We start from the raw sequence: 57671 nt of genomic DNA, 5'->3' as shown, positions 1-57671 counted from the left end.
CGCACCGGGTACGGGGTGACCACGGTGCGCCTGCCCACGTCGGAAGCCCTCGAGCGGATCCGGCACGGCGAGGATCTGCCGGAGTTCGACGTCTGGCACGGCGGCGGCTCCGAGATGTACGTCGAGGCCGCCGACGAGGGACTGCTCGCCCCGTACCGCTCCGCGCAGGCCGCGGGGATTCCCGAGGACTTCCGCGACCCCGAGGACCGCTGGAGCGGCGTGTACTCCTCGATGCTGGCCTTCTGCGTGGCTCCGCAGGCGATCTCCGACCTCGGCACCGACATCCCCCGCACCTGGGACGATCTGCTCGATCCGGCTCTGGACGGCCAGATCAGCACCGCATCCCCTCGCACCTCCGGCACCGCCTACACGGCGATGTCGCTGCAGATCGACCGCCTCGGCGAGGACGCCGGCCGCGAGTATCTCGCCGGCCTGTACGGGCAGGTCCTCCAGTTCACCCGCTCCGGTACAGCGCCGGCGCAGGTGGTCGCGCGGGGGGAGACTGCCGTCGCCATCACCTTCGCGCCGTACTGCGAGGCCGCCCGCGCCGCCGGCAGTCATGTCGAGGTGGTGCTGCCCGAGGACGCGACGAGCTACGAGATCGGAGCCGTCGCCATGCTGGCCGATGCCCCGCATCCCGGGACCGCCCGGGAGTACCTCGACTTCGCGCTCTCGGCCGACGGCCAGCGGGCCGGCGCCGCGAGCGGCATCGACCAGATCCCGACCCGCTCGGACCTTCCCGGCAACCTCGCCGACGTCCTCGCGGACGGTCGCTATCCGGTGATCGGCGCCTCGCTCGCCGAGCGCTCCTCACGCCGGGATGCCCTCCTCGCCTGGTACACCGAGGAAGTCGAACGGTGAGCAGGATCTGGCCCCGCACCGCTGCAGCGGCCTCCCTCGTCGTCGCCGGCGCGGGCGCAGCGGTCGTCGTCGGCTGGCCGGTGCTGCGCATGGTGTCGCAGGCGATCGCGGCGGTCGCGACCACGGGCGTCGTCCCTGGTCTCGGGCGCACCCTGGCGGTGTCCTTGGCCCTTGCCGTCGTCGTCACCGTGATCGGTACCGCGGTGGGCCTCGCGCTGGCGCTGACCGCTCGCACGCTCTCCCGAGGATGGAGGCGTGTGCTCGACGCGACCATCGGCGGGCTCCTGCTCGTCCCTCCCTATGTGGTCGCAGCAGCGGTCGTCGCCGTCGGCGGGCGCGGTGGTCTGCTCACCGGGATCCTGCCCGACGTCTACGGAGCGCTGGGGATGACCCTCGCCATGGTCGTGGCGCATCTGCCGATCCCGTATCTGACGATCAGGATGGCCTGGCGCGAGGTGGATCCACGCCTCGTGGAGATGTCCCGGGTCACCGGCGCACGCGCCGCGGAGGTGATCCGACTGGTGCTGCTGCCGCCGCTGCGCGTCCCCCTCGCGGTCTCGACCGCGCTGCTGGTCGTCTCCGCCCTGTCGGATCCCTCGATCCCGGCCGTGCTGCGCGGTCGGATGCCGACCCTCGCCCACACCGCCTACATCGAGGTGATCGCCTGGGGCGGGGAGAGCACCGCCGCGCTCATCGCCGTCCTGCTGACCCTGCCGGTGCTCCCCCTCCTCCTGGCGATGTGGCGCCGACGGGAGGCCGGAGCGCTCGTGGATCCCTGGCAGGGTCACGGTGCGAGCCCGCGGCTGGTGCTGCCCCGCTCGATCCTCGTGCACGGCTGCCGGGTCCTGAGCGTCCTGGTCCTGGCCGTCGTGCTGCTCCTGATGCTGGCCTCCGCCGCCACGATGATCCGGGCTCGGGGATCGCTGCTCACGCCGACGATGATGGACGTGATCGGGTCGACCGTGCGCTACGCGCTGGTGGCACTGGGCCTCGCGGTCCCGGTGGGCCTGATGACAGCGTGGGCCTCCGACCAGGGCGGCACGCGTCTCGCCCGTGGCGTGGACCTCCTGCAGACCTCCTTGCTGCTGATGCCGGGCACTACCCTCGGCATCGCGATCTTCCTGGCCTACGGGTTCGAGACCCCTACTCCGTTCGGGCAGCTGCCCGCCCTGGTCGGCGGGGCATCGCTCGCCTCCGGATCGGTGGCGCTCGTGGCCGTGTTCATGGCACCCGCGGTGCCGATGGTGCATCTCGCCGCGCGTGCCGGGCAGCGCCGAGCCCCCCGCGCCCTGCACGAGACCGCCAAGGTGCTCGGGGCGGGCCGACGGCGCATCACCCTGCAGCTCGTGGTGCCGCAGACCGGGGCCCTTGTCGCGGCGACCGCGGCGGCGGTGGCCGCCCGCAACATCGTCTCGGTCACCCCGGTCGTGTTCGTCTCCACCCCGGATGCACCGATGGTGGCCTCGTTCGCCCTCGACCTGCTCGATCGGGCAGCGCTCGAGCAGACCTTCGCCCTGACCGGGATCGTCGCCCTCCTCGTGGGCGGAGCGAGCGCACTGGTCGCCTCGGCGAGCGTCGCGGCCCTCGGCGCACGAGCGAGGTCATCATGACGACGCCGGAAGGATTGACGCCGGCAGGAACGACGCCAGCGGGGCTGACGTCGGCAGGACTGCAGCTGAGCGGCGTCGCCGGGGTCGATCTCCACGTGAGCCCCGGGGAGATGATCGCCGTGATCGGTCCGTCGGGCTCGGGGAAGACCACGTTGCTGCGACGCGTCGCCGGACTCGAGCGACTTCCCACGGGCACCGTTCGCATCAGCGGCCGCGACATGGCGCGGATCCCGGTGGAGCGGCGCCCCGCGACGATGATGTTCGAGACCCCTGTGCTGTTCCCCCAGCTCACGGTCTCCGAGAACGTCGCCTTCGCGGTGGAGCGCCGCGAGGGAGACCTCACCGCCGCCGACGTGCTCGACGTCGCGCTGACCTCCTTGGACCTCCGCACCCTCGCCGACCGGCTCCCCCATGAGCTCTCCGCCGGCCAGCGTCAGCGCGTCGCCCTGGCCCGCGCCCTCGTGCGTCGGCCCGAGGTGATGCTGTTCGACGAACCGCTCGCGCACGTGGACCCTGCCGCTCGCGGAGGTCTGCTGCGGGAGATCTCGCGGATCCACCGGCGGATGGGGAGCGCCTCCCTGTTCGTCACCCACGACTGGCCCGATGCGCTCGCCGTGGCCGACAGGATCGCCGTCATGCGTGACGGGATCCTCGTGCAGGTGGACACCCCGCGGGAGGTCTACTCCCATCCGGCGAGCGCCTGGGTCGCTACCCGTGTGGGCGTCCCCAACTATCTGTCGACGCAGGTCGAGAGGCTGGTGGACGACGGCGGCGGGCATCGGGCGCAGGTGAGCATCCTGGGCTCGTCATGGGAGGTCCCGGCATCCTCCGAGCTGCGAAGGGAGGGGGATGAGTGCATCGTGCTCGGGCATCCGCACGCCTTCACGATGACGCGGATCGAGGAGCGCCGAGGCGTCGATCCCCGTCTGGGGCGAGTGCTCTCGACGACCTTCGGCGGCGACCACGTCGACCACGACGTCGAGACCGATGCGGGAACGCTCGTGGTCCGCCGGCCGCTGGGGCCGACGGACGAACCGTGGCCGCCGGGGACCCTGGTCGAGGTCGGTCTCGTGCCCGAGGCGGTGTGGGCCGTCGCGGAATGAACGGACGAGCCGCTCCCTGAACGGCCCGGGCCGTCCGCAGGGCGTCCGTGCTCGGCGCCGCGACCGGTCCCCGACAATGGACGGATGATCGACTGGAACCTCATCTGGCAGGACTACCTCGGCATCAGCTGGAGCGGCGCGCTGGGCGTGATCGCCTCCGCCGTGGTGCTGTACGTGTTCTTCTCCCTGCTCGTGCAGGTCTCCGGCCAGCGGCTGATGGCGAACCCCACCGTGGGCAGCTTCGTGGTGCTCGCCGTGATCGGCGGCGTCACCGCCCGGGCCATGCTGGGCGAATCCCCCACCCTGCTCGGTGCGCTGCTCGTGCTGAACACGCTGATGCTCCTGGAGTGGCTGATGGGCACGCTGCGACGCACCGGTCGCGCTCGCGCGATGGGCTCTTTCCGTCGGCCCACCGTGGTGATGATCGGCGGGCGCACCGTGGCGGGCGCTCTGCGTCGGCGTCGACTGTCGGAGTCGGACCTGCTGAACCGGCTGCGGATCTCCGGCGTGCTGGACCTTCAGCAGGTCGAACTGGTGATCCTCGAGAACCGCGGCACTCTCACGATCGTGCGCCAGGGCTCCACGATCGATGCGTCGCTGGTGGCGGGCGTCGAGGGGTGTGAGGCGATCCCGGAGCGCCTGCTCGCGGGGTGAGCGCGGAACCGGACCGGGGCTGCGCCGTCGGCCGCCCGTCCAGAATCGGGGCACTCCATTGCGGGAGCCGCCGGTCGCCACCATGCTGTCGGGACGACGAACGGGTCGACGAGGCCCCCTGTTCTCCGAAAGGCACCCATGACCCCGCAGTCCCCCGCCCGCATCGATCTCACCCAGACGACCGGACCGCGCCCCATCGATCCGAAGATCTACGGCCACTTCCTGGAATCCGCGTTCTTCGGCAACATCGAGGGCGGGGTGTTCGACGAGGGCTCGGAGCTCTCGGTGAGCGGCGACGGCCCGCTGGAGGGATGCCGGCAGGACGTCATCGACGCCTGCCGTGACCTGGGCCTGCCGGTGGTGCGCTGGCCGGGCGGGAACTTCACGTCCGCCTACTGGTGGCAGGACGGCACCGGCCCGCGCGATGAACGACCCCGCCGCCTCGAGCTCGCCTGGGGCTCGGAGGAGACCAACCGCTTCGGCACCCCGGAGTTCCTCGCCTGGTGCGAGGCCACCGGCGCAACCCCCTATCTCGCGCATGGCTGCCGCAGCGTCGAAGACGCGGTGCGCTGGGTCGAGTACACGAACTACGCCGGGGACACCGAGATGACCCGACGGCGCGCGGCCGACGGCCTCGAGGGCCCTCGAGCGGTGCCGATCTGGGGCATCGGCAACGAGGTCTACGGGCCCTGGCAGATGGGCCACCGCAGCCCCGAGCGCTACGCAGAGGACGCCCTGGAGCATGCGCGGTTCATGCGCGCGGTGGACGCCTCGATCCGCTTCGTGTGCGTGGGGCTGGACGATGACCGGTGGACGGACGTGGTGGTGCGTGAGCTCGGCGAGATCACCGACTGGTTCTCGGTGCACGCCTACGGTGCGAGCTTCCACCTCGTGGATCCCTCGCGCGAGGAGTTCGACGCCGTGGTCTCGCAGGCGGTGTATTTCGAGAAGGTGCTGCAGGGGTTCTCCGAGAAGGTCGCCGCCGCCGCGGATCGTCACGGCATCTCCAGCCCCCTCGAGATCGCCTTCGACGAGTGGAACATGCGCCACTTCGAGCCGCGCAGCTGGGAGGACCCGCAGCCCGGGGCCGACGGCGGCATCGCCGAGCGCGACACCTCCGGCCCCTCCGACGAGCCCGGCGTCTCCGCGGAGAACGGCTGGCGGGTGAGCCGCTATTCGCCGCGCACCCTGGCCGACGCCCTGTTCTACTCCGGGGTGTTCCACGCGATCCACCGCACCGCGGGGAACCTCGTGCCGGTGACCATGGCGAACACCGTGAACCTCGTCAACGCCAACGGCCTGCTCGCCGTGCGCGAGGGTGGCCTGGTGCGCTCGGCGACCTTCCACGTGTGGGACCTGTACCTCAACCATTTCGGCACCGTGCCGCTCCCGGCCCGGATGGCCGGGCCCGCCGTGACCCAGCCGGTGCGGCGCGAGCAGGGCTGGGGCGGCGAGGCGCACTGCGTCTCGGTGCTGACCACCGTGGGAGTGCTCGACGTGAGCGCGTCGGCCTCGAAGGACGGCTCGCGCCGGTATGTCGCAGTCATCAACCGCTCCGCCGACGAGGACGTCGAGGCGGTGCTCGCCGTGGACAGCGAGCTGGTCGACGGCCCGGTCACGGTGCACACCCTGGGCGCCGACGCCGAGGACCTGTTCGCCGTGAACACGCTGAGCTCCCCCGATGTGCTGGGGATCCGCGAGAGCACGCGGGAGCTGACGGGCGGGGTCTTCGTGGCGCCGGCGCACTCGGTGAGCGTGGTGTCGTGGGAGGTGGTGGGCGGCTGAGCCGCCGCCTGCCCGACAGTCGCCTCGAGAGAGGAGGGCGCCCTCAGAGAGCAGGGCGCCCTCCTCGACGCGGGGAGCCCGCGGGGGTACGGCGACGAGGGACGCCCCGTCACCCCGCGGCGACACCTCCGTGGGCACCCTCGTCGAGACCGCTCATGCTGGGGTCGTAGTCGACCTCCCCGATGTCGTACATCGAGGTCATCCAGTGATAGAAGTTGTCGCCCCTATCGCGCAGGCGACGGTAGAGGTTGCTCATCAGGTCGGTGCGGAGCGCCCGCATCTCCGGCTGCTCGTAGCGGTTGTGGAGCTCGTCGGGATCGAGCTCGAGATCGTAGAGCTCGTTGACGGATTCCGGGTTCACGACCAGCTTGTAGCGGTCGGTGCGGAGCATCCGCTGGGGGTAGGGGAAGTGATGGCCGTGGTACTCGCACACGATCGCGTCGTCCCACGGGACGTCCTCCCCGCGCACCAGCGGCAGCAGAGAGCGCGAGTCCACGGCCGGTGCCGGGTCCAGCCCGCACCAGTCCAGCACGGTCGCGGTCGTGTCCAGCAGGCTCACGAACTCCTGGCGCACCTGGCCGGCCGGCGCCCCGGGGATCCGCACGATGCCCGCGGTGCGGTAGATGTCCTCGTACATCGCCGGGCCCTTGTCATGCAGGCGGTGGGATCCGGTGAACTCGCCGTGGTCGGAGCTGAACATGACGGCCGTCGACTCGAGCAGGCCCAGGGACTCTGCTTCGGCCAGCACCCGGCCGATCTGTTCGTCGATGAGGGTGACGTAGCCGCGGTAGACCGCGATGAGCTTGCGGCTGTCCGCCTCGGTCATCGTGTCGAAGGTCCAGTGCGCGGAGTAGTTGGCCTGCACCGGGGGCTTGTCCGTGAAGGTCTCCTGGATCGAGGCGGGCAGCTCGATCTCGTCGGGGTCGTACATGTCGAAATAGGCGTCGGGAACGATGTAGGGCAGGTGGGGCCCGAAGAAGTGCAGCGCGAGGTAGAAGGGCACCTGGTTCGCGTCGAGGTCCTCGGCGTAGCGCCGCAGCTGCTCGATGGCGCGTTCGGCGAGGTAGTGCTCGAAGGTCGCCTCGAGCGGCTGGTGCAGCCGGGCGGCCAGCAGGTTCCCGGGCCCGCCGTTGGGGAGGGTGCCGCGCATCTGCTCGGAGATCTCGTACCCGGGCAGGTCGTGCTCGGCGAGATAGGCGAGGTAGTCCGGATGGTCGACGGGGTTGTGCCAGCCCTGCAGCTCCGCGCCCTCGAAGCCGTAGTCGGCGCGCAGCTTCTCGGTGCCCGCGTGCCATTTCCCGAGTAGGCCGCAGTTGTAGCCGGCCTCCCGCAGAGCTCCCGAGAAGGTGAACTGCCCGTCGGGCAGGTCCTCCTGGTAGCCGACGTTGCGCTCATAGTTGGCGAGCAGCTTGTGCCGGAACGGTGCCGCGCCGGTCAGCACGCTGGCGCGGGCCGGTGTGCAGATCGCGGTCGGGGTGTACCAGCGGTCGAACCGGGTGCCGGAGGCGGCGAGCGCATCGAGGTGCTCGGTGCGCACGTCGGGGTTGCCGTAGCAGCCGAGGGTGTCGGTGCGGTGCTGGTCGGTGAGGATGAACAGGACGTTCCGGGGCTCGCTCATTCGCCCGCCTTCGTGAAGAGATCGAAGGTGTAGTAGTCGGCGGGGGCGACGGTCTCCCCCTCGATCTTCCCGTTGTCCTCGAAGTAGGTGTTCATGGCCTCGAGCCAGGTCTCGATGGTGCCGTCCTCGATCAGCCCGTCGAGATCCGCGGCCTTGTAGTACTCGCCGTTGGCGGCGTCCCCGGCGACAGCCTTCGCATCCGCCTGGGTCATCGTCGCGACCAGCTCGATCGTCGCGTCCAGGTCCTCCGCCCGGAAGTCCATGGCGGTGCGGAGCACGGAGAGGACCTTGATCGTGGTCTCCTCGTTCTTCTCCGGGTAGTCGGCCCCGGTGACCATCACGTTGGGGAACTGCATGATGTCAGCGAAGTCCGAGTTCTGGGTGAGCTCGACGAGGTCGGGGACCTGGGCCTTGATGGTGTCGATCAGCGGGTACCAGATCCCGGCGGCGTCGACCTGCCCGGAGGAGAAGGCCGAGACGACGGTCGCCGGATCCATCGCGACCTTCTCGATGTCCTCGATGCTCATCCCGGCGCCCTCCAGGGCGAGCTGCACGATCATGTCGCCGGAGGTGCCCTCGGGGATGGCGACCTTCTTCCCGGCGAGGTCCTCGATGGCGGCGATGCCCGGCTGGGCGATGACCCTGTCGGCCTGGCCCACGCCGTTGACGGTGACGACCTTCGCCTTGCCGGAGGCCGGCAGCCACATCGCGCCGGGGCCGATGTACCCGAAGTCGAGGTCCCCGGTGCCCAGGGCCTGGATCTGGAGCGGGCCGTTGGTGAAGGTCTGCGTCGTGACCTTCAGCCCGTTCTCCTCCCACAGGCCCTGGTCCTCGGCGATCGCGAGCAGGCTGGCGCCGTTGAAGTCGGGGATGTAGCCGTAGGTGACCTCGGTGAGGTCGCCCGAGCCGGAGCCGGAGCTCCCGCAGGCGGCGAGGGCGCTGAGCGCCGGGAGGGTGGCGAGGCCACCGAGGAGGGTGCGGCGGGTGACGTCCATGGGGATCGTGTCCTATCGGGGTGTGGGCGGGCGCAGTGAGCGCGGGGGCGGTGTCGTCGGCGTCGGTGCCGGCGGGGTCACTGGTGGTAGACGGAGGTCCAGATGTCGTTGCGGATCGCGGTGAACTCCGGGCTGAGGCGCACGTCCTCGGTGCGCGGATACGGGAGGTCGACGTCGATGATGCGGTGGATGCGGCCGGGCCTGGCCGCCATGACGACGACGCGGTTGGCGAGGAAGGCGGCCTCGTCGACGTCGTGGGTGATGAACACGATCGTGCGTCTGTCCTGCTCCCAGGTCTCCAGGAGGTGCTCCTGCATGCGCACCCGGGAGAGGGCGTCGAGCGCGCCGAAGGGTTCGTCCATCAGGAGGATCGAGGGGTTCATGGCGTAGGCGCGGGCGATCGCGCAGCGCTGCTTCATACCGCCGGAGAGGGTCTTGGGCAGCGAGTCCGCGAAGTCGGCGAGGCCCACCATCTCGATGAAGTGCTGGGCGGTCCGGCGTCGTTCGTCGGCCGGGACCCGCGCGGTCTTGAGCCCGAACTCGACGTTCTGGCGCACGGTCAGCCAGGGGAAGAGGGCGTACTGCTGGAAGATGATGCCTCGCTCCGGGCTGGGCCCGCGCACCTCCTTCCCATCGACGACGGCGGAGCCGCTGGTGGGTTCGTCGAGGCCGCCGAGGATGTTCATGAGCGTGGACTTGCCGCAGCCGGACGGGCCCACGACGGTCACGAACTCGTTCTCCGCGACGTCGAGGCTCACCCCGCCGAGGGCTTCGAAACGTTTGCCGCCCACCTCGTAATGCTTGGTGATGTCGCGGACCTGGATCTTCCGGTCCGTGGCGGTCAGGGTCTGTTCTGCCGGGTTCATCGGCGCTCCTGCCAGACGGTCAGCTTCGATTCGATCGCGAGCAGCACCCGGTCCATCACGAGGCCGAAGAGCCCGATGACGAGGATGCCGACGAAGATCGTGGGGAGGTCGTAGTAGATCTGGGCCTGCTGCATGCGATAGCCGAGACCCTGCTGCGCCGCGATCAGCTCGGCGGCGACCACGGTGGCCCAGGCGGAGCCGAGGCCCACGCGCATGCCCACGAGGATGAACGGGGTGGAGGCGGGCACGACGACGCGGGCGAAGATCGTGCCGTCCTTCGCGCCCAGCACCCGGGCGGCGTTGATCAGCGTGCGGTCCACCTGCACGACCCCCTGGAACGTGGAGATCACGCAGGAGAGGAAGGCGGCGAGGAAGATGACGAAGATCTTCGGCTGCTCACCGATGCCCATCAGCACGATGGCCAGCGGGATGATCGCCAGCGGCGGGACGGTGCGGAAGAACTGCACCCACGGTTCGAGCAGGCCGCGCGCCCAGCCGTACCAGCCCATGAGGAAGCCGACGGGGATGGCCAGGGCCGTGCCCAGCAGGAACCCGGTGAGGACACGGGTCAGGGAGGCGACGATGTCGGTGAGCAGGATGCCGGAGGCGGCCAGGTCGATCCCGGCCAGGAGCACCTCCACCGGGCTGGGGATCTGCAGCCCGGTCAGCGAGATCAGCCACCACAGGCCGAGGCCCAGGAAGATCGTGGCGATGTTGAGCACGAGCAGCGAGGGCGCTCGCCGCTTCGTGCTGGTGACTGCAGCGGTGGGGCCGCCCTCGGGTGGGGCGGTGCCGGCGGTGCTCACCACCGCGGCCTGCGGGTCAGCGGACATGTCGACCTCCAGAGGTCAGGTAGGGGCTGCGGCTGGTTCGCGACGCCGCGAAGTAGTCCGGCAGCTGGTCGGTGGAGCGCAGGGCGGCGATCGCTCCGCGGGCCCCCTGCTGAGTGGTGGCGCTCGCGATCCTCAGCTCGAGGTCCGCTCCGGTCAGGCAGTTCTGGGCGACCGTCTCGCGCAGCACGGGAAGCACGGGCTCGAGGAGCACGGCGACCTCGCCGGCCAGCACGATCTCGTCAGGATCGGTGACGAGGGCGGCGAGGCCGAGCGCCCGGCCGACGGTGCGGGCGAGGTCGGTGACGAGGGCGAGGGCGCGCGGGTCCTCTGCGCCGAGCGCGACCTCGAGATCCGCGAGGGTGACGGGGTCGGGGGCGCTTTCGACGCCGGCGTCGGCCGCGACGATGTCCTGCCAGCGCTGCCGGACCGCGCCCTGGGAGGCGACGGTCTCGAGGCAGCCGCGCCGGCGGCAGCGGCACTCCGCGGCCTCCGGGCCGGTCTCCACGATCATGTGGCCGATCTCGCCGGCCAGCAGATGGGCACCGCGCAGCGCCGAGCCCGAGCCGAGCACGGCCCCGCCCACACCGGTGGACAGCCGCAGGTACACGATGTGGCGGTCGGACTCCCCGCTGCTGGTGGCCTCGTGCAGCGCGGCGAAGCGGATGTGGTGATCCACGAGCACCGGGCAGTCGAAGGAGTCGGCGAACAGCTCGCGGATCCGGGCCCGCACCATGTGGAACGGCTCCATCGGGCGCTCCCGATGAGCGAAACCGTCCCAGCTGGCCGAGTTGGGCCCCGGCAGCCCGATCCCGATCCCGGCCAGGACACCGAGGTGCACGTCCCCTGTGGTGAGATCTCCGATGAGTCGCTGCGCCGTGGCGACGCGACGCTCCCAGCCGGCCCCGGGCTCATAGTCCACCGTTCCGGTTGCCACGACCTCCGCGGCAGAATTCGCCAGGCAGATCGTCGCACCGGTGTGGAAGAAATCGATCCCGATGTAGCGCACGGCGCCGGGGTGGATGCCGAGCACTTCTGCCGGACGTCCCCGCCCCGCGGCGGCCCGGGACTCGGTCACGGTGATCACGCCGGACTCCAGGAGGTCCCCCAGCAGGCCGGAGACGGTGGTGCGGGTGAGCCGCAGCCGGTGGGAGATCTCCCCACGAGTGAGCTGGTGGCCGCGATGCAGCAGCGCCAGCACCGCGTCACGATGCTGGTCCCTGGCGCTCCATTGCTGGTCCATGGGAGGCGACGCTAGCGACAGTTACTTTTTCCGTAAACAGTTCGACATAAATCGATCTGAGCGCGCGCGGGTCACGAGGTGGTGCGAGGACGCCCGTGCCGTCGACGCATGGGGCCCGCCGATGGGTGCTTCGCCGATGCCTGATCCGGCGAGCGCCGACGAGCGCATCGACCTTGACGCCCGCCGCAGTGCCGGAATAGTCTGATTTTCCCGCTGGAAATTCGTCGAAGGAGACGTGATGGCAGCGCAGAGAACCGGCCTCAAACGCCAATTGTCCCTTTTCAGCCTCATCGCGATCGCGGCCGGGTCGGTGCTGGGCGGATGGCTCGCCGAGGCGCCGTACTGGTTCGAGCTGACCGGCGCCGGCGCCGCGTTCATCTTCCCGATCCTCGCCGTCATCCTCATCCCGATCGGCCTGGCCTTCTCCGAGCTGGCCTCGATGCTGCCGTTCACGTCCTCGCTGGACGTCTGGGCCAGCAGCGCCATGAACTCGACGACCGGCTGGGCCACGCAATGGCTGTTCTTCCTGGTCCAGGTGGTGGAGCCGCCGCTGGTGGCGTTCATCTTCGTCACCGCCGCGGACTTCTTCGTCGACGTGCCCGAAGCGGCGAAGCCGCTCATCGCGATCGCCATCATGGTGATCTGGTTCTTCTTCTCCAACGTGAAGATCGAGCTGACAGGGCTGCTCGCCATCGCCCTGTTCATCCTGATGGTGGGCATCACGCTCGGCGATTCGATCTATTACTTCGCCAGCGGTCACTGGGATTTCGCGAACATCTCCCAAGAGGGCGGATTCTTCCCCCACGGCATCTTCGGTGCCGTCGCGGCGGCCTCCGCCCTGGTGCTGAAATTCATCGGTTTCGGAATGACGCCCACGATGATCCAGGAGACGACGTTCCCGGCGAAGAAGATGGTCACCGTCATCCTGGCGGCGCTGTTCATCCCCGCGGTCGTCTACTTCCTCGCCACGTTCGCGATCAGCGGCCTGGCCCCGCACCACGTGATCGCTCAGCTGAGCACCCCGGAGCCGGAGCTCGTGAAGAGTCTCGGCATGCCCGCCGTCGTCGGCCTGCTCGCGATCTTCTCGGGCCTGCTGTACGCGTTCACGACGCTGATGGGGTTCTGGACCTCCTCGGCGCGCGTGCTCTACGGCGCCTCGCAGCTGCGGCAGCTGCCGCCGTGGTTCCTGCGCACCAACAAGCATGGCCAGCCGTACATCGCGAACATCGTGGTGCTCGCCTTCGGGATCTTCTTCGCGGCGTTCACCAGCACGAACTGGGTGCAGTACACCTATTCGCTCTCGGTGGTCGCCGCGGGGGCCGTGTACTTCCTGGGCTGCCTGTCGGCCTACCTGCTGCGCACCAAGCGCCCCGAGTGGGACCGGCCGTACCGCTCCCCCGCCGGGAAGCCCGTGTTCGTGATCGGCATGGTGGTCTCCGCCGCGATCACGATCGTGGGCGTCACCCTGCTGCCGGCCAACGCCTGGCCGCCGATCATCGCGTTCCTCCTCATCGGGGCCCTGGTGCCGCTGGGCATGCGCTACTACCGCTCGCACGTCGACCCCACGTACACCCCGATCGTCCTCTCCCCCGAGGACGTCGACATCACGAAGGAGTGAGGATGCCCGAGCCGACCCCGCTGGACGTGGTCCGCAGCCGTTTCCCGCGCACGCCGGACGCCGACGCCCCCGCCCTGCGCGCCCACGCGGGGCACCTCGCCCGCCTGCGGGACCGTCTGCCCGAGGACGGTCTGCGGGGCACGGAGCCCGCCACCACCTTCGACCCCCGAGGAACGGATCCCCATGCCTGAGCGCCCCACGCTCTCCCTCACCGAGGCCCGCGCGGCCCTGGACCGGCAGGAGACCACGTCCCGGGACCTGACCGACGAATGCCTGGCCAGGATCCACGAGCTGGACGAGGATCTGCGAGCCTTCATCACGGTCGACGCCGACGGGGCCCGGCAGCGCGCGGATCGGGCCGACGAGCAGCTCCGCCGCGGAGAGCGCCAAGGCCCTCTGCACGGCCTCCCCCTCGCGGTCAAGGACAACCTCGCCGTCGCCGGGCAGATCACCACCATGGGCTCCGCCATCTTCCGGGACCATGTCCCGACGCAGAGCGCGGACGTCGTGGAGCGCCTGACGGAGCAGGGCGCGGTGAACGTGGGCAAGACCGCCCTCCATGAGTTCGCGCTCGGTGTGACGACGGAGAACCCGCACTACGGGATCTGCCGCAACCCGGTGGACCGGGAACGGACGCCGGGCGGCTCCAGCGGAGGCTCCGCCGTCGCGGTCACCACCGGCATGGCCCTGGGCGCGATCGGCTCGGACACCTCGGGGTCGATCCGGATCCCTGCCGCCGCCTGCGGGATCGTGGGACTGAAGCCGACGTACGGAAGGGTGAGCACGCACGGCTGCTATCCCGAGTCATGGAGCCTGGACCACGTGGGCGTGCTGGCGCAGACCGTGCAGGACGCCGCCGTGATGCTCGATGCGATCTCCGGTCATGATCCGCGCGTGCCCGGCTCGCTGGATCTCCCGCCGACGACCACCGCGCGGGACCTGCCCGACGAGCAGGACCCCCAGCAGGCCCTGCCGCTGCGGATCGGGATCGAGGAGTCGTTCTTCTTCCACGACGTGGACCCCGAGATCGAGACCGAGGTGCGCTCGACGCTGGATGCCCTGGTCGCCGACGGGGCGCAGCTCGTGCCGCTCACGCTCCCGTCGCTCGGCGCATCGATCTTCGCGCTGACCGTGATCGACACGGCCGAGACCACCGCCGTCCACGACGAGCAGTTCCGTCGTCGACCGCAGGACTACGGGGAGGACGTCCGGCTGCTGCTGGAGTGCGGGGCGATCCCGTCGGCCGTCGACTATGTGCAGTCCCAGCAGATCCGCGCGCAGGTGCGGCGGGAGTTCCAGGAGGCCTTCGCGGGCGTCGACGTGATCGTGGCGCCCACGCTCCCGATCCAGACCCCGCGGATCGGCGAGGCGACCGTGCACCTCAACGGACGCGAGGCGGACCGCGACCAGGAGCTGATGCGTCTGGTGGGTCCGGCGAACCTCGTGGGCCTGCCCTCGATCTCGGTGCCGTGCGGTCAGGCGCACGGGATGCCCGTGGGACTGCAGGTCATCGGGCCGGCACTCGGTGAGCTGGCGGTGCTGCGGGCAGCGGCCAGGGTTGAGGGGCTCGTCGGCGAGAGGCTGCCGGCTCAGCGTCGGCCGCTGCCGCACATCACCGCCGACGATGTGTGAGCCGATATCGACGACCACCTCGACCCCACCCTGCAGACCCTTCCCACGAGAGGACACGCTCATGGCGACCACGATCGTGCATGCGACGCTGACCGTCGACGGATTCCTCGCAGATCAGGACGGCGGGGTGGACTGGATGTTCGGCCGACCCTCCGCCCCCGAGGACGACGCCGTCGTCGAGAAGGTCCTGGAGCGCATCGGCGCCGTGGTCGGCGGAGCGAACCGCACGCAGACCATCGAGGACGGCGAGATCCCGTACGGCGGCATGCTCAAGGTGCCGGTCTACCTGATGACCCACACCGCTCACGAGCCGATCGAGCGCGACGGCGTCACCTACACCTTCGTGGTCGACGACATCGCGCAGGCGGTCGAGGAGGCGAAGCGGGCAGCGGGCGACGGATGGGTCAGTCTGCTCGGGGGCAGCATCTCGCGGCAATGCCTCCAGCTCGGGCTGGTCGACGAGCTCCATCTCGACGTCGCCCCGGTGCTGCTCGGGCAGGGCATCTCCCTGTTCGCCGGGCTGGGCCGGCACATAGAGCTGGAACGCCTCGAGACATCTGCCTACGCGAGCGAGACCCACCACCGCTATCGTGTGCTCCGCTCGTCGACATGACGGCCACACCGCACCTGGAGCGACCATGACCGACCACCACCGCCCGAACGTCGTGATCCTCTATGCCGATGACCTGGGCTGGGGCGACCTCGGCTGCTTCGGCGCCGCCGACATCCCCACCCCGCACCTCGACGCCCTGTGCGCGGGCGGGGTGAAGCTCTCCCAGTGGTCCGCGAACTCCCCGGTGTGCTCGCCCTCGCGAGCCTCCCTGCTCACCGGGAAATACCCCGCCCACGCCGGGGTCGAGTCGATCCTGGGCGGCCGCCGCGACACCGTGGGACTCCCCCACCAGAGCACCCTCGCCTCCCACCTGCGCGAGCGCGGCTACGCCACCGGCCTGTTCGGCAAATGGCACCTGGGCGTGGACCCCGCCTACGCCCCCTCGCGCTACGGCTTCGACGAGGTGTTCGGGCTGCGCGCCGGCTGCGTGGACTACTACTCGCACATCTTCTACTGGGGCCGCGACAACCCGGTGCACGACCTGTGGGACGGGGACGACGAGGTCTGGCTGAACGGCGAGTACCTGACCACCGTGATCGGCCGGCGGGCCGCGGACTTCATCACCCGCCACGCCTCGCGCGCCGGACAGGACACGTTCCTCTGCTACGTCCCGTTCAACGCCCCGCATTACCCGCTGCATGCTCCCAAAGAGCACATGGATCGCGTGGCGCATCTGCCACCGGGGCGCCAGGAGCTGGCCGCCGTGATCGCGGCGATGGACGACGCGATCGGCGAGATCCTCACCGCGCTGGACGAGTCCGGGGCCCGAGAGAACACCCTGGTGGTGTTCTCCTCGGACAACGGCCCCTCCCGCGAGAGCCGCAACTGGCTGGGCGGCGAGGAGATCTCCTACACCGGCGGCTGCGCCGGGGGCCTGCGCGGGTCGAAGGGCTCCGTGTTCGAGGGCGGCGTGCGCGTGCCGAGCATCGCCTCGTGGCCGGGCCATCTCCCGGCGGGGACGGAGTTCGACGAGCCGGGTCTGATGATGGACCTGCTGCCCACGATCCTCCACGCCGCCGACGGGGCCGAGGCAGACCTGCCGGAGATCGACGGCGTCTCCCTGCTCGAGGCATGGCAGGGCACGGCGTCTGCACCCGAGCGCTCGCTGATGTGGACCTACCAGGGGCAATGGGCGGTGCGGCGCGGCCGCTACAAGCTGGTGGTCGGCGCCCGCGAGGGCATGGATCCGCCGGCGTCGGTGGAGCGTGCGGTGTTCGATCTGGAGGCTGACCCGGCCGAGAGCCGGGACGTCTCGGCGGAGGTGCCGGAGGTCGCGGCCGAGTTGGAGCAGGAGCTCCAGCGCTGGCAGGAGCGCCACGCGGCGTGGACCTGATCGCGCCCCGGATAACTCGGTGACATCCCGTGCAGTCTCCGCGAGGATGGCCGGCATGGATGAGGTGGAGGTCGTCGTCGCCCACAGCGAGCGCGCGACGCTGCGCGTGGGCGAGATGTTCCTGAAGGTCGACGGCGACCCGGCGCACGCCGACGTGGAGATCCGGGCGATGGGCATGGTGCCGGTGCCGACCCCGGAGATCCTCTGGCACGAGGCTCCCGTGCTGGCGATCGCGGCCCTCCCCGGGCAGGCGCTCGGCGTGCTCGGCGAGCCGTCGCCCGCGACGCCGGCGGCGTGGACGGCGGCGGGCGGGGTCATCCGCACTCTGCACGACGCCCCGTTGCCGCCGTGGCCCGGACAACGGCTCGAGGACATGGCGGCGGAGCTCGACCGGGAGTGCGCCTGGCTGCTCGAGCACGCTGTCCTGCCCGCCGAGGTGATCCATCGCAACCGGGAGATCGCGGAGGCGGCGCTGCGGCCGTGGACGCCGTCGTTCATCCACGGCGACCTGCAGCTCACCCACGTGTTCGTCGACGGCGAGGAGGTCACCGGGATCATCGACTGGTCCGAGGCCGCCCCCGGTGACGCCATGTACGACCTCGCCATCCTGACCCTCGGGCACGAGGAATGCCTGGATGACCTGCTCGCCGGCTACGGCTCGGGCGCGGACCGGGACGTGATCCGCGCCTGGTGGTCGCTGCGCAGCCTGGTGGTGGCGCGCTGGCTGAGCGAGCACGGATTCGACCCCGACGCTCCGGGGTGCGAGTTCGACGTGCTCAGGGCCCGGATGGAGGACGGCTAAGGCTGGTGGCGGGACGCATCCGCCTCACACGTCGCCGGCGATGACCCGCCGCAGCCAGCTCGCCCGGGCGCGGTGCGCGTCGCGGGAGACCTCGGCGTCCTCGAGCACGCAGTCCGAGGAGTGGAAGGCCCCGGAGTACAGGTGCAACTCGACCGCGGTGCCGGCGGCGCTGAGCCGTGCGGTGTAGTCGAGGATGCTGTCGCGGAACAGCTCCGCGCCCCCGGTGTCCAGGAAGGTGGGCGGCACTCCGCGGAGATCCGGGGTCTCGCCGGGTGGCAGGGTCTGCGCACCGTCGAGCACGTGGGACCAGGCCGTGCGGTGGGAGATCGCGCTCCAGGCCGGGGAGTCGGCGAACTGCCGGGTCGAGGGGCGCTCGGCCCGGTCCAGCATGGGGCACACCAGCAGCTGACCGTCGAGGTGGATCCCGCGGTCGCGGGCGGCGATCACGGTCGCCGCGGCGAGGCCTCCCCCGCCGCTCTGGCAGGCGAGCACGAGGGGTACATCCGTGCCTGCCGAGGCGATGACCTCGAGGACCACGTCGATCATCGCGTCGAGGCTCTGCTCCGGCGCCAGCGGGTACTCGAGGGTCCACACCTCGAGGTCCAGGGCCTCGGCGTGACGGGCGATGACGTCGGCCCCGTCGAAGCGGCACCCGGCGATGAGCCCGCCGCCGTGGAGGAAAAGCACCCTGGCGGCCGGGGCGCGGCCGGTGCTGAACACGGTCACGGGGCACGCCGGGACGTCGGTCCGTTCGTCGGCCGAGAGACCGAGGCGAGTGGCGATCTCGGCCGCGGTGGTGGTTCGGGCGGCGCCGACGCGGCGGTACTCCAGGATGTCCTCGAGCGTGCGCAGATCCGTGGGCATGATGCGGCCGAGCTCGTCGAGCCCCGCACGCAGGGTGGAGGCGACGCCGGGGTGCACGGCCGGCGAGGGGTCTGGGTGAGGGGTCACGAGCGGGCTCCGTGTCGAAGGCGGTCCGACGGGTGCAGGACTCTCGCCCATCAGCCGATCACCGTGGTCACGGCCGAGTAGATGCCCAGCGCGATGATCGCGAGGGAGCTGATGATCAGCGCGATGTAGATGAAGCGGCCCCCGCGGAGCGCGGGCTCGATGCGCCCGCGCAGGTAGAGCGCGGAGATGGCGACCGCGGCCAGGAAGATGCCCCCGGCGATGCCGCCCACCATGATCATCAGCAGCGGCTGGTTGATCCACAGGAAGGTCAGCAGCCACACCGCCGGCAGGAAGGCGATGAACACGCGCATCCAAAAGGTGCGCCTGCGGGCGTCGGCCCAGTCGAAGACGCCCACGATGGACAGGGCGTTGGCCCAGGACCTCGACCACGAGGGGATCGCCGCCCAGATCGTCGAGCCCAGCGCCGCGAGCGCGCCGAGCAGGAACACGATCCGGCCCACCTCCCCGAACACCCCGGAGAAGGTCTCGGACAGGGTCAGGATCATCTCGTTGCCCTCGGGGACCAGGCCCTGCGGGTGCAGCACGGCGGCGCCGAGGAGGAAGAACGCTGCGGTGGAGACGGTGTAGATGACCCAGGAGACGATCGCGTCCTTCTGCATCACGGCGATCCATCCCAGCGCGCGGGCCCGGTACTCCGGGGTGCCGTCGTTGGGGCCGGACCAGCGGGCGTAGCCCTTCTCCAGGCACCAATAGGTGTAGGCGGTGATCTCCTCGGAGGCCACACCGGTCAGGCCGAACATCGTCAGTGCGATGCCGATCGCCCCGATCGGTAGCTGGAGGCTGAGCCCGGAGGCGAGATCCGCCCCCGAATAGGCGAAGGCACTGAACGGCAGAGCGATCACGACCAGCACCGTGACCAGTACGAAGGCCATGGTCAGGAACGTCGCGACGCTCTCGATCAGCCCGTACTTGTTCGAGATGAGGGTGGCGATAGCGATCACCGTGACGACCACGGCCCAGATCGTCACGGCCGCCGGGGACAGCGGGCCGAATCCGAGCGGGGCCAGGATCGACAGGGCCGCGGCCATGCCGCCGATCAACCCGCCCGTCTGGATCAGCTTGCTCAGCGCCATCAGCGCCCACAGGAGGAACACCCAGCTGACCCGCCCGGCCTTCGGCGGCACCCGGTTGTAGCCCTCCATCGCGCCCTCGCCGGTGACGATCGAGTAGCGGGCCATCTCCATCTGCACGGCCACCTTGACGATGGTCGAGACGAACACGAGCCACAGCAGCACGAACCCGGCCTTGGCCCCGAGGGACGTGGCGGTGATCAGCTCACCGGCGCCCACCACGGAGGCGGAGACGATCAGGCCCGGGCCGAAGAACGTCGAGGAGGCCTTCCAGCCGACGGGCGGGTCCTTCACGGCCGACGGGTCGAGCGCGTACGGGTCGCCGCTGACGAATCGTTCCGGTGGGGTCTCCTCGATCTCAGCGCGTTCGGGATGGGCGGACGATGCGGTCAACGGTGACTCCTGGTCGCGTGCGTCGCTCCGTACAGGAGCAGGACGGACAACCCTATCGGCGCCCTGCGGCGGGCCGCGATGGGAATGCAGCGGGCTGCGCGTGAAAATCGCCTTCCGCCGACACCCCCGCGCCGACTACTGTGCCCGGATGGACCTCGTCTTCCTGCACGGCCCCGTCGCGTCGGGAAAGCTCACCGTCGCCCGGCAGCTCTCCGAGCTGACCGGGATCCCCGTCTTCCACAACCATCTCGTGGTCGACCTGCTCCTCGAGGTCTTCGAGTTCGGCTCGCCGGAGTTCGTCCAGCTGCGGGAGACGTTCTGGCTGGACACCTTCGCTGCTGCCGCCCAGGCGGAGAGATCGCTGATCTTCACCTTCGCGCCGGAGGAGACGGTTCCTGCCGGCTTCCCCGAGCGGGCGACGTCCGCGGTGCGCGACCACGGCGGACGCGTGCGGTTCGCGAGTCTCGACGTCTCCGCCGCCGAGCAGGAACGCCGGATCGAGAACGCCGACCGCAAGCAGTTCGGCAAGCTCGCCAGTGTCGAGACCCTGCGGCATCTCCGCACCGCAGGCAGTTTCGCGGCGGAGACCCCTCCCCGGGACATCACGATCGACACGGAGACCACGGCACCGGCCGACGCGGCGGCGGTGCTCGCCGACGCCTTCAATCTTCGCGGCGCACGCGAGCGACGCAGCTAGCCCGCCCCGCGGCGTCTGCGGTCACCCCTCCGTCTCGACCTCGATCACGTCCAGCAGACGGACCATGAGCTCTGCGACGAGGCCGTCGCGGATGTTCGCGTCGATGTGGCCGTCGGAGAAGCGTTCGCCGCGCACCACCCACGTGCACCAGGTGGAGACGTCGGCGAGATCGGCGGTGGGGATGTCTGCCCGATCCAGTGAGTGCATGTGGTCCATGTACTCGTAGTCCGGCCCGGCCAGGCGCTCATGCGCGACGGAGAGAGCCTGACGCAGGGCGCCCCGAGCGCTATCGCCGCGCGGATCGTCGCGCCAGAGATCGACCGCGCGCCCGACCAGCTCCAGATCCGATTGCCTGTTCATGGCGTGGCCTCCTGGTGTGCTTCGGTGTCGGCGGCGACGTGCCACCCTCCGCACAACGTACTGGGGCTCGGGGATCCGCGAAGTCCGTACGGCGAGGCGGCCCGGTCATCCACATGTCGAGCACGGGCCGCGCCGACGCAGGACCTCCTCTGTCACGATGACTTTCCATCCCCGCTCAGGAGGACACGATGCTCACGCTCGATCCACGCACCACGGTCGTCGCGGGGGACTGGCACGGCACTACGCGATGGGCTGCGTCCGTGATCTCTTTCGTCGGCTCCCGCGGTGCACGGACAATCCTCCATCTGGGTGACTACGGGTTCACCTTCGAGGCCCGCTTCGTCGGCGCCGTCGAGCAGGCCCTCGCCGAGTACGACATGCAGCTGCTGTTCGTGCGCGGCAATCACGACGACACCGGCTATCTCGAGCAGCTGGACCGTGACGGGGAGGGCTGCGGGATCGTGTCGTCCCGGGTCCGGCATCTGCGGGATGGCCAGCGCCTCACCGTGGGCGACGAGGTCGCCGTGGCGCTCGGCGGGGCGGCCTCGATCGATCGTTCACACCGGGTCCCCGGGGATTCCTGGTGGGCCGATGAGATCACCCCGCAGGCGGCGATCGACCGCGCCATCACCGACGGGCCCGCGCAGATCGTCCTCGCGCATGACTGCCCCGCGGGAGTCGAGCTGCCCCTCGACCCGCGCTTCGAGGCGTACTACGAGGACACCGACCCGGGGGTACTCGACTACTGCACGGCGAACCGGCTGCGTCTCTGGGAAGTCGCGACGGCGCTTACGCCACGGCTCTGGCTCCACGGGCACTATCACTGCCTCAACCAGGGGCGCCTCCGGCATGACGACGGCACCGAATCTACCGTGATCGGTCTGGACTGCGACGGCACCGCGAGGGAACGGAACCTGGTCTGGTTCGGAGAGGCGGCGTGACCAACTTTCCTAGGTGGCCACCCAGAAAAGTTGGAGGTGGGGAGATGCTGTTGCACGCACCGCTGCGCACCATCACGCAGATATCTTGAGTGCCGCTGGGCCCCATGCGAACGGGCCACCCGCTGGACCGGCAATGCGGTGCACCCACTGGTCATGAACCCGACAGAGGCCGACGGTGCAGGCGAATCCGAGCCCGTGCTCCACGACATCGCTGACCACGACATTTCGCTTCTCGGCAACGCCACGGCGTTCCGTCAGCTCATCGGCGCAGCGGCCTCCTGAATGGACTGCAGGACTCGGGCGACGCCGACCGGCATGTCTGACACGGGCAGCGGAGTGTCCAGGAACGGCGAGGAGCTTGTCGGCCACCAACGCGCGGCGCCCCGCACAGGGAGCACGAGCTCCCCCAGCAGGGAGCCTGCGCGCAGCACGAGGAACCGGCGTGCCCGCAGCTCCTCGCCGTCGGCGTCGAGCACGGGATCACCATGCTCCAGGGCCCGCAGCATCACCCCGGAATCGTCCGTGAGGTGCCACGATTCGAGGTCCAACGCTGACCCGGATATCGAGGCAGGGTGGGACGACGGCACGCTGATCACGCACCGCACCGGCTGATCCTCGGCAGGCTGGGCCGCGTCGCCCTGCGCCGCCGCGGTGGTGAGGAGACCGCGGACCGCCTCGGCGTATGCCAGCCCGGCTGCCCGTCCCAGTACACCGACATGACCGTCCGCCGGTTCGGCCTCGGAGCCGTCGGACAGGCGGACATGGACGAGGAGGTCATCGCCCTGGGCGAAGTTCTCGGCAGTGACGACAACGCTCTCGCTGCTCTCCACAACCTGCGCTACAGGGGTGGGCGCGGCAGATGTGGTGCCCGGCCAGGCGTGCGTGCTGGGAGCTGCCGCCGTGTCGATCCATCCCCAGAACGTCCGGTCCGCCCCGGCAGGCTCCTGCACGTGCACGGTGAACGCCCCGGCAGCCGAGTCCGGGCACCCGGGCCACGGAGTCATCGCTACCTCCGGCGGAGCTGTGGCGTCGTCCTTCATGGCGCTCATTCTTCCTAGGCGTCGAGGCGTTCGGGGCAGCAGCGGTCAGCTCTCGTGGCCGCTACGCGCCCGAGGTGCCTTCCTTCTGCGCGTCCTCGTCCACCTCGGCGATGAACGCCTTGAGGATGTCTGCCCGCAGGGTGCCGATCTTCTTCCTGAGCGTCTTCTTCTGCTTACGGGTCGCGCCGGGGGCCATCAGGAGCGCCGCGGCTCGGTCGAGCTGCTCCAGCTGCTTCGCCCAGGTCTCGGCCTGCTTCGCCTCGGCGTCGTCGTCGGCCGAGTCGGTCAGGTACCCGATCTGCTCGCGCAGAGCCTCGATCGTCCGGCGCATGTCCTCCGGGGTGTCCCCTTCGTGCTGGACGAGCCGCAGGATCTGCTCCTGGACCTTCTGCCACACCTCGGGGTTGTCCGCGGCCTTCCTGATCAGCGCGATGGCGAAGGGGCTCATCGTCATCGCGAGGTTGACGAGCGTGTTTCCCTTCGGGACCAGGTTCGTGAGCTTCTTCGTCGCCATGGTTCTCCCGTCGTCGTGAGCGTCAGGTTCGTGAGCGTCAGGTTCGTGGGCGTCAGAGTACGCGGGGCCGCGCCTCAGATCTCGATGTCTCGGCCGTCCTCGGTGCGCAGCTGCAGCACGAAGCGGGAGCCGCGGGCTTCGCGGATCTCGGCGACGCCGTCCTCGAGGCCGAGGGCGTCGAGGGACTTCTGCTGCGGGGCGGGGTTGACCTCGATGCGCTCGAAGGAGACCAGCTCGATCGAGGGCAGGTCACCCAGGCCCGGCTGCGTGGCCGTGCCCCAGTCGATGAGGAAGGGGACGGCGTAGTTGCGCGGAGCCGCGGCCTGGGTGAGCCGCCACTGCAGCTGCGTGCCGTCCGCCGTGGTGCGGGAGAGCTCCTCCACGTCACCGGGATCGAAGCTGGCGGCGCGGGCGCGCTCGACGACCTGGTCGATGCCCTCGGGGTGCACGGCGTAGGTGATGAGGGTGGGCTTCTTCAGGCGGTTGATGCTGAAGGTCTTGGGCAGCTCCTCGCCCTCGCGCTCCGGATCGGGGCCGATCAGCTCGAGGTAGTGCGGGCGCTTCGCGCCGTCCACGGTGAGGGCCACCAGCGCGTTGGCGGTGCCGGTGGGGTGGGTGCCGCCGGGCGCGGCGGTGACGCCGGTGAGCTCGCGGAACCAGTCCACGATCTCGGCCAGGTCGGGGCCGGCGATGACGATGTGGTCGAGCAGGCGGGGGACGCTCATGGGGCGCTCCTTCAGGGAGGTCGGGGTCTCGGCGAGGCCGAGGAAGAGCAGGAGGTGGCGGGCTCCGTCGAGACGGGGCCACCGTCGATGGCTATGACGTTACCCGGCTTGCCGGACTGTGCGCCCTGTCGCCGCGCAGTCCAGGAGAAGGTGCACAGCCCGATCGCGAACGCTCAGCCGTCCCAGGGGACGCGCAGTGCCCGAGCACACAGGCGGACGACGGGCGCGGGGCGGTGCCGGCAGGGAGCCGACGGGGCGACGATTCTGGTACGGATGGTCCGACACAATGAGTCGATGATCCACTTCTATCGGCCCGCGGAGGGGCACCGGCTGCCCCACGACCCGTTCAACGCCATCGTCGGGCCGCGCCCCATCGGCTGGATCGGCACGCTCGACGCTCGTGGCCGCCGCAATCTCGCCCCCTATTCGTTCTTCAACGCGCTGAACTACCAGCCGCCTCTCGTGGGGTTCTCCAGCAACGCCTGGAAGGACACGGTCGCCAACTGCCAGGAGACGGGCGAGTTCACCTGGAATCTGGTCACTCGCTCTCTGGCGGAGAGGATGAACGCCTCCTCGACGACCGCTGAGGTCGACGAGTTCGACATCGCGGGGCTGGAGGCCGCTGCATCGAGCGAGATCGCCGCGCCCCGAGTGGCCGCTTCTCCGGTGAACTTCGAGTGCCGCGTCACCCAGATCACCGACCTCCAGGCAGTCTCCGGCCAGCCATCCGGCTCCTCGTTCGTCGTGGGCGAGGTCGTCGCCGTCCACATCGATGACTCGCTGCTGGTCGAGGGACTCTTCGACACCGCAGCAGCTGACCCTGTGCTGCGCGGTGGAGGGCCGAGCGCGTACTTCGGGATCGACGCCGCCCAGAAGTTCGATCTGCACCGGCCGGGCTGAGCGCCCGGACCAGCTCAGGGCGGGTTGTCCATGATCTCGCGCCGAGGAGCGGGGCCAGCTGTGCGTGGCGGGCTGCGCGGAGGGGTGCGCGGGACATTCGAGTGGACAGCGCATTCCCATGTGCCGTGCGAGCGCGTAGCCTGCCAGGCAGCCTCCGTGAAGCCCCGAAAGGCAGTGACCGCGCGTGTCCACGACCGCCAAGCCCACCCACGAGAACCTCACCAGTGCCCGGGCCTTCCCGCCCAACGCCCCGAGCGATCCCGATGCCCCGCACGTCACCGCCGCTACGGTTCAGATCGAAGCCGGCCGCGAGGTCGGGACGCTCACCAGGCTGTGGGAGAGCGTCGGCTTCGACGAGATCAACTGGACGTACACGCCCACCGGGCGTCACCTCCTGAACACCTTCGGCGACCTCACCAGCACCGGGTTCCACATCCGCCCCCACTACGCGCTGTGCTCGGGCTCCGGCTTCGGGATCCCCCACTGGGGCAACGGGAACGTCTATCACGAGGATTCCCAGGGCGCCCCGTTCTACGACTTCACGATCCTCGACCAGGCCTACGACGCGATCGTCGAGGCCGGTCACCACGTGCTCGTCGAGATCGGCTTCACGCCGCGGGACCTCCTCCCTCCAGAGGCCGACGAGCTGACGATCCCCTACAGCCCCACTGCGTACTCGGCCTACGAGGCTGGCCAGTGGGCCTACCCGCCGCGCGACGACGACCGGTGGCGCGACCTGATCGCCGCGGTGGCCGCGCACTGCCTGGAGCGCTACGGCGCCGACGAGGTGGACACCTGGCTGTGGGAGCTGTGGAACGAACCGGACATCTTCTACTGGCGCGGCACCCCCGAGCAGTTCCACGAGCTGTACGCGGCGACCGTGGACGGGATCCGCAGCGTGCTGCCGGAGGCGACAGTGGGCGGCCCGGCCGTGACCGGCGGTGGCACCGAGTTCCTGCACGGCTTCCTCGCCTACACCGACGAGCATGACCTGCCGCTGGACTTCGTCTCCTTCCACACCAAGGGCTCCTCCTTCACCCCGTGGCGCGTGTACGGGCCCACCGGCGGCGACGCCCCGGAGCAGCAGAGCCCGTCGGCCCACAAGATGCTCTACGAGGTGCGCTCGATGCTGCGCGTCATGGCGCAGTTCCCCGCCTATCGGATGCTGCCGGCGATTATCGACGAGTGCGACGCGGGGGTCCCTGCCCACTTCTCGTTCTACGACAACGCGAACTTCCGCTTCCAGAACACCGAGTACTACCCGGTGTTCCAGGTCAAGCTCATGAAGAAGCTGCTGGACCTCAGCGACCTCGAGAGCGCGAACATCCAGCAGGCGATGTCGTGGGCCTTCTACTTCGAGGGCGAGCGCTACTTCGAGGGCACCCGCGCGTTCCTCACCGCGGACCGCATCGAGAAGCCGCTGCTGAATGCCTATCGGCTCCTGTCGCACCTCGGGGAGACCCGGGTGGAGGCCACGAGCGACGTCGCCCATGGGGTCGAGCTCCTCGATCAGGCAGGCGGCCGCGCCATGCCCGAGGAGGTCGACGTGCTCGCCTCCCGCGACAGCGACGGTCGGATCGTCACCGCTCTCTGGCGGCACACCGACGACCAGTACCGCACCGCCGACGCACCGACCCCGGTCTCCCTCACCGTGCGCGGGCTCGAGGCCGTCGCGTACCGGCTCACCCATCACCGCATCGATGCCGAGCACTCCAACAGTCACACCGTCTGGGAGAGTCTGGGATCCCCGCAGGTCCCCAGCGATGAGCAGCTCGCCCAGATCCATGCGCGAGAAGGGCTCGAGGAGCTGACGGCGGCGGTCGACGTGACGGCGAGCGCCGAGGGCACCCTCGAGCTGACGCTCGAGCTCCCGCTGCCTTCCGTCTCCCTGCTCGTGCTGGAGGAGGCCCGCTGATCCGCTCCCCCGGACTGTCGCGGATACGTTCGCTCGGCTCGGTCGTGGTGCACGTCGCCTCCTCGCCACGTGCTCGACCCCGCCCTGCGGGATCGCGGACACCGGCACCAGCACCTTCACCTCTGAAGAGCCCCTCTGCCTGCCTGATGGGCCCATCAGGCAGCGGACCCCTTCACACCGGAGGATCTCGAGGCATTCACAGAGCGGCCGCGGATGCCGCTTTCCTCAACCGTGACGTTCCTGTGATCTGTTCTCGGCGGAATCGTCGGCCCCTTCACCCCTATGATGACAACGTTGTCGACCGGTCTGCGGTCGCACTCGATGAGGAGTGGAGGTTCCCATGCGCGATCCGCACGCGATCTTGGAGATGCGCACCATCACCAAGCTGTTCCCGGGCGTCCGGGCTCTGGACGACGTCACGATGACCGTCCGCCGGGGTGACATCCATGCGATCTGCGGCGAGAACGGCGCCGGCAAGTCGACTCTCATGAAGGTGCTCTCCGGGGTCTACCCCCATGGCACCTACAGCGGGAGCATCCTGTTCGAGAGCGAGGAGATGGCCTTCAAGGACATCAAGTCCTCCGAGAGCGTCGGCATCGTCATCATCCACCAGGAGCTCGCCCTCATCCCCGAGCTCTCCGTGGAGGACAACATCTTCCTGGGCAACGAGATCGTCGCCAAGGGGCTCATCGACCGGCGCACCCTGCGGCGACGCAGCCTGGACCTGCTGGCCCGGGTGGGCCTGGACGTCGACCCCGGCACCCAGATCAAGACGCTGGGCGTCGGGCAGCAGCAGCTCGTCGAGATCGCCAAGGCGCTCGCGAAGAACGTGAAGATCCTGATCCTCGACGAGCCCACCTCCGCCCTGAACGAGGATGACTCCGCGAACCTGCTCACCCTCATGAAGGGACTGAAGGCCAAGGGGATCACCTCGATCATGATCTCCCACAAGCTCAACGAGATCGCCGAGGTCTCCGACGCGGTCACCGTGATCCGTGACGGCCGCACCGTGGAGACCTACGACGTGGAGGCTGGCCAGGTCGACGAGGACCGGATCATCCGGGCCATGGTGGGTCGCTCGCTCGACAACCGGTACCCCGATCACGAGCCGAACACCGGCGGCGAGGTCATCCTCGAGGTGCAGGGCTGGACTGTCGAGCACCCCACCGTGCCCGGCAAGCTGGTCTGCAAGGACGAGAGCTTCGTGGCACGCCGCGGCGAGATCGTCGGCTTCGCCGGCCTCATGGGCGCCGGCCGCACCGAGCTCGCACGCTCCCTGTTCGGCCGCTCCTACGGCGTGCACAAGTCCGGCCAGATCTTCCTCCACGGCGCACCCGTCGAGCTGAAGACCGTCCGCGAGGCGATCCGCCACCGCCTCGCCTACGTCTCCGAGGACCGCAAACTCCTCGGCCTGAACCTCCTGGACAGCATCAAGGACACGATCGTCTCGGCGAACCTGCGCGCCGTCGTGCGTCGGGGGCTCATCGACGACGCGATGGAGCGCACCGTCGCAGAGAGGTACCGCAAGTCATTGCGGATCAAGACCCCCGGCATCGACGTCGGCGTCGCCACCCTCTCGGGCGGCAACCAGCAGAAGGTCGTGCTCGCGAAGTGGCTGTTCCCCGAGCCCGACGTGCTGATCCTCGACGAGCCCACCCGCGGCATCGACGTCGGCGCGAAGTTCGAGATCTACCGCCTCATCCAGGACCTCGCCGACCAGGGGAAGGCCGTCATCGTCATCTCCTCGGAGCTCCCCGAGGTCCTGGGGATCTGCGACCGCATCTACACCATCTGCGAAGGACGCATCTCCGGGGAGGTTCCTCGCTCCGAGGCCGACCAGGAAACGCTCATGCGCATGATGACCACCACCGTCGGATCCGCTGCCTGACCGGCGCAGGAACGAGAGAACAAAACAATGAATGCAGTGAAGCAGGTCTTCGGGACGGACTTCCGTCAGTTCACGATGGTGTTCGCCCTCGTGGCGCTCCTCCTGGGCTTCCACCTCGCCTCCGGGGGCAAGATGCTCACCCCCGGGAACATGCAGAACCTCATCGCCGGCAACGCCTACGTGCTGATCCTCGCGATCGGCATGGTGATGGTGATCGTCATCGGCCACATCGACCTGTCCGTCGGCTCGGTCGCCGGATTCGTCGGCATGTGCGTCGCCCTCTCGGCGCGCGACCTCCACTTCCCGTGGTGGGCGGCGCTGCTGGCCGGCCTCGTGATCGGCGCCCTCATCGGGTGCTGGCACGGGTTCTGGCTCGCGAAGATCGGGATCCCCGGGTTCATCACCACGCTGGCCGGCATGATGCTCTTCCGCGGCGGCGTGATCTGGATCAGCGGATCCGTGAGCGTCCCCGTGCCGCCCGAGCTGAACGTGCTGGGCGCGGGCTACCTCCCCGAATGGGGCCCCGCCTGGACGTACCTCAACAACTCCACCCTGCTGCTGGGGATCCTCGCGATCGCCCTGTACGCGTGGAGCCAGATCAGCACCTACCGCCGCCGGGTCGCGGATGGTGAGACCGGCCTGAGCTTCGCCGCCGTGATCATCCGCGTGGTGCTCGTCGGCGCGGTCCTCGCCTATGTCACCTTCCTGTTCGGCAGCGGCCGCCCCGGCACGTCGTTCCCGGTGCCGGGCGTGATCCTCGTGGCGCTGGTGATCATCTACCACGTCATCACCCAGCGCACTACGTTCGGCCGCCACATCTACGCCGTGGGCGGCAACAAGCAGGCCGCGGCCCTCTCCGGCGTGAGCGTGGACAAGGTCTACTTCCTGGTCATGGTGAACATGTCGTTCCTCGCCGCTCTCGCCGGGATCCTGTTCGTCGCCCGGGCCACCTCCGCCGGCCCCTCGGACGGCAACATGTGGGAGCTCGACGCGATCGCCGCAGTGTTCATCGGCGGCGCCGCCGTCTCCGGCGGGATCGGCACCGTCACCGCGACCATGATCGGCGGCCTCGTGATGGCCTCCCTGAACTCGGGCCTGTTCCTCATGGGAGTGGGCCAGGACAAGACCCAGGTGATCAAGGGACTCGTGCTCCTCGCCGCCGTCGCCTTCGACGTCTACAACAAGCAGCAGGGCCGCCCCTCGATCAGCGGGCGCCTCTTCGGAGATCGAACCAAGTCGGAGACCACCGCCGAGACCGTGCAGATCGCCCCCACGACCCCCGGCGCAACCGGGCAGTAGTCCCCCTGGGCGACCGGGCGACAGCCTCCCCGGGCGCACCATCCTCCCGCACCACCCCACCCCGTATCACCTCCCCCGCATCACCTCATCTGGGAGCCCGATGGCGGGCACCCATCCTCACAAGGAGATCCCATGAAGACCACGAAGACCGTGACGAGAAGGACCCTCGCCCTGGGCGGCGTCGCCGCCACAACCTCCCTCCTCCTCGCCGCGTGCGGCGGAGGCCGCACCGCCGAGGGCACCGGCGGCGGGGACGACGCGGGCGACGGCGGCGGGTTCGACGCCGACGCGACCGTCGGGGTGTCCCTCCCCTGGCTCGGCACGCAGAACTGGGCGGAGGCCCAGGACCTGTTCACGGCGCAGCTGAAGGAGGCAGGTTTCACCGCGCTCGTGCAGGCGGCTGACAACAAGGTTCCCCAGCAGCAGCAGCAGATCGAAGCCATGGTCCAGCAGGGGGCGAAGGCGATCGTCGTCGGCCCCATCGACGGCACCCAGCTCGGCAGCGCCCTGAAGGCCGCGAAGGACGCCGGCGTGCGGATCATCGGCTACGACCGACTGATCGAGAACACCGACGCGGTCGACGCCGTGGTGCAGTTCGGCAGCATCCGCACCGGCGAGCTGCAGGGCCAGTCGCTGCTCGACGGTCTCGCCGAGCGCAAGGGCGAGGGCCCCTACAACATCGAGCTGTTCGGCGGCGGCCCCGCGGACCCCAACGCCCCGAACTTCTTCACCGGCGCGATGTCCGTGCTCCAGCCGAAGATCGACGACGGCACCGTCGTGGTCGTCTCCGGGCAGGTGGACTTCCAGCAGGCCGCCACCCAGGACTGGGACAACGGCAAGGCCCAGAGCCGCATGGACTCGATCCTCGCAGCGAACTACTCCGACAAGCAGATCGACGGCGTGCTCTCCCCCAACGACGGGATCGCCCGCGCGATCATCACGTCCTGCACGGCCGCCGGCCAGGACGTCCCCGTCGTCGACGGCCTGGACGCAGAGACCGAATCGATCACCTCCATCTGGAAGGGCGATCAGTACTCCACCGTCCACAAGCCCACGAAGGACCTCGTCGCGAAGACCATCGAGATCATCTCCGCCTACCAGAAGGGCGAGGAGCCCCCGGCGGCCGACGAGACCGAGAACAACGGGACGATCGACGTACCGATCTACGCCCTGGACCCGGTGGTGGTGACGAAGGAGAACGCCAAGGAGGTCTTCGCCGACGACCCCGATCGCCTGGCACTCCTGGACGGCTGAACCCTCCCGCAGGACGAAACGCAGCAGGTGGCTCCATGGTCGCTCGACCATGGAGCCACCTCTGTTGAGAGGAGCCCTTGGTGGCGAGGAAACGCCCCACGATGAAGGACGTCGCCGCACGCGCCGGCGTGGGCTTCAAGACGGTCTCCCGCGTGATCAACGGGGAGCCCGGGGTCACCGAGCGGACAGCGGAGAGGGTGCATCTGGCCGCCGCCGAGCTGCACTACAGGCGCGACATGACCGCCGGGAACCTGCGACGCGCCACCGGCCGCACCGACAGCCTCGGGCTCCTCGTCGCGAGCGTCGACAACGAGTTCGACGCCGCCCTCCACCGAGCGATCGAGGACGCCGCTCAACAGCACCGCGTCAGCATCTTCACGGGAAGCACCGACGAAGATCCCGACCGCGAGCGCCAGCTCGCACTCGGCCTCCTGGCCCGTCGTGTGGACGGGCTCGTCCTTATGCCCTCCCCCGGCGATCTCTCCTACCTCCAGCACGAGATCGACCTGGGCACCCCGATCGTGGCCGTCGACCGCCCACCCCACGGGATCACAGTGGACACGGTGATGGCAGACAGCACCCAGGGCGCCCGGGACGCGATCGCGCACCTCATCGACCACGGACATCGCCGCGTCGCGGTACTCACCCATCTCGGTACGCTGCACACTGCTGCCCAGCGCATCGCCGGTGCGCGACGCCGATGGGAGGACGCCGGACTGCCCGCGAACGACCTCCAGGTCGTCGACGGACTCACGACCGAGGCGGAGACCGCGCAGGCGCTGCTCGACCTCCTCGACGGCGAGGACCCGCCGACCGCGGTGTTCACCGCCCGCAACCAGATCACCACGGGAGCGGTACGGGCCCTCCAGCAGCGAGGGCTGCAGCGGGAGATCGCCCTGATGGGCTTCGACGACTTCGGTCACGCGGACCTGCTCGACCCCGCGATCAGCGTGGTGAAGCAGGACCCGGGGCAGCTCGGCCACCGCGCCACACAACGACTGCTCGCGCGCCTCGAGGACCACTCGCTGCCGGTGGAGCACCTGGTCCTCGGGACGACCCTGACCCTGCGGCAGTCGTGCGGATGCGGCGGCTGAGAACAGGGCAGGGCGGGCGCGACTATCATGCTCACAACCATGCCGGAGCAGTTGTCGAGGGAGCCCAATGTCCACGCACGACGCGTTGCGGGGACTCCCCACCCTGCGGCAGGTCGCCGAGGCCGCCGGGGTCAGCATCAAGACGGCGTCCCGCGCGCTCAACGATGAGGCGCACGTCGCGCCGATCACCTACGAACGGGTGAAGAAGGCTGCCGCCGAGCTCGGGTACCGCCCGAACCTCCTGGCGCGCGACCTGCGCTCGCACCGCACATCGAACGTCGTCGCGATGGTCATCGCGGACGTCTCCAACCCCTTCTACCTGGCGATCGCCTATGCCGCCGGCCAGGTGCTGGCCGCACAGGGCCTGCTCCTGTTCACGGGAGTCAGCGACGAGGACCCGGCCTCGGAGGCACGCGTCATCAGCGGTTTCCTCGAGCGTCGTGTCGCCGGCCTGCTCGTCGTCTCCTCGCGCACGGACCACCGTCATCTGCAGCATCACGCGGAGAGCCGCACCCCGACGGTGTTCCTGGACCGACCGGGCCACGGCCTGGAGGTCGACGAGGTCATGTTCGACAACGTCGGAGGATCCCGTGCGGCCATCGACCACCTGCTGGCCCAGGGGCACCGGCGGATCGGAGTCATCGGCGATCTCGGCTCTCTGCCCACCCATCGCGAGCGGATCGCCGGCGTGCGCCGCGCCCTGGCCGAGGCCGAGGTGCCGATCGACGAGGGTCTCATCATCACCGACGCCCACGACGCCGACGGGGCCGAGGCCGCGATGCGACAGCTGCTGACACTACCCTCCCCGCCCACCGCGGTGTTCGCCACCAACAACCGGATGGCGGTCGGCGGGATGCGCGCGGTGGCGGACGCCGCGCATCCTCCCGCGCTGATCGGTTTCGACGACGTCGAGCTCGCCGACGTGCTGGGGGTCAGCGTGGTCTCGAACTCCCCCGCCGACATGGGGACCGTCGGCGCCGAGATGCTGCTGGAGAGGATCCATGGCCGAGCAGGGCGGCGCCGCCGGGTGCGGCTGCCGACCGAGCTGGTCGTGCGCCGCTCCACGGCGACGCCGCTGGAGTGACCACGCTGCGGCGATCCGGCCCGCCTCTGCGGCGGCGCGGGTCAGGCGCGCTGCGCCGTCACCGCCATCACGGCGAGGTCGGGGTCGTCGCCGACCGTGATCGAGGTCAGTTCCCGGGTCGGGTCGGCCGGGACGTCGAGCAGCCACAGATCGGTCTCCGGTCCTACCCGGCCGACCCCGTTCTCGATCCGGTACTCCTGGTGGAGGCCCGGCCGGTTGTCGAACTTCGGTGAGCCGCCTGCCCAGTCCCCGACCGAGACCGTGGTCTCCTCGGCGCTGCCGTCGGCGTAGGTGAGGGTCAGCGGCACGTCGCTCGTATCGCCGTTGCGGGCGGTGGCGAGCAGGGTCAGCCGCTGGGTGAGCTGCCCGACCTCGACAGTGAAGGGGCCGACCGCCAGGTTCGGGTCCGTGCCCTCGGTCGAGGGGATCCGCATCACCACGTCGTCGACCAGCGCCTCGCCGGGCGCCGGCAGCTCATCGCCCGCGAAGGCCCATCCCTTTCCGTCGAAGTCCCCCGCCGAGGTGTCCTCGAGCGTGGCGACGCCGTCCAGGGTGAGCGCATCCTCCAGCGGCACGATGCACTGGGAGCCCGCCGCCTCGCAGCCGGTATCCAGCACCTGCACCACCAGCTCGGACTCGACGGTGCCGAGCCGGGAGGTCACCGTCGCGGTGACGGTGTGCTCGCCCGCGGGAGCATCGGCCGGGACGGTCAGCGTCACGGGCAGCTCGGCGCGCTGCGGGGAACCGTCTCCCTGCACGCGCAGCTCCCCCTGCTCCGGGGTCACGGCGACAGCATCGTCGGAGGTGAGGGCGACGTCGGCCGTGATCTCGCCGCGCCCGGTCAGCACGGCCGACACAGTGGCGTCGATCGTCGTCTCCTCGCCCGAGATCACTGTCAGCGGCGCCTCGGTGGTGAGCGCGGCGCCGAGATCCTCCTGCTGTCGCTCTCCACGCCCGGGGACCGGGGCCGGCGGCTGCTCGCCGCGGCGGGTGGCCCAGTCCGAGGGCTCGGTGCCGAGGCCGATATCGAGGTCCGCCCCGTCGCGCAGGTCGGCGGCGGTCAGCCAGCTCTGGCGGTGCGTGCGGCCGTCGAGCTCCACCTGCTGGACATAGCGGGCGTCCTGCGAGGTGCCGGGCGCCTCGATCACCAGATCACCGTCGTAGAACGGCTCCGGCAGGTCGATCACGGCGCGGTCGAAGACCGGGGACCCGATCGTCAGGACGTCAGTGCCGGCGATCGCCGGGTAGATGCCCAGCGAGGACAGCACGTGCCAGGCGGACATGGTGCCGACGTCGTCATTGCCGGTGATGCCGGAGGGGTTGTCCGAGAACAGGGTGAGCGCCGCCCGCACCACGTCCGAGCTCTTCCAGGGCTGCCCCGTCCACAGGTAGAGGTAGGGGGCGTGCAGGTCCGGCTCGTTCTGCGGGTTGTAGCGGGAGGTCCCGTAGTAGTCGTAGGCGCTGTTGACCCAGACGTCGCGGGCGGTCCCCTCGGGGTCCGTGAGCAGCTGGTCGTAGGCGAAGAAGCTGTCCAGACGCTCGTTGGTGGCCTCCGTGCCGCCGATCTTCGCGATCAGCCCCGGCACGTCCTGCGGGACCAGCCAGTTGTACTGCCAGGAGGTGCCCTCATGGAACCCCTTGGTGAAGGCCGGGTCCGGATCGCCGACGAAGACCCCGTCGGCATCGCGGGGCTGGGGGAACCCTGTATCCGGGTTGATGATGCTCTCCCAGGAGCGGGAACGCTCGGCGTAGCGGAGCGCGTCGTCCTCGTGGCCGAGGTCCTCGGCGAGCACCGACATCGCCGCATCGGCGACCGCGTACTCCATCGTCGCCGACCCTGCATGGTCCAGGTCGCAGTCGCCCGGTCTGCACTCCGCCCCGGTCTCGGCGGGCACGTACCCGTGCTCGAGGTAGTGGTCGTTGCCGGCGCGCCCGTTGGCCGGATGGCCCGTCGACGGGACGGTGTCGGCGTTCTGGACCAGCTGCGTCCAGAGTCGATCCTCCCAGCCCTCGAGGAGTCCGTACTGCTGGGCCGTGACGAGCTGCGGGGTGACGGGGTCGCCGGTCATCACGTTGGTCTCGACCGGTCCCCATCCCCAGCGCGGGAGCCGCCCGCTCTGCTCGCCCTGCAGGATCAGGGAGATCGACTGGTCCCGCGCCTCCTGCGGGGCGATCAGCGCCAGCAGCTGGATCTGGGTGCGGTAGGTGTCCCACAGCGAGGAGGTCTGGTAGTACCCGTGGCCGTCGGCGGTGTGGACCTCGTCGTCCCAGCCCAGGTAGCGGCCGTCGACGTCGTCGCCGCGGTGCGGTCCCAGCAGGCTGCGGTACAGGGAGGAGTAGAAGGTGCTCTGCTGCTCCTCGGTCCCGCCCTCGACCGCGATGGCGTCGAGCCGCTCCTGCCAGATGCTGCGGGCGGCATCACGCACCTCGTCGAAGCTGCGCCCGCCCTCTTCGGCCAGGTTCCCGGCGGCACCCTCCGCGTCGACCCAGGACAACGAGGTGGTGACCTCGACGTCCTGGTCCTGCGTGGTGTCGAAGCCGATCCAGGCTCCCTGCCGCGACTCCCCCTCGGTGGCGGCGGAGCCATCGGTGCTCGCGGCGGTGAACTCGTCGCCGTCGAAGAGGTCGACGTTCTCGATGTCGCGGTCGAAGGTGGTCAGGAAGTGCAGCGTGTACGGCTCGGTCTCCTGGCAGAAGCCGGAGCCCTCGACCGTCGTGCGGATCGTGCGGGCGTCGAGGACCTCGACCTTCGAGCTCCTCATCCCGTGCAGCGCCTGCCTGGCGTTGAGCATCAGGCCCGACTCCTCGGAGCCCTCGTAGGTCAGTCGCTGCTGCCCGGTGCGGGTGGTGGCGGTGAGCTCCGCGGTCACCGCACCATCAGGGTCATCGAGGGTCACCTGGTAGGACCCCGGGGAGGCCGATTCGGTCTCGTGCCGGAAGGGCTGCGCGTACTCGCCGTAGTCGGTGGAGTCCGGCCGTCCGGTCATCGGGGTCATGGGCAGATCGCCGCCCAGCCCGCAGCCCACGCCCGAGACGTGGGTCATCGAGAAGCCCCGGATGCGGTCGTCGGTGTACCGGTACCCGGCGTAGTGCCCGGTGTCCGGGGAGAGCTGCACCATCCCGAAGGGCAGGCTCGCTCCGGGAAAGGTGTTCCCCTCGGCCTGGGAGCCGATGAAGGGGTTCACGAGGTCGACCGAGTCGGCCGGGGAGGCCGCGTCCGTCGGCGCGGCGGAGGCGAGCGGGGCGGCCAGGCTCAGTGCGGCTGCGAACGCGATGAACGGGGCGAGGCGGCGATGCGACATCGTCTGCTCCTACTTCTCGGTGGCGGGCTGGTCGACGTCGATGTCGAAGAACTCGAGCTCGGCGAGCCCGATCTCGTCGGAAGATCCTTCGAGCACCCGCAGCCGGTAGTGGGTGTACGTGCCCGGGCCGCGCGTCCCTGTGGCCTGGAACGGCCGGGTCTGGTTCTCCCAGTCGAAGGCCTCGCCCTCGCGGCGGTCGATCTCGTACCACCGTTCGCCATCGCGCGAGCCCTCCACGACCCACGCGGTCGGATGTCCGACGGAGTCGTCGCCCGAGGTCAGCGTGTACATCGTGACCTCATTGCGCGGGGTGTCCGACTGATAGGTGAGGGCGTCCTCCGGGGTGAGGACGAGCTGGGTCGACGAGTCGTCGTCGACAACCTGCTCCGCGCCCTCGACCCCTCCCACCTGCGCCGGGTCGGCCAGGAGATCGGTGAGCGGCTCCGGGGGCTCATCGCCCGTGGTGGGCGACGGACGGGCGTCCTCGGGATCCGCTCCCCAGTCGGAGGGCTCCGGGCCCATCGTGAAGTCGAGGACGACGCCGTCGGCGAGCGTCTCGTGGTCGATCCAGGCCTGCTCCCGGTTCTCGCCGTCGACCGCGAGGGACTGGACATAGATGTTCTCGGTGCTGTTCTCGGGGGCGTTGACGACGATGTCCTCACCGCCTGGGAGATGGACTGTCGCCTTCGTGAACAGCGGCGAGGTCACGGCGTAAGTGCCGTCCCCGAGCTGCTGCGGATAGAGCCCGAGCATGGTGAACAGCCACCAGGCCGAGGTCTCCCCGTTGTCCTCGTCGCCCGCATAGCCCTGGCCGATGTCGCTGCCCACGAAGTGGCGCGACTGCACCTCACGGGTGATCTGCTGGGTCTTCCAGGGCTGGCCGGCGTCGATATAGGCGAACGGGATGTGGTGGGAGACCTGGTTCGAGAACCCCCACTGACCCATCCTGACGTCGCGGGCCTCGGTCATCTCGTGGATGGTGCCGCCGTAGGTGCCGGGGAATCCGGCCGTCTCCGGGGTCGAGTAGAACTCGTCGAGCTTCTTCGCCAGGTCCTCTCGACCGCCGTACAGGTTCGCGAGGCCCTGCCCGTCGAACGGGGCGTGGAAGGCGAAGTTCCAGCCGTTGGTCTCGGTGTAGTCGTGCTCTCCCCAGGACCTCGGGTCGTACTCGTCGGGCGCGTAGCGGAAGCTGCCGTCGTCATTGCGGCCCTGGAAGAAGCCGGCCTCCGGATCGAAGTGGTTGACGTAGTTGTTCGACCGTGCCTCGAGGTAGGCGGACTCGGTGTGGAGCCGCTCCTGGTCGGCGTCGCTCAGCCCCGGTTCCGCGGCGAGCTGCTCGGCCTGCTGGGCCAGGGCGAAGTCGTTGATGCCGCCCTCGAGCCCCCAGGAGGTTCCCTCGCCGACCTCGGTATCGGTCCAGCCGCGGAAGATGGAGGTGCCCAGCCCCTTGCGGCCGACGTCGGAGTCCGTCGCGCTGCCGGGCGGGGTGACGGTCGCATTCTTGAGGCCGGCCTCGTAGGTGCCCATCGGATCCGGGAGCTCGACTCCCTTGGTGTAGGCGTCGGCGAAGGCGGCGTCGGAGCTGGTGCCGGTCATCAGGTTCGCGTAGCCGGGCGAGGACCAGCGGGAGACCCAGCCGCCGTCGCGGTACTGCTGTACGAAGCCGTCGACCAGTTCGCTCGCGTCATCGGGCATGAGCAGGCTGTACGCGGGCCAGGCTGTCCGGTACGTGTCCCAGAAGCCGTTGTTGACATAGATCTTGCCGTCGACGATCTTCGCACCGGTCTCGGTCTCGGTGCTCTCTCCTGTCGGGTCCGAGACCGGGGAGGCGTACTGGAACTGCGGCTCCTCCAGGGTGCCGGTGTTCTCGAACCCCGAGTTCGGGTAGGCGCTGAGGCGATACAGGTTCGAGTAGAGGGTGGTGAGCTCGTCCGGCGAGGCGCCTTCGACCTCGATGATCGACAGCTTCTCGTCCCAGGCCGCCTGCGCGCGGTCGCGCACGGTGTCGAGGGTGTCGTCCGCCGCGATCTCCTGCTCCAGGTTCCGCTTCGCCTGCTCCAGGCTGATCAGCGAGGTGGCGATGCGCATCGTGGCGCTGCCGTCGGCCTCGGGCGCGAGCCGCACCCAGCCGGTGTTCCCATCCTCGGCGTCCTGCTCGACCACCTCCTGGTCGAACTCGGCGTGGACGAACAGGCGCGTGGCGCCGGCGGACAGTCCGCTGCGCACGTCGGAGTACCCGGACACGGTGCCGTCGTCGTTCAGCGTGAGACCGGAGTCGTCATCGACGTTGTCGAAGATGACGGAGGCGTCGCCCTCCGGGAAGTCGAAACGGACCAGCGCAGCGTGGTCGGTCGGCGCCATCTCGGTGACCATGCCGTTGTCGAACTCGACGCTGTAGTGATGGGCGGTGGCCTTCTCCTTGTCATGGGAGAACGTCATCGCCCGAGCGTCCCGGTCGGTCTCCGGGGCGCCTTCATCAGTCGAAGGCATGAACTGGAAGGTCTGTCGGTCACCCATCCAGGGGCTCGGGGCGTGGCTGGCGGCGAAGGCCTGCAGCTGCGGACGGTTCTGCTCGTCGTTGTCCTGGTGATACGAGTAGGGCCAGTTCAGTGCGCTGGCATCCGTGACCGGGGTCCAGAAGTTGAAGCCGTGCGGCACCACGGTGGCAGGCAGATTGTTCCCGCGCGAGTAGTCGCCGGAGGAATGGGTCCCGCGGCGGGTGTCGACCCAGTCCGAGGGACGCTCCTCGCTCTGGACCGGGCGTTCGGCGATCTCGATGTCGTCGATCCAGCCGGCGAAGCCGACGGGCCCGACGGCGGCGTCGTAGCCGAGCAGGATGCGGTCGATGGTCTTGCCCTCCGCGACCTCGCCCAGCCGCAGCGTGCGCTGGTTCCACTGGTCGGTGAAGAGGGCCTTGGACTCTCCTTGCCCGGCGGGTGAGCTGTCGAACCGGTACTGGTCCTGCGCGTCGAGCTCGCTGAGGTAGGTGCCGTCGGTGAAGGCGAGGTCGATCGCGGCGTTCGTCGAGGCGTAGCTCAGGTCGCCCCCGAACTCCGGGAAGATGCGGTAGCTGAGCTCGGTGTCCGCGGCGATGGGGAGATCCACGTCGTGCAGCTTCTGCCAGTGGTGGCCGCCGCCTTCGGAGGTCGTGCTGCCGGAGTAGCGCAGGGAGCCCACTCCGGTGAATCCGACCTCGGTCGCCGACGCGTACGCAGCGGCGGGGCCGCTGCCGGGCGTGACCTGCATTCCGGGATCGGCCTCGGCGGAGCCGTCAGACAGAGTGAGTTCGGCGAGCTGGACGGTGTCCCCACTGGCGACGGCGGAGATGTCGAGTCGGTAGAACGGGTACGCGGTGGTGTTGTCGGTCTCGTAGGTGTTCGCGGAGCTGCGCCCGTCGAACGACTGGTCCGCCTGGGTGTCCAGGGTGGTCCAAGTGGCGCCGTCGGTCGAACCCTGCAGGGTCCAGTCCTTCGGATCCCGCTCGGGCGAGTCATTGGCGGAGGTCAGGAGGTAGTCGGCGACCACGAGCGGTTCCTCGAGTTCGATCTGCAGCCAGGCCGCGGAGTCGAAGGCCAGCCACTTCGACGCGGAGCTCCCGTCCACCGCCTTCGCCGCCGATTCCTGCGGCGAGTTCTCGGCACTCGCGGTCACGGCGCTGACGCGCGAGGTCAGGTCGCCGGGGACCGACGAGGTGGCGATGTTCTCGGACCAGGGGGTCCCGTCGGGGCGGGTCTCGGCCTGATCGGTCCAGTCGAGCTCCGGGTCGTCGGTCTCGTACGAGGTCGCGAAGCGCGGTGCGGGCTCCTCGGACGTGGTGCCCGGAGCGTCCGGTGCGTTGGGCGCGGCGGCCGCCGGCGGCAGGACCGTCAGGCCGAGGATGAGCGCTGCCGCGAGGGCTGCTCGGGAGACTCGGGCCGAGCGCGGAAGACGTCTGCTGCTGGTCCTGGACATGTGGTGGTTCCCCTCATGAGGTGCCCGGCCGCCGTGCTCCATGGGTGAGGCTCTCCCTGCGGGCTCCGGTGCCGACACGCCTTTGACAACGATGTCATCTGCGATGGTAGCGACCTACGTCACCCCCGGGAACCCCTCTTGCCAAAGATGTCCGATTCGTCGAGATTCGGCCACTGCCCGGAATTCCTCGCCACATAGCCGGAGCCCGCCCCTGATCAGGGACGGGCTCCGGGCTGCACGACGATCGCCGGGTGCGGCTCAGCCGCCGATCTCGGCGCTGCCCGCGGCGGCGGCCTCCCGCTCGCCCTCGGCGGCGCGGGCCCCGGCCTTCTCCAGGACGCCGGCGCGGCGGTCGTCGACCTGCTGCGGCGCGAGCCGGGCGCCGCCGGAGGTGTCCGCCGGCGCGGCGAGCTCGGCACACTGGCCCTCGGATGCTCCGCGCACGCGGTTGTCCGTGCCGGTCGGGGCCGGGTCGTTCCCGTCGCAGCGCAGGTCGCCGCGGACGATCGTGCTGCTGATGAGCACGCCGTCCGTGTTGTCCGTCAGCGCGACGTCGCCGCCGACGTAGCTGACGCCGCAGGGTCCGACCGGTGCACCGGCGCTGATCTGCACCACTCCCCCGCTGCCCGCGTAGCTGAGATTGCCGTCGACCTCGCTGGTGCACAGCAGCCCGCCCTCAGCGGCGCCGGTCACGCTCAGATCGCCGGTGATCCAGCTGTCATAGACGTCCGTGAGGTGCTCGTCGGTCGTGATGACGTCGCCTCGGACCACGGACCCGTCGAGATAGGTCTCCCCGCTCGCCGCGACAATCCTGGCGCCGTGCTCCGAGCCCAGGCTGTAGAGGAACCCTGACTCCTGGGCGTCGGTGCGGCCGGCGACGGCACCGTCCTCGACGTAGGCGCCGTAAGCCGAGCGCAGGACCAGCTTGCCCGCGATGGTCGACCCCTTCGCGTCGAGATAGGCATCCTCCTGCACACGGAGGTTGCCTTCGAACGTGGAACCCTGGGCGATCAGATCCGCCCCCGCTCGAACGGTGACGTCCCCGGTCACGGTCACGCCGGACAGGTCGCAGGACTGGTCGGCGCGGACGACCAGGTCCCCGGGGACGGTCACGTCGGCAGCGGTGCCCAGGCAGTACGTGGTCAGTGCCCCGTGGGCGGGCAGGGCGATGCCCATCGAGAGCAGTCCTACGGCGGCAGTGGTGGAGAGTGCGGTGCGCCAGCGCATGGCGGTCCTTTCGTCGTCACATCATCGTGAGGGACGGGCTGGAGCGTCGATCACCCCAGCCGTCGGAGGGATTGCGGGACGTCCGACGGTCGCGCCGAGACGTCGCAGCCCTGGGTCGATCTGCTGCGTGCACTCGGCGCGGTCATCCTCGGACGCCACCGAGTCAACACCCTTTCTCACCTGTTGACAAGGTTGTCATGCGGCTGGAACCCTGCTCTCGGGTGGGGAGGTGTCACCCGGAGGCTCGCGATGACGCGGGCCCGCAGTGGCTCGGGCACAGCGGCCCGGCACGAACTGAGCGGATGATTCGCGATGAGACCCTTGACCAGATCACGAACGGCCCGCGGCGCCGCGGCACTGCTGACGGCACTGGCGCTGAGCGTCGGCGGGACAGTCGGCGCCGCGACGGCGGCCCCTCCCCCGAGCGGGACCGACGCGGCGGTGCACGATCCTCTCGACCACGTCGACCCGATGGTGGGCACCGGTGCGGCGACGGGGGCCGTGGTCGGGGAGATCAACAACTTCCCCGGCCCGTCGATGCCCTTCGGGATGGTGCAGGTCTCGCCCGACACCCCGAGCTCCTATGCGGGCTATCGCCACTCCGACTCCGAGATCAGCGGCTTCAGCCTGACCCACGCGGCGGCGGGCTGCAACGTGTTCGGCGACCTTCCGCTGCTCCCGGTCACCGGGGACATCGGCGAGGCGCCATGGGACCGCACCGAGCAGTTCTCGCACGACGCCGAGTCCGCCGAGGTCGGGAAGTACGCCGTCACGCTGGAGAACTCGGACATCGACGTCGAGCTTTTCGCCGCCACCCGCTCCGCCGGCATGACGTTCGACTTCCCGGAGGCCGAGCCGGCCCAGGTGATCCTCGACGCCGGCGGCTCGAAGGCCAGCGTGTACGACGTCGACCTGCAGGTCGACGGGAGCACCGTGACCGGTGCCGTGACCACCGGCGGGTTCTGTGGGAAGGACAACCAGCACACCACCCACTTCGTCATGGAGTTCGACACCGCCGTCGAGGACTTCGGCACCTGGCAGGACGGCGAGCTCCGTCCGGGCGAGGCGACCGCCACCGGGCAGGCGGCCGGCGCCTGGCTCACCTTCCCGGCCGGCTCCGAGGTCACCGTCAAGTCGTCCATCTCCTACGTGGACGCAGCCGGGGCAGCGGCGAACCTCGCCGAGGAGATCCCCGAGTGGGACGTGGACTCCCTCCAACAGGCCAACCGTGACGCCTGGGCCGAGATGCTCGGCAGGATCGAGGTCTCCGGAGGGGCCGACACCGACACCACGATGTTCTATACCTCGCTGTACCACTCGCTGATGCATCCGAACACCTTCAACGACGTCGACGGGCGTTACACCGGCTTCGACGGCGAGATCCACGAGGTCGACCCGGGCCACACCCAGTACGCCAACTTCTCCGACTGGGACACCTACCGCTCGCTCGCTGCCCTCCACGCGATCATCGCTCCGGAGCGTGCCTCCGACATGGCGCAGTCCCTGGTCAACGACGCGGAGCAGTTCGGGTGGCTCCCCCGATGGCCGGTGGCGAATCAGCCGACAGGGCAGATGACGGGTGACTCCTCCGTGCCGCTGATCGCGTCCCTGCACGCCTTCGGGGCCCGTGACTTCGACGTGGACGCCGCCCTGGACCACATGATCAAGGGCGCCACGCAGACCCCCGCGGACACCGACGGGTACGTGCAGCGCCCCGGGCTCGAGAGCTACCTCGAGCTCGGGTACGGCCCCCAGACCGAGGACTTCCGAGGCGACCACAGGATCGTCGGCGCCTCGGTGACCCTGGAGTGGTCGATCGCCGACTTCGCGATCGGGCAGCTGGCCACGGCCACCGGCCGGGACGAGGTCGCGGCCGAGTTCCAGGCACGCGGGCAGTACTGGCAGAACATCTACGACCCGGCCACCGATCTGATGTCCGCCCGCTCCGAATCCGGGGAGTTCATCGAGCCGAGCGGCGGATCAGGCTTCGGGCAGGAGGGCTTCGACGAGGGCAACGACCATCAGTACACCTGGCTGGTCCCCCAGAACGTCGCCGGCCTGGTCGAGGCGCTCGGCGGGAGGGAGGCGGCAAGCGCGCGGCTCGACGAGTTCACCTCCGAGCACAACGCCGGTGACGGTTCACCGAAGCTGTGGATCGGCAACGAGCCGAACTTCGGTGTGCCCTGGCTGTACAACTACGTCGGCCAGCCGGCGCGCACCTCGGAGCTCGTCGACGACATCATCGATGAGCTGTTCCAGCCCACGCCGAACGGCAAGCCCGGCAATGACGACCTCGGTGCGCAGGCCGGGTGGTACGTGTGGGCCGCGATGGGGCTGTACCCATCCACGCCCGGCACCGACGTGCTGACCCTCAACGCCCCGCGCTTCGAACGGGTCGCGATCGACCTGGGCGAGGATCGCCAGCTGGAGATCCTCGCCCCGGGCGCCGCCGAGGGCGGCAGATACATCGCCGGCATGGAGGTCGACGGGGAGCCGTGGGAGCGGACCTCCCTGCCCGAGGACCTGATCGCCGAGGGCGGCGTCATCGACATGTCGATGTCGGATTCCCCGGATCAGGGCTGGGGCACCGGCGAGGAGGCGGCTCCGCCGTCGTTCCGTGAGGGCGAATCCGAGCTCGTCGCGACGGCGACTCCGTCCTTCCGCACCGTCGCTCCGGGAGAGTCCGCGACCGTCACGACCACCGTGCAGGCATTCGGCGGGAACAACCGTCCAGTGGCCGTCGACGTGGACGCTCCTGAAGGCATCTCCGCCACGGCACGGCCCTTGCGCCCTGACAGCTCCGGGCAGGTGGTCGCCGATATCGACCTCACCGTCTCCGACGAGGTCGCCGTCGGGGATCATGACGTTGAGCTCACGGTGGGTCGCAAGGGGTCCGACGAGGTCAGGACGCTGCCGATCCGGCTTCGCGTCGCCCCGCCCGGGTCGCTCACAGCGGCATTCAACACCGTCGGCAGCGCCCCGGACGACGGCTCCTCACAGGGAGATCTCGACGGGTCGGGCAACAGCCTGTCGCAGGAGGCGCTGGCCGACGCGGGTCTCGTGCCGGGCTCCGGACATGAGGTGCACGGCCTGGCCTTCTCGTGGCCCGACGTGGCCCCGGGCAGTCCGAACGCCCTGACCGCCGACGGGCAGCGGGTCGAGCTGCCCGGCGCGGCAGAGTCGATCTCCTTCGTGGGTGTGGGTACCCACGGCAACGTCGACGACACGGTCTCCGTCGAGCTCACCGACGGCACCACACAGGAGGTGCCGATCGCTCTCGGGGACTGGGTGCTGCCGACTGAGGACGGCTCCCCGATCGACGGCAACACGGTGGTCGCGACGATGGACCACAACTCCGGCGGGGCGAGCACCACCTATCTCTTCGCAACCGACGCCTGGTCCCCGCCCGAGGGGACGCAGATCGCCGCCGTGACCTTCCCGAGCAACGAGAACCTGCACGTCTTCGCGATCGCCGACGACGGGGCGCAGGTCGCGGAGATGGCGTAGCGGACGCGAGGTGAGGGGGCTCGGCCCCCACCGCGACGCGTCGTGGAAGAACAGAAGGGGCGCGTCGGTCATCGCCGATCACCCGAGCAGCGCGGCGAGCGCGTTGTCGGAGAGTTCGGTGGAGCCTTCGGGCTCGTCGACCTCGAGCGTCTCCGCGGGAACGCCGAGCATCCACGCGAGCGTTCCTTTGCCGACCGCGCCCTCGGCGATCCGCTCGAGGTGCGCCTCCTGGAGCCAGGCGGGGAAGCGGCGCTCGCCCGCTTCCGTCATGCGCCGGGTGATCGGGTCACCGAGCTTCGCTCCCGACCAGTGGCGTCGCAGAAGCTTCTGCGTGGTCCAGGTCAGCACGTCCTGGACCTCGGGCGACGGTTCGAGCGCGAGGGCACTCAGCCGGCGCCGCAGGGCCTCCGTCGAGACACCCCATTCCCAGATCACGTCGGCGACGGTGCGCAGGCCGACCTCATCCCACGCCCTCTCCCGCATCCGCGCCTCGGGCAGGAGAAGCTCGGCGGCGAACGCATTCGCCTCTCCCTCCCTCGCATCGAATTCGCTCGAGCCGGGGATGACGCCCGCATGGCCGAGGGCCAGATGGCCGAGCTCGTGGGCGAGCGACCAGTTCTCGTAGAACCAGTTGCCACTCTCCGGGAGCAGGATGACGGACCTGCCCTCGACGGTGGATGAGTAGGCCGTGCTGAGCCCCGCGATGCGCACCACGTCGACCTCGATCTCCGCGAGGTGGTCGACGAACGTGCGCACGAACTCCTCGGGGAGAAGTCGCCGGACCTTCTCGACGTCGGTAGGCAGCTCCGCGCCAGGCTGGAGGTCCCCGGCCTGCGCGAAGGCGAGGCGCACGTCTGCAAGAAGCGCCCTGTCACCGTCGAGGCCGTCGACGCTTCGCGATCCGGTCTCGTGATCGAAGGAGTGACGCGCGGAGAGCACGAGCCGATGCGGATCCGGGTCCCCTGTGATGAGCTCGTGGACATCGGCGTCGAGTTCCACAGCGATGTCGGCGAGTTCGGTTGCCGCGAAGCCTCGCTGGTCATTGAGCGCACGGGACAGCGCGTCGGGAGTCATCCCCACACGCTGTGCAAGCTGCTTCTGCTGAATCCCCGCGCTGAGCATCGCAGTGCGGACACGGCCTCCGATGGTTGTCATCTTTCGACCGTACTCCTCGGTTGGGATAATCCCAATCACCTGTGGACGGAGCCACGTGTTCGGTCGCCAGGGTGCCAGTGACGTTGCGCGGACCACCAGGCGCCGCTCCGATCCAGGGTGTCGTCCCTCCCCCCGCCGCTCTACCCGAGGTGGATGCCGTCCTCCGAGCAACCCATCAGCTCGATGGGCCGCTGCGTGATCCCGCGGACCGGCTGCCAGTAGTTGTCGATCCAGATCGGGGTGTCACGATCGCCTGCTTCGGCGAGGAAGTCGAGCAGATCGGCCTTCGTGAACGGCTGATACCCCTCAGGAAGCCGGTTCTTCTGCGGCCAGTCGTGGGTGTTGTCCATGGGTGTTCCTTCCAGTGCTGTCCCCGCCCGGCGGGCAGGGTTGGCAACGGGAGGAACTCATGGAACGAGCGTAGCGGGGCCGGGAGACAGTCCGTGGGGCGACGGCGTTCGAGCAGCCCCAGCCCGACGCCATCGAAGCCCCCATCTGGCCAGACGCAGGAGCGGCCACCTGCCGAATGTCGCACCCCTTGGAGAACCTTCTGCTCTCACCCCGATCGACGCGTCACGATGGAGGACTACTGATGAGCGGCACCGACCAGAGCAACGAGTACCCGGACTTCGTCACCGACGCGGATCGTCATGCCTGGGACTCCCTCAGCCCGAAAAGCCAGCAGCAGTATCTCGACGCCGTCGACTACATCCGCGAGGAGTACCCCGGCGAGGAGCTCTCCGTCGCCCTCATCGGAACCGTCCTGGCATTCGGCGGTTGAACGGATGGCATACCTCCGGGCCTGACTTCCGCGGTCGGGTGAAGCACCAGTGGAACCCAGGCCGACTGGCCGTGATCAGATCACCTTCCGGCCCGACGAGCGCGCGCCCTCGATCGCTGCGGACCAGGAATCGAATCGATCGACGACGGTGGAGAGTGACGGTGCGGAGCGGTCGGGAGCCCACGCGCTGTATTCGCTGCTGGTCCCCTCGGGGCGATCGTCGAGGAACCGGTCCACGAACTCCCCCACCTCGTCACGGCTGCGGCCCTTGACCTTCGAGGCGTTCGGCGTGCCTCCGGCCTCGGCGAGCATCTCGGACCAGACCTTTCCGCTGCGACGCTGCAGGGTCTGCATCGTCGGGCGGCCGTTCGCCCGCGCCCAGTCACGGTACTGGTTCGTGGTGACCATCGGTCCGAGCTCCCGCACCGCTTCTAGGATGTGCTCGATCGGGGTGATCTCCTCGCGCGGCGTGTCCCAATCACGCGTGGCCGTCACGGCGTCGACCCAGGTCGGGTCCAGAGCGCTCGGGTCGTTGACCGCCTCCAGGGCGGTCGTGATGATCTCGACCCAGCTCCGGGCATGCGGTCCACGCAGTCGATGCCGGATGAGCACTCCGGACGGCGCCGCCGGGCGCGCTGCGAGCCACTCCGAGACCGCGCGATATGTCGTACCGCCGTCGGGCGCGCGCACCGCAGAGATCACGGCGGCCCAGAGGTCGTCGTCGGTGAAAGCACTGCGCGGGGCACCCGTCGCCTCGGCGACGCCTGCCGCGCGAAGCGCTTCGTTCCACGTACCGAAGCGGATCGCAGCGGTCTGGTGACCCGGGACGTCCTGCTCACGAGCCCAGTCGGAGAACGCCTGACAGGTGAGCTTTCCCGTCTCGGCATAGAAGGTGCGGAGATCTTCGATGATCTGCTCCTGCGTGCGACGCGTCGGAGTGCGGCTGGTCGCGAAGGTGGATTCGTGCCGGCTCCTGAGCCGCCCGAGCTTCTCACGCACCTGATCCTCGGAGAGCCCGAGCTCCACGACGGACGCTGCGATCGGTGCCGCCGGATGGGTAAGTGACCACGCCTGCACGGCAGCCTCCTGCTCCCGTCGGCGAGCCTCACGCAGCGCCTTCGCAGCGACGTTCAGGTCAGTGCTGGACCAGGGCGTGCTCCGCCCGAGAATCTGGCGGATCCGCTCGCGCGTCACCCCGAAGAGGTCGCCTACCTCCTGAAGGGTCGCCCCGAACGCGTAGAGCTGCGCGCAGCGTGCGGCCCGGGCGTCGGCGCACTCCTCCCCGGAGAGGACGGTATCGAGGAAGCCAGGCTCCCCCAGCTCGACGATGCCCGCCTCCTGGTCCCGCGGGGCCCGCACCATGCGCAGCACGTGGGCATGAGGAACGCCGAAGGCTGCCTCCGCCTCGGACCAGGTGTCGTCGCCGTGCTCACCGCGCCAGCCGCGCAGACGGCGCCTCAATGCCGTACGAATCGCGAGCGCTCCGCCAGGAACCAGCGCTCCGAGCGCGGCGTCCACATCGTCGAGACGGGCCTCGAGCATCTCTGCGATCTCACTCGCCAGGAATCCCTGCTGGCTGAGGTCGAGGGCACGTCGGATGCCATCTTCCGAGAGCCCTGCCGCGTCCAGCGGTGCGTCGTCGATGAGAGAGGTGCCTGTACGGGAGAACGTCTCGGTGGTCATCGGATCGCCTCCCATCGGTACTGCCGTATCTGATAGCACGAGTGTGTCGGAAGGGTCCGACGGACGAACCGGAAACTGCCACGGCGCTCGAGAGTCAGACGATCGTCAGAACCGCCCGTCCCGATACAGCCCCAACAGCAGCTCCTGCATATGCGGCGTGTACTCCAGAGAGGTGTACGTGCTGCGCTCGACCTCCAGCACGCCCAGCACTTCGGCGAGCCGCGTCGGCGCCCACTCCCCCGGTTTGCCGACGAGCACACCGGCGTCGGCGAGGCGCAGGTTGAGAGCGGGGGTGCCCAGGTCAGCGTCGTCCTCATGGAGCTCTCCCGCCTCGCGCCACCTGCCGAGCACCGTGGACAGCGTGCCCTGCTGTGCCGCTGCGGACGCGGTGCTCTGGGCCGGCGCAGCCGGGCGGGTCACCTCGGGTACTGACGTGGATGCAGGATCCGGGAGCACTTCGGGCCGCTCGGGGTCCGGGACGGCGATGCTCGGCGCCTCGCCCTCGGTCTGGTCCGTGGACGCTACGGGCTCCTCGGCCTCGACAGTCTCGGTCCTCGCCGCCCGCGTCGCGAAGCGGGACATCACGGAGAAGATCTTGCCGTTGTCCCAGCGATTCGGCGCCGCGAACACGACGAGCAGATCCTTCGCCCTGGAGACGGCGACGTTCATGAGCTCGGGGTTCTTATCGATGAACCCGGCCTGGGGACTGCCGCTGCCGTAGACGGCGGAGAACAGGACGATCGGCCGTTCGGCCCCCTGCAGTCGGTGCGCCGTGCCCACGGTGATCTTGTCCGCGAGGTTCGTCGGGAGCTCCGCATCGGCGTCCGCGGCGCGGGCCGCCTTGCGGATCTCGTCAGTGATGACGTCGGCCTGCGCGCGGAAGGGCGTGACGACGCCGATGAGAGCTGCCGCGTCGACTTTCTTGTCCGGGTCCTGCTGCTGGTGGTGGTAGAGGTCGTAGAAGCTCGCGTAGTTCTCGACGATCCACGTGGCAATCGCCTGAGCTTCTGGCATGTTGATGCGGCTGGAGCCCTGGCGGGAGTCCTCGGAGTCGGGCACGTCGATCCACTCGAACGCGGGACGGATGCCGTGGAGCAGTGACTCCTCCGCAGCACGTCTGGGCTCCAGCAGCCCGTCGTAGAGCAGGTCGTTGCTGAAGCCGATGATGCCGGGGTGGCAGCGGAAGTGCTCGCGCAGCAGCAACCCGGGCTCGCCGTTGCCGAAGCTCCACCGTGAGGCGTGGCTCGCGGCCCGCATCAGGCTCGAGGGCGCGGAGGCAGTCACTCCGCGCTCGCGCAGATCGTCTGCCCACTCCCCCGCCTCGACGCCGGCGCCCTCGGCGATCTCCCGGTCGGTCTCCTCGTCAAGCGCCCACACCGGTGCCAGCTGCTTCTCATCCCCCACCACGAAGGCACGCTGGGCGAGCGCGATCGCCGGCAGGCCGAGCGGGGTGTCCACCTGCCCGGCCTCGTCGACGATGAGCAGGTCGATGCGGCCCACGTCGAAGCCCTTGGGGTCGCCCGGCTTCGTATAGCGGCCGAAGTACTTGGGAACCTGGTAGAGGGTCATCACGAAGCAGGGGGTGAGGGCTGCCGCCTGCGGCCAGACGCGTCGCACCACGCCCCACGTGTTCTTCCACCGCTCCTTCTCGTCCAGGTGCTCAGCGAGCAGCCACTCCACCTCGTAGTAGTGCACGGCGAGCCAGAACTCGACGTAGCGGAGGGTCGTGTCGAGCGCTTCGTCGAGCTCCTCGAGGCTGGTGCAGTCGCGAAGATCCGAGAGGGCGCCGAGCTCGCGCAGATGCGTGCACTCCTCCACCTCGGCGCACAGCTGCAGATAGTCCTCAGAGCGGCCGTCGGCATTCATGGCTCCCAGCAGGGCGAGTCGATAGCCGTCGACCTCCGTCAGCACGTCGTGGAGCCAGTCCTGGACGCGAGCAGGATCCTCGATGCTGCCGAAGAAGCGGTGCACCCGGGCCAGGAAGTGGTCGCGGGCCGCGGCGAGGTAGTCCGGGCTGCTGTAGTCCGCGTAGAGCTCGCTGCGATCCTTCTGCTCCACGAGGTGCTGCTTCTTCGCGGCGGAGAGCTTCGCCTTCGAGGGGCAGTAGACGGCGAGGGAGCGCAGCGGGTCCTCTGTTGCTCCGCCGTCGCGCTCCTGGGGCAGCCAGCGCAGATCCAGGGCGCCGCGGTCCTTCTTCGCCACAGAGTCGAAAGAGGAAATGATGTTCGTGACGGCCTGGTTGTTCGTGGAGGTGCCGACGATGACCGGGGCGTCCTCCCGCTCCAGGGCACGACGGGTGATCATCCCCGCCACGATCGCCTGCAGCATCGTGGTCTTGCCGGTGCCCGGCGGGCCGCTCACGGCGGTGACCTCGCCGTCCCCGCCCTGGAGGAACGCGTGGACCGCACGACGCTGCGAGGCGGTGAGCGGGTTCTCGTCGTTCATAGAGCCGCAGGCCAGGCGGGCGTTCCAGAGCAGACCGTCACCGACGTGGATCCGCTCTTCTGGGATCCGCGGGCCGTCCCAACCGGTGATCATCTGTTCGAGGATCGGAGGCAGCTCCAGCTCGCGGTCCAGAGCCTCGTAGACGTCGAGGAGGGCACCGACGGCATTGATCCGATCATGCTCCTGGACGTAGCAGAGCTCGTGCTCGACGGTGCGATCAGCCTTGGCATGCTCCGCCGCGAAGTCGTCGAGCGACGTTCCCGAGACTCTCTTGAACAGTCTCCGGGCGAGCTTCATGGCGTCGGCAACGCTCTCGCAGCGGGAGGCTTCAGCGCCGAGCTCGGTGCGGGTGAACACCCAGAAGTCCCGGAGGGCCCCGACCATCACCTCGCGCTCAGTCACCGACGGGGCGATCAGGCGCTCGGCCGGGACCCAGGGGGAGGTGCCGGTCTCGAGATCCGGCTCCAGCGTTCCGTCGCGTTTCAGCGTGGCCGCGAGCAGCAGGATCCCCTGCTGGGTGGATCCGCGCTGTTCAGGGGCGGAGGCGAGCGAGATCGCCACCGAGATCGACTCATCGGGCGGCTTCTTCATGCCCTTCTCCGACCTGGAGCGCTCGGCCTCCCGGTCGTGGGCGTCGAACAGAGCTTGAGTGTGCTCCGGGGTCAGGGAGCCTTCGGCGATCTGCTCCCGTGGGGTCGCGACGTACACCGTGCTGCGCTGGAAGGCCACCTCCTCGAGCGGCTGGCGGCGCAGGACCTGCGCGAAGTAGTCCGTGACCGTGCTCGGGTCCGTTGCTGTGCTCGCATCCACCCTGCGGGCTCCTCCCTGGTGCCGCGCGCACGGTCGTTGTGCAGCTCGGCAGCTTCTCGGGACCCGACGACCGGTCGCCCCGTGCTGCTACCCCACCACGATCCCCGCAGGCAGCGCAATCATCGCGACGGCTCGGCAGATCGTGAGCGGCGCTCGAGGTCCCAACGTGTCGGGCTCGGCCGGCCTGCCCTACCGGCCCCGTTCCCTCGGTTCTGCCGTCGACAACTTCTCGCCCTCTGCTAGGTACAGATCGCCTCAAAGGTGCTATGTTTCACAGCTCTAAGGTAGTACCTTTCATGTGCGACACCGTCAGCACCCCGACCACGACCTCCGGCACAGTCGCCGGGATGATGAGTTAGAAGGTTCCACAGATGACGCTCTCGACCCTCTCCGTAGTGGTGGCAGATGCGAACCTGCTCCCCCACCGCACGCTGCTCGAACAGTCCGCTCCTGCAGGAACGCGGTTCACGTGGCTCGATCGTTTCGACGAGAGTGCCGTGGCCTCAGCCCTGCCGGGTGCTGACGTGCTCGTCGGCGCGAAGTTCACGCAGGGGCTCACCGACGCCGCGGACTCCTTGCGGCTCGTGCACGTCGCAGGAGCCGGATACGACGGCATCGACGTGGAGGCACTCCCGGCCGGCGTTCGCGTGGCCAACACGTTCCACCACGAGGGATCGATCGCCGAGCACATCGTGGCGACCACGATCGTTCTTCGTCGCCAGATCCTGCAGCAGGATCGCGCGCTGCGCACAGGCCGTTGGGCAACGCCGGTCTACGAGCCAGAACGCGCACAGCTCTCCTCGCTGGAGGGAGCGACGATCGGCTTCGTCGGGTTCGGCCACATCGGGCAGCGCACCTGGCAGGGCTACCGTGCTTTCGGTGCGCGCGCCCAGGTCGTCTCGCGCTCGGGCCAGGTCCCTGATGAGGTGGGCAGCGACCTGGTGAGCGTCGCGCAGCTCGACGGGCTGGACGCCCTTCTCGAATCGTCCGACATCGTCGTCCTCTGCCTGCCGCTGGACGATTCCACGCGCGAGCTCATCGATGCGGACCGTCTGCACCGGATGCGCGATGACGCACTCCTCGTGAACGTCTCACGAGGTCCGGTTGTGGCGCCCGGCGCCCTGTACGACGCCCTGAAGGAGAACCGGATCGGCGGAGCCGTGCTCGACACCTGGTACACCTATCCGACCGACGGGCCCCAGGCCCGCCCCGCAGAACAGCCCTTCGAGGCCCTCGACAACGTCATCATGACCCCGCACTCATCAGGGGTCACCGCCCAGACCTTCCAGGGGCGCGCACGGGACATCGCCGCGAACATCGCCCGCCTCGCGGAGGGCGCAGCGCTCGATCGCGTGGTGATCGCGCGATGAGCAACCGGATCCGCTCCGCCGACGTCCTCGTCACGAGCCCGGGCCGCAACTTCGTCACACTGAAGGTCACCACGGAGGACGGCGTGGTCGGGTGGGGCGACGCCACCGTGAACGGCCGTGAGCTCGCGGTGGCCGCGTACCTGCGTGACCACGTGGCGCCGCTGCTCGTCGGCCGGGATGCCGACCGCATCGAGGACTGCTGGCAGTTCCTGTACCGGGGTGCGTACTGGCGCCGCGGCCCGATCACGATGGCTGCGATCGGTGCCGTCGACCTCGCCCTCTGGGACATCCGCGGGAAGGTGCTCGACCAGCCGGTGCACAACCTCCTCGGCGGCGCGGTGCGCGACGGGATCCTCAGCTACACGCACGCCAGCGGCTGGACCCTCGAGGAGTTGAAGGACTCCGTCGATGAGGTGCTCTCCCGCGGCTTCCGAGCAGTCAGGGCGCAGTCCGGCGTTCCCGGCCTGGACACGGTGTATGGAATCCACCGCGGACAGAAATCGTACGAACCAGCAGGTCGGGGCAGCTCTCCGGTCGAAGAGATGTGGGATGCCCGGGCATATCTGCGCCACGCTCCCCGTGTGCTGAGCGCGCTCCGAGAGCACGTCGGCGAAGAGATCGAGCTGCTCCACGACGCACACCACCGTCTGCGCCCCATCGAGGCCGCGCAGCTCGGCAAGGATCTCGAACCCGTCCGGCTGTTCTGGCTCGAGGACGTGACGACGGGAGAGAACCAGGAGGCGCTGCGGCTGGTCCGCCAGCACACGACGACGCCACTCGCCCTCGGCGAAGTGTTCAACACGATCTGGGACTGCAAGGACCTCATCACGAGTCAGAGCATCGATTTCATCCGCACGTCGGTGATGCACGCCGGCGGCATCTCCCATGCCCGGCGGATCAACGACCTCGCGGCGCTCTGGCAGGTGCAGGTCGCGCCCCATGGACCGTCGGACATCTCCCCGATCACGATGGCGGCGAGTCTCCACCTCGACCTCGTGACGCCCAATCTGGGCATCCATGAGCACATGGGCTATCCCGACGTGACGTCGGAGGTGTTCCGCACGACGTACTCACTGGCCGACGGCATGCTCCATCCCGGCGAGGCCCCAGGCCTGGGCGTCGAGGTGGATGAGGAGGCTGCGGCCCGATTCCCCTACTCGCAGGCCTACCTACCCGTTGCCCGCCGCCGCGACGGCACGTTGACCGACTGGTGACCGCGCTCAGGGCGACGCAGTCGTCGACCTGAGCCTCAGAGCATGTCCCTCCGCCGCTGGCGGACCATTCAAGGAGGATTGGAACAGTGGGCACTACCGCAACAGAAACCGCGATACCGCACGACCAGATGCAGCCCTCGGACCCGAAGAACGTGCGGCGGGCAGCCCTCGCCGGGCTCATCGGCACGATGCTCGAGAACTACGACTTCGTCATCTACGGCACGGCGTCGGCCCTCGTCTTCGGGCCGCTCTTCTTCCCGGACATCTCTCCGGTCGCCGCGCTCATGGCATCCTTCAGCGCCTACGCCGTGGGATTCGCTGCACGACCCCTCGGCGGCTTCTTCTTCTCGCACTACGGGGAGAAGCTCGGCCGGAAATGGGTCATGGTGACGACGCTGTTCCTGATGGGCGGTGCGACCTTCGCCATCGGGTGCATCCCCGACTTCCGGTCGATCGGGATCTTCGCGCCGATCCTCCTCGTGCTGTGCCGCTTCCTGCAGGGCTTCGGCGCCGGCGCGGAACAGTCCGGTGGCGCGACGCTGCTCACCGAGACGGCCCCTCTGGGGCACCGTGGCAAGCTGTCGTCCTTCGTGATGGTGGGCGCCGCACTGGGAGGCGTCCTGGGTGCCGGCGCGTGGGTGCTGGCTCAGCAGCTTCCTGAGGACCTGCTGATGACCTGGGGCTGGCGCGCCGTCTTCTGGAGCAGCCTGGTCGTGACGATCGCCGCCGCCGTCATCCGATCGAAGATGGCGGAGAGCCCCGTCTTCGAGGAGCTCAAGGAGACGGTCGACGTCACGGGCCAGGCCCCGCTCAAGGTCGTCGCCAAGCACGGCAGGACGAGCGTGCTGCGCGTGATCCTCATGAACTGGGGCGTGTCGACGCAGTCCTACATGTACCAGGTGTTCCTCATCGGCTACCTCGCGGCCGTCGTGGGCGTGAGCACGACGTTCATCCCGCCCGTGCAGCTGGTCGCCTCCATCGCAGCCGCGTTCGCGGCATTCGCCACCGGCTGGCTCTCCGACCGCTTCGGTCGGCGCAGGATGACATTGGTGCTGTGCGGAATCCTCGTCGTCACACCGTTCATCGTGTTCCCCGGCCTCAACTCCGGGTCACGGGTCGTGATCATGGCGATCATCATCCTGGGGTACATGTTCGCCGCGCAGGGCGTCGTCGGCGTCCACATGAGCTACCTCCCCGAGCTCTTCGGCAGCCGCTACCGGTACTCCGGTGTGACGCTGGGACGGGAGATCTCCGCCGTGATCGGAGGCGGCATCGCCCCGCTGCTCGGCTCGGCCCTGCTGGGGCTGTTCATGGACTCGTGGATCCCCGTGGCGATCTATATGGCCCTCACGATGCTCGTGTCGTTCCTGGCCACTCTTACCGCGCCGGAGACCGTGAACCGGGATCTGACGATCCCCACCGACGCGAAGAAGGGCGAAGCACGCCCCAGGGTGCGCGCATAGGACCAGCCACTCATGAGTTCTCGGCGCCAGTGCAGGGGGTCGCCATGAGATCATCGACGAGAAATCGGAGGGCTGATGCCAGCGGTAGTACTGCACAGCGCGGTCGTCGAAACGATCGCTCAGGACATCGTGGACGGCATCTTGCCCGTCGGCGAGATCCTGCGGCTCGATGGCATCCAATCCACGTTCGACATCTCGCGCACGGTAGCCCGGGAAGTCATGCGATCCCTGGAGGCCGCGGGCCTCGTGGTGGCCCGGCGCCGAGTCGGGCTCGTCGTCCAGCCACAGAACGCATGGAGCCTGCTCGACCCGAGAGTGATCGGGTGGCGCCTGAAGGGCCCGAAGCGCGAAGAGCAGCTCGATTCCCTGACCCAGCTGCGCACGGCCATCGAGCCGATGGCGGCGGGCGCGGCCGCTCGCGATGCGCAGGACGCGCAGCGCGAGCGGCTGGTCGCGCTGGCCGAGGAGCTCGCGCGCCTGGGCGCCGCGGGTGATCTGGAGTCGTTCCTCGACGTGGACATCGCGTACCACTCGCTCCTTCTCGAGGCGAGCGGGAACGAGCTGTTCTCGGCGCTGCAGGACGTCTTCGCCGAGACCCTACGCGGGCGGACCCACGGCGGGCTGATGCCCCGGTTCCCCCGTCCCGAGGCGATCTCCGCGCACCTGGACGTGGCCCATTTGGTGCATGGACGGGACGGCGGAGGGGCGCACGACGCCATGGCTGCCATGATGGGCGAGCTGCGGGGGGATCTGTTCGGGGCGTGAGCTCAGCGTGCGACGAGCACTCACAGGGTGTTCTTCCGCGCCACCCCCGCAGGTTCTCGAGACGCTAAAAAAGCAGCGAGTATCGGTGCTCGAGTTCCAGACCGATACCGAGGCGGAGGACAACCGCACGAGCCAGGAGATCATCGCTTAGCAGAGCGGCAGAAGCGGGCGCTGAGGTCTAGGAACCGTTCCCTCACCCCCTGACCGGGTGGTGTCAAGGCGTCGAAGCAACATGGGGTTCGCCGGCAATGAGTCGAGCGAACGCTTCGGTGGGGGTGAGGAAGCCCAG

The 57671-nt window shown here is 69.4% G+C and carries 45 protein-coding genes (1 of these 45 running past the window's edge); 27 read left to right on the top strand and 18 right to left on the bottom strand.

The genetic code is table 11. The annotated features are described in order from the left end of the window. The 5 genes from ABD093_RS05675 to ABD093_RS05655 all read left to right on the top strand — a co-directional run. Positions 1–861, top strand: the 3' portion of a protein-coding gene (locus tag ABD093_RS05675) for an ABC transporter substrate-binding protein (protein WP_343923044.1). 174 nt of this gene lie to the left of the window's left edge; 861 of the gene's 1035 nt are visible here — the last part of the coding sequence; its start codon lies off the left edge, out of view; the stop codon is at positions 859–861. After that, a complete protein-coding gene (locus tag ABD093_RS05670) occupies positions 858–2471 on the top strand; it encodes an ABC transporter permease (protein WP_343923042.1) in 1614 nt (537 codons plus the stop codon). The genes ABD093_RS05675 and ABD093_RS05670 overlap by 4 nt, the downstream gene beginning before the upstream one ends. Continuing rightward, on the top strand, positions 2468–3574 hold the full coding sequence (locus ABD093_RS05665) for an ABC transporter ATP-binding protein (RefSeq protein ID WP_343923040.1): 1107 nt from the start codon (positions 2468–2470) through the stop codon (positions 3572–3574). The genes ABD093_RS05670 and ABD093_RS05665 overlap by 4 nt, the downstream gene beginning before the upstream one ends. An 84-nt stretch (positions 3575–3658) precedes the next feature. Further along, entirely contained in the window at positions 3659–4228 is a 570-nt protein-coding gene (locus tag ABD093_RS05660; RefSeq protein ID WP_343923038.1) for a DUF421 domain-containing protein, read from the top strand. Between the two features lie 138 nt (positions 4229–4366). Then, positions 4367–6013 (top strand): alpha-L-arabinofuranosidase C-terminal domain-containing protein, encoded by a 1647-nt coding sequence (locus ABD093_RS05655; RefSeq protein ID WP_343923036.1) that lies wholly within the window; start codon positions 4367–4369, stop codon positions 6011–6013. 109 nt (positions 6014–6122) lie between these two features. Here ABD093_RS05655 and ABD093_RS05650 read toward each other — a convergent pair whose 3' ends face one another. The 5 genes from ABD093_RS05650 to ABD093_RS05630 form a co-directional block, all read right to left on the bottom strand. Next, positions 6123–7631 (bottom strand): sulfatase family protein, encoded by a 1509-nt coding sequence (locus tag ABD093_RS05650; RefSeq protein ID WP_193116487.1) that lies wholly within the window; start codon positions 7629–7631, stop codon positions 6123–6125. Then, on the bottom strand, positions 7628–8626 hold the full coding sequence (locus tag ABD093_RS05645) for an aliphatic sulfonate ABC transporter substrate-binding protein (RefSeq protein ID WP_343923034.1): 999 nt from the start codon (positions 8624–8626) through the stop codon (positions 7628–7630). Before ABD093_RS05645 ends, ABD093_RS05650 begins: the two co-directional genes overlap by 4 nt. 77 nt (positions 8627–8703) lie before the next feature. Further along, complete coding sequence (locus ABD093_RS05640) at positions 8704–9492, bottom strand: ABC transporter ATP-binding protein (RefSeq protein ID WP_193116489.1); 789 nt, start codon at positions 9490–9492, stop codon at positions 8704–8706. Beyond that, positions 9489–10325 carry an ABC transporter permease gene (locus ABD093_RS05635; RefSeq protein ID WP_193116490.1) on the bottom strand — a complete coding sequence of 279 codons (837 nt, stop codon included), beginning with the start codon at positions 10323–10325 and terminating at the stop codon, positions 9489–9491. The genes ABD093_RS05640 and ABD093_RS05635 overlap by 4 nt, the downstream gene beginning before the upstream one ends. Next, positions 10315–11565: an ROK family transcriptional regulator gene (locus tag ABD093_RS05630; protein ID WP_343923031.1), complete on the bottom strand. Its 1251-nt coding sequence runs from the start codon at positions 11563–11565 to the stop codon at positions 10315–10317. The genes ABD093_RS05635 and ABD093_RS05630 overlap by 11 nt, the downstream gene beginning before the upstream one ends. 238 nt (positions 11566–11803) lie before the next feature. On the opposite strand from ABD093_RS05630, the gene ABD093_RS05625 reads away from it, so the two are divergent. From ABD093_RS05625 to ABD093_RS05600, 6 genes are all read left to right on the top strand, one after another. Then, complete coding sequence (locus tag ABD093_RS05625; RefSeq protein WP_343923029.1) at positions 11804–13183, top strand: APC family permease; 1380 nt, start codon at positions 11804–11806, stop codon at positions 13181–13183. Positions 13184–13185: 2 nt separating this feature from the next. Continuing rightward, on the top strand, positions 13186–13374 hold the full coding sequence (locus ABD093_RS05620) for a hypothetical protein (RefSeq protein WP_343923027.1): 189 nt from the start codon (positions 13186–13188) through the stop codon (positions 13372–13374). After that, the gene (locus tag ABD093_RS05615) at positions 13367–14815 is read left to right on the top strand and encodes an amidase (RefSeq protein ID WP_343923025.1); all 1449 of its coding nucleotides are present in this window, start codon (positions 13367–13369) and stop codon (positions 14813–14815) included. Before ABD093_RS05620 ends, ABD093_RS05615 begins: the two co-directional genes overlap by 8 nt. Positions 14816–14876: 61 nt before the next feature. Then, positions 14877–15428 (top strand): dihydrofolate reductase family protein, encoded by a 552-nt coding sequence (locus tag ABD093_RS05610; protein WP_193116495.1) that lies wholly within the window; start codon positions 14877–14879, stop codon positions 15426–15428. Positions 15429–15453: 25 nt separating this feature from the next. Continuing rightward, on the top strand, positions 15454–16761 hold the full coding sequence (locus tag ABD093_RS05605) for a sulfatase-like hydrolase/transferase (RefSeq protein ID WP_193116496.1): 1308 nt from the start codon (positions 15454–15456) through the stop codon (positions 16759–16761). A gap of 55 nt (positions 16762–16816) precedes the next feature. Then, positions 16817–17563: a phosphotransferase family protein gene (locus tag ABD093_RS05600; RefSeq protein WP_343923022.1), complete on the top strand. Its 747-nt coding sequence runs from the start codon at positions 16817–16819 to the stop codon at positions 17561–17563. 24 nt (positions 17564–17587) lie between these two features. Here ABD093_RS05600 and ABD093_RS05595 read toward each other — a convergent pair whose 3' ends face one another. Then, entirely contained in the window at positions 17588–18514 is a 927-nt protein-coding gene (locus ABD093_RS05595) for an alpha/beta hydrolase fold domain-containing protein (protein ID WP_193116498.1), read from the bottom strand. A gap of 50 nt (positions 18515–18564) precedes the next feature. After that, a complete protein-coding gene (locus tag ABD093_RS05590; protein WP_343923019.1) occupies positions 18565–19998 on the bottom strand; it encodes an Nramp family divalent metal transporter in 1434 nt (477 codons plus the stop codon). A gap of 148 nt (positions 19999–20146) precedes the next feature. On the opposite strand from ABD093_RS05590, the gene ABD093_RS05585 reads away from it, so the two are divergent. Further along, a complete protein-coding gene (locus ABD093_RS05585; RefSeq protein WP_343923017.1) occupies positions 20147–20695 on the top strand; it encodes a P-loop nucleotide/nucleoside kinase family protein in 549 nt (182 codons plus the stop codon). Positions 20696–20716: 21 nt separating this feature from the next. Here the strand turns inward: ABD093_RS05585 and ABD093_RS05580 are convergent, their stop codons facing one another. Further along, a complete protein-coding gene (locus tag ABD093_RS05580; protein WP_193116501.1) occupies positions 20717–21055 on the bottom strand; it encodes a DUF6508 domain-containing protein in 339 nt (112 codons plus the stop codon). Positions 21056–21243: 188 nt separating this feature from the next. Between ABD093_RS05580 and ABD093_RS05575 the strand changes: the two genes are divergently transcribed. Further along, positions 21244–21996 (top strand): metallophosphoesterase, encoded by a 753-nt coding sequence (locus ABD093_RS05575; protein WP_193116502.1) that lies wholly within the window; start codon positions 21244–21246, stop codon positions 21994–21996. Between the two features lie 153 nt (positions 21997–22149). Continuing rightward, the gene (locus ABD093_RS05570; RefSeq protein WP_264298749.1) at positions 22150–22278 is read left to right on the top strand and encodes a hypothetical protein; all 129 of its coding nucleotides are present in this window, start codon (positions 22150–22152) and stop codon (positions 22276–22278) included. On the opposite strand, the gene ABD093_RS05565 is transcribed toward ABD093_RS05570, so the two are convergent. The 3 genes from ABD093_RS05565 to ABD093_RS05555 all read right to left on the bottom strand — a co-directional run bounded on the left by ABD093_RS05565 (position 22251) and on the right by ABD093_RS05555 (position 24275). Next, a complete protein-coding gene (locus tag ABD093_RS05565) occupies positions 22251–23045 on the bottom strand; it encodes a hypothetical protein (RefSeq protein WP_343923015.1) in 795 nt (264 codons plus the stop codon). The two genes, ABD093_RS05570 and ABD093_RS05565, sit on opposite strands and share 28 nt — an antisense overlap. Positions 23046–23097: 52 nt before the next feature. After that, on the bottom strand, positions 23098–23550 hold the full coding sequence (locus ABD093_RS05560) for a hypothetical protein (RefSeq protein WP_193116504.1): 453 nt from the start codon (positions 23548–23550) through the stop codon (positions 23098–23100). Positions 23551–23624: 74 nt separating this feature from the next. Then, positions 23625–24275: a VOC family protein gene (locus ABD093_RS05555; protein ID WP_343923012.1), complete on the bottom strand. Its 651-nt coding sequence runs from the start codon at positions 24273–24275 to the stop codon at positions 23625–23627. A gap of 294 nt (positions 24276–24569) precedes the next feature. Between ABD093_RS05555 and ABD093_RS05550 the strand changes: the two genes are divergently transcribed. The 7 genes from ABD093_RS05550 to ABD093_RS05520 all read left to right on the top strand — a co-directional run bounded on the left by ABD093_RS05550 (position 24570) and on the right by ABD093_RS05520 (position 33709). After that, the gene (locus ABD093_RS05550; protein WP_343923010.1) at positions 24570–25175 is read left to right on the top strand and encodes a flavin reductase family protein; all 606 of its coding nucleotides are present in this window, start codon (positions 24570–24572) and stop codon (positions 25173–25175) included. A gap of 184 nt (positions 25176–25359) precedes the next feature. Next, positions 25360–27090 carry a GH39 family glycosyl hydrolase gene (locus tag ABD093_RS05545; protein WP_343923008.1) on the top strand — a complete coding sequence of 577 codons (1731 nt, stop codon included), beginning with the start codon at positions 25360–25362 and terminating at the stop codon, positions 27088–27090. 340 nt (positions 27091–27430) lie between these two features. Beyond that, on the top strand, positions 27431–28978 hold the full coding sequence (gene mmsA / locus ABD093_RS05540) for a multiple monosaccharide ABC transporter ATP-binding protein (RefSeq protein ID WP_193107415.1): 1548 nt from the start codon (positions 27431–27433) through the stop codon (positions 28976–28978). A 27-nt stretch (positions 28979–29005) separates the two neighbouring features. Beyond that, positions 29006–30277 carry a sugar ABC transporter permease gene (locus ABD093_RS05535; protein WP_343923006.1) on the top strand — a complete coding sequence of 424 codons (1272 nt, stop codon included), beginning with the start codon at positions 29006–29008 and terminating at the stop codon, positions 30275–30277. Positions 30278–30409: 132 nt separating this feature from the next. Next, positions 30410–31531, top strand: a complete 1122-nt coding sequence (locus ABD093_RS05530) for a substrate-binding domain-containing protein (RefSeq protein WP_343923004.1) — start codon at positions 30410–30412, stop codon at positions 31529–31531. Between the two features lie 80 nt (positions 31532–31611). Next, positions 31612–32625 carry a LacI family DNA-binding transcriptional regulator gene (locus ABD093_RS05525; RefSeq protein WP_319021509.1) on the top strand — a complete coding sequence of 338 codons (1014 nt, stop codon included), beginning with the start codon at positions 31612–31614 and terminating at the stop codon, positions 32623–32625. A gap of 67 nt (positions 32626–32692) precedes the next feature. Continuing rightward, positions 32693–33709: a LacI family DNA-binding transcriptional regulator gene (locus ABD093_RS05520; protein WP_343923002.1), complete on the top strand. Its 1017-nt coding sequence runs from the start codon at positions 32693–32695 to the stop codon at positions 33707–33709. 41 nt (positions 33710–33750) lie between these two features. Here the strand turns inward: ABD093_RS05520 and ABD093_RS05515 are convergent, their stop codons facing one another. The 3 genes from ABD093_RS05515 to ABD093_RS05505 form a co-directional block, all read right to left on the bottom strand. Then, entirely contained in the window at positions 33751–37011 is a 3261-nt protein-coding gene (locus tag ABD093_RS05515) for a GH92 family glycosyl hydrolase (protein WP_343923000.1), read from the bottom strand. 9 nt (positions 37012–37020) lie between these two features. Continuing rightward, complete coding sequence (locus tag ABD093_RS05510; protein WP_343922998.1) at positions 37021–40962, bottom strand: GH92 family glycosyl hydrolase; 3942 nt, start codon at positions 40960–40962, stop codon at positions 37021–37023. 258 nt (positions 40963–41220) lie between these two features. Beyond that, positions 41221–42189 (bottom strand): hypothetical protein, encoded by a 969-nt coding sequence (locus ABD093_RS05505; protein WP_343922996.1) that lies wholly within the window; start codon positions 42187–42189, stop codon positions 41221–41223. Between the two features lie 321 nt (positions 42190–42510). Here ABD093_RS05505 and ABD093_RS05500 point away from each other — a divergent pair, with 321 nt between their 5' ends. Next, entirely contained in the window at positions 42511–45696 is a 3186-nt protein-coding gene (locus tag ABD093_RS05500) for a GH92 family glycosyl hydrolase (RefSeq protein ID WP_343922994.1), read from the top strand. Between the two features lie 78 nt (positions 45697–45774). Here ABD093_RS05500 and ABD093_RS05495 read toward each other — a convergent pair whose 3' ends face one another. Then, positions 45775–46851, bottom strand: a complete 1077-nt coding sequence (locus ABD093_RS05495) for a helix-turn-helix domain-containing protein (protein ID WP_343922992.1) — start codon at positions 46849–46851, stop codon at positions 45775–45777. Positions 46852–46991: 140 nt separating this feature from the next. Continuing rightward, positions 46992–47201 (bottom strand): hypothetical protein, encoded by a 210-nt coding sequence (locus ABD093_RS05490; RefSeq protein WP_343922990.1) that lies wholly within the window; start codon positions 47199–47201, stop codon positions 46992–46994. Positions 47202–47443: 242 nt separating this feature from the next. Here ABD093_RS05490 and ABD093_RS05485 point away from each other — a divergent pair, with 242 nt between their 5' ends. Then, the gene (locus ABD093_RS05485; protein WP_343922989.1) at positions 47444–47632 is read left to right on the top strand and encodes a hypothetical protein; all 189 of its coding nucleotides are present in this window, start codon (positions 47444–47446) and stop codon (positions 47630–47632) included. 75 nt (positions 47633–47707) lie between these two features. Here the strand turns inward: ABD093_RS05485 and ABD093_RS05480 are convergent, their stop codons facing one another. Further along, positions 47708–49315: a homing endonuclease associated repeat-containing protein gene (locus tag ABD093_RS05480; RefSeq protein WP_343922987.1), complete on the bottom strand. Its 1608-nt coding sequence runs from the start codon at positions 49313–49315 to the stop codon at positions 47708–47710. Positions 49316–49420: 105 nt separating this feature from the next. Beyond that, positions 49421–52570 carry a DEAD/DEAH box helicase gene (locus ABD093_RS05475; RefSeq protein WP_343922985.1) on the bottom strand — a complete coding sequence of 1050 codons (3150 nt, stop codon included), beginning with the start codon at positions 52568–52570 and terminating at the stop codon, positions 49421–49423. 371 nt (positions 52571–52941) lie between these two features. Here ABD093_RS05475 and ABD093_RS05470 point away from each other — a divergent pair, with 371 nt between their 5' ends. The 4 genes from ABD093_RS05470 (at position 52942) to ABD093_RS05455 (ending at position 57382) form a co-directional block, all read left to right on the top strand. Next, entirely contained in the window at positions 52942–53940 is a 999-nt protein-coding gene (locus ABD093_RS05470; protein ID WP_343922983.1) for a 2-hydroxyacid dehydrogenase, read from the top strand. Next, complete coding sequence (manD, locus tag ABD093_RS05465) at positions 53937–55154, top strand: D-mannonate dehydratase ManD (RefSeq protein ID WP_343922981.1); 1218 nt, start codon at positions 53937–53939, stop codon at positions 55152–55154. Before ABD093_RS05470 ends, manD begins: the two co-directional genes overlap by 4 nt. Positions 55155–55240: 86 nt before the next feature. Continuing rightward, entirely contained in the window at positions 55241–56617 is a 1377-nt protein-coding gene (locus tag ABD093_RS05460; RefSeq protein ID WP_343922979.1) for an MFS transporter, read from the top strand. A 75-nt stretch (positions 56618–56692) separates the two neighbouring features. Then, positions 56693–57382 carry a FadR/GntR family transcriptional regulator gene (locus ABD093_RS05455; protein WP_343922977.1) on the top strand — a complete coding sequence of 230 codons (690 nt, stop codon included), beginning with the start codon at positions 56693–56695 and terminating at the stop codon, positions 57380–57382. The last annotated feature ends 289 nt before the right edge of the window (positions 57383–57671 follow it).

The sequence above is a fragment of the Brachybacterium tyrofermentans genome, assembly GCF_039526165.1.
GTDB classification, from domain to species: Bacteria; Actinomycetota; Actinomycetes; order Actinomycetales; family Dermabacteraceae; genus Brachybacterium; species Brachybacterium tyrofermentans.
The sequence above is the reverse complement of the archived record's forward strand: the minus strand, read 5'-3'. Positions and strand labels throughout refer to the sequence as shown.

What these genes read in the sequence shown, in the direction of transcription:
- ABD093_RS05555 (WP_343923012.1), bottom strand. Translation starts at nt 24,275, where the DNA reads ATGAGCGTCCCCCGCCTGCTCGACCACATCGTCATCGCCGGCCCCGAC.
- ABD093_RS05530 (WP_343923004.1), top strand. Translation starts at nt 30,410, where the DNA reads ATGAAGACCACGAAGACCGTGACGAGAAGGACCCTCGCCCTGGGCGGC.
- ABD093_RS05520 (WP_343923002.1), top strand. Translation starts at nt 32,693, where the DNA reads ATGTCCACGCACGACGCGTTGCGGGGACTCCCCACCCTGCGGCAGGTC.
- ABD093_RS05535 (WP_343923006.1), top strand. Translation starts at nt 29,006, where the DNA reads ATGAATGCAGTGAAGCAGGTCTTCGGGACGGACTTCCGTCAGTTCACG.
- ABD093_RS05610 (WP_193116495.1), top strand. Translation starts at nt 14,877, where the DNA reads ATGGCGACCACGATCGTGCATGCGACGCTGACCGTCGACGGATTCCTC.
- ABD093_RS05625 (WP_343923029.1), top strand. Translation starts at nt 11,804, where the DNA reads ATGGCAGCGCAGAGAACCGGCCTCAAACGCCAATTGTCCCTTTTCAGC.
- ABD093_RS05645 (WP_343923034.1), bottom strand. Translation starts at nt 8,626, where the DNA reads ATGGACGTCACCCGCCGCACCCTCCTCGGTGGCCTCGCCACCCTCCCG.
- ABD093_RS05455 (WP_343922977.1), top strand. Translation starts at nt 56,693, where the DNA reads ATGCCAGCGGTAGTACTGCACAGCGCGGTCGTCGAAACGATCGCTCAG.
- ABD093_RS05585 (WP_343923017.1), top strand. Translation starts at nt 20,147, where the DNA reads ATGGACCTCGTCTTCCTGCACGGCCCCGTCGCGTCGGGAAAGCTCACC.
- ABD093_RS05565 (WP_343923015.1), bottom strand. Translation starts at nt 23,045, where the DNA reads ATGAGCGCCATGAAGGACGACGCCACAGCTCCGCCGGAGGTAGCGATG.
- ABD093_RS05480 (WP_343922987.1), bottom strand. Translation starts at nt 49,315, where the DNA reads ATGACCACCGAGACGTTCTCCCGTACAGGCACCTCTCTCATCGACGAC.
- ABD093_RS05650 (WP_193116487.1), bottom strand. Translation starts at nt 7,631, where the DNA reads ATGAGCGAGCCCCGGAACGTCCTGTTCATCCTCACCGACCAGCACCGC.
- ABD093_RS05620 (WP_343923027.1), top strand. Translation starts at nt 13,186, where the DNA reads ATGCCCGAGCCGACCCCGCTGGACGTGGTCCGCAGCCGTTTCCCGCGC.
- ABD093_RS05605 (WP_193116496.1), top strand. Translation starts at nt 15,454, where the DNA reads ATGACCGACCACCACCGCCCGAACGTCGTGATCCTCTATGCCGATGAC.
- ABD093_RS05580 (WP_193116501.1), bottom strand. Translation starts at nt 21,055, where the DNA reads ATGAACAGGCAATCGGATCTGGAGCTGGTCGGGCGCGCGGTCGATCTC.
- ABD093_RS05570 (WP_264298749.1), top strand. Translation starts at nt 22,150, where the DNA reads ATGAACCCGACAGAGGCCGACGGTGCAGGCGAATCCGAGCCCGTGCTC.
- ABD093_RS05640 (WP_193116489.1), bottom strand. Translation starts at nt 9,492, where the DNA reads ATGAACCCGGCAGAACAGACCCTGACCGCCACGGACCGGAAGATCCAG.
- ABD093_RS05490 (WP_343922990.1), bottom strand. Translation starts at nt 47,201, where the DNA reads ATGGACAACACCCACGACTGGCCGCAGAAGAACCGGCTTCCTGAGGGG.
- ABD093_RS05630 (WP_343923031.1), bottom strand. Translation starts at nt 11,565, where the DNA reads ATGGACCAGCAATGGAGCGCCAGGGACCAGCATCGTGACGCGGTGCTG.
- ABD093_RS05515 (WP_343923000.1), bottom strand. Translation starts at nt 37,011, where the DNA reads ATGTCGCATCGCCGCCTCGCCCCGTTCATCGCGTTCGCAGCCGCACTG.
- ABD093_RS05575 (WP_193116502.1), top strand. Translation starts at nt 21,244, where the DNA reads ATGCTCACGCTCGATCCACGCACCACGGTCGTCGCGGGGGACTGGCAC.
- ABD093_RS05615 (WP_343923025.1), top strand. Translation starts at nt 13,367, where the DNA reads ATGCCTGAGCGCCCCACGCTCTCCCTCACCGAGGCCCGCGCGGCCCTG.
- ABD093_RS05635 (WP_193116490.1), bottom strand. Translation starts at nt 10,325, where the DNA reads ATGTCCGCTGACCCGCAGGCCGCGGTGGTGAGCACCGCCGGCACCGCC.
- ABD093_RS05550 (WP_343923010.1), top strand. Translation starts at nt 24,570, where the DNA reads ATGATCCACTTCTATCGGCCCGCGGAGGGGCACCGGCTGCCCCACGAC.
- ABD093_RS05510 (WP_343922998.1), bottom strand. Translation starts at nt 40,962, where the DNA reads ATGTCCAGGACCAGCAGCAGACGTCTTCCGCGCTCGGCCCGAGTCTCC.
- ABD093_RS05485 (WP_343922989.1), top strand. Translation starts at nt 47,444, where the DNA reads ATGAGCGGCACCGACCAGAGCAACGAGTACCCGGACTTCGTCACCGAC.
- ABD093_RS05655 (WP_343923036.1), top strand. Translation starts at nt 4,367, where the DNA reads ATGACCCCGCAGTCCCCCGCCCGCATCGATCTCACCCAGACGACCGGA.
- ABD093_RS05600 (WP_343923022.1), top strand. Translation starts at nt 16,817, where the DNA reads ATGGATGAGGTGGAGGTCGTCGTCGCCCACAGCGAGCGCGCGACGCTG.
- ABD093_RS05560 (WP_193116504.1), bottom strand. Translation starts at nt 23,550, where the DNA reads ATGGCGACGAAGAAGCTCACGAACCTGGTCCCGAAGGGAAACACGCTC.
- manD (WP_343922981.1), top strand. Translation starts at nt 53,937, where the DNA reads ATGAGCAACCGGATCCGCTCCGCCGACGTCCTCGTCACGAGCCCGGGC.
- mmsA (WP_193107415.1), top strand. Translation starts at nt 27,431, where the DNA reads ATGCGCGATCCGCACGCGATCTTGGAGATGCGCACCATCACCAAGCTG.
- ABD093_RS05660 (WP_343923038.1), top strand. Translation starts at nt 3,659, where the DNA reads ATGATCGACTGGAACCTCATCTGGCAGGACTACCTCGGCATCAGCTGG.
- ABD093_RS05665 (WP_343923040.1), top strand. Translation starts at nt 2,468, where the DNA reads ATGACGACGCCGGAAGGATTGACGCCGGCAGGAACGACGCCAGCGGGG.
- ABD093_RS05470 (WP_343922983.1), top strand. Translation starts at nt 52,942, where the DNA reads ATGACGCTCTCGACCCTCTCCGTAGTGGTGGCAGATGCGAACCTGCTC.
- ABD093_RS05505 (WP_343922996.1), bottom strand. Translation starts at nt 42,189, where the DNA reads ATGCGCTGGCGCACCGCACTCTCCACCACTGCCGCCGTAGGACTGCTC.
- ABD093_RS05495 (WP_343922992.1), bottom strand. Translation starts at nt 46,851, where the DNA reads ATGACAACCATCGGAGGCCGTGTCCGCACTGCGATGCTCAGCGCGGGG.